Origin of the sequence: Nitratireductor luteus, from assembly GCF_026162365.1 — a bacterium.
Classification (GTDB): Bacteria; Pseudomonadota; Alphaproteobacteria; order Rhizobiales; family Rhizobiaceae; genus Chelativorans; species Chelativorans luteus.
This window is the reverse complement of the sequence record NZ_JAOANW010000005.1, coordinates 1-56,589: the sequence shown is the minus strand read 5'-3', so window position 1 is coordinate 56,589 and position 56,589 is coordinate 1. Positions and strand designations below refer to the sequence as shown.

The following is a 56,589-nucleotide window of genomic DNA, read 5'->3' as shown; positions in this document are numbered from 1 at the left end:
CGACAATGGCTGGTACGCGAAAGGCTGATATCCAGCCCAACAACAAAGGCTGAAAAGGCCAACCTTCAACACAGAGGCGAACATGAAAAAAACACTCATCACCGCAATCGCCGCGCTGAGCGTCGGAATTGTCACTCCCGCGAGCGCTTTTGAACCGGAATCGAACCAGACGATCAAGCTGATGATGGCCGATTGGTCGTCGATGCTCATTAATACCGAAATCCTGAACATCATCCTGTCTACCTACGGGTATGATGTCGAAAAAGTCATCGCTGATGACAGCGCCCGATACCCCGGGTTTGAATCCGGGGACCTGACCATTGCATTGGAAACGTGGCAAACCACGCAGGATGCCGCCTTTACTGCCTCGGTCGCGACCGGCAAGGTGCTGGATATGGGCGAGTTGGGGCCGCAGGCCAAGGAAGACTGGTGGTATCCTTCCTATATGGAAGAGCAGTGCCCCGGCCTACCCGACTGGACCGCCCTGCGGGACTGTGCCGAGGCCTTCGCCGCCCCGGAAACCGCGCCGAAGGGCCGGTATCTGAGCGGCCCCGTCAGCTGGGGCGGCTTCGACGAAGAGCGGGTCGAGGCTTTGGGTCTGCCGTTCGAGGTGGTCCACTCGGGCACCGACGCGGCGATGTTTGCCGAGCTTCAGGCCGCTTATGAGCGCAAGGCGCCAATCATATTGTGGGTTTATAAGCCGCATTGGGCTCCGTCGGTCTATGATGGCAAGTTCGTGGATTTTCCGAAATATGAGCCCGCCTGCTACGAGGACGCGTCCTGGGGCGTGAACCCCGACGCCAAATACGATTGCGGCAAGCCCGAAGGCTGGATCAAGAAAATGGCTTGGGCAAAGGGCGATGAAATCTGGCCCTGTGCCTATGACATCGTGCGCAACTTCACGATGGATGGCGATGAGGTTGGCGCGCTGGTCTACGAGGTCGATGTCGAAGGCCGCGGCATCGAGGAGGTCGCTATGGAGTGGGCAAAGGAAAACGAAGCCGAGTGGCGCGGCTGGGCAGCCTGCGCTGAAAAGTGACCTGAACGCGCCGGGATCGTCAATGACGGTCCCGGCCGGAGCGGCGCAATGGCTGATACTTTTCTCAAGGAACAGGCGCGGGCGCGTTCAATCGGTGACTGGATCGCACTTCCAGTCCTGATTGCCGTTATATTTGCTGCACCCTTCTTTCCGGCAGTTCTCACCAGCGTGCCAAACTGGGCGATCCTTCCCGTTTCGAACTGGGTTGGCGAAGGCCTGAACTGGCTGGCGCGCGATGCCGGGATCGGCGGGGTGACGTTTGCAGATGTCACGCGCGCTCTGGCCGCGGCGGCCGAGGCGCCGATCGAATGGCTCAAGATCGTGCTTGCCGAAGGCTGGGTGACGGGGGCCGGTTTCAACAAGGTGCAGGCGGCGCCGCCACTCAGCTGGCTGGGGGTAACGCTTGCGGTCGCGCTGGTGGCCCTGCGTCTGTCCGGGCGTGGACTGATGCTTCTAACGCTGGTGGCGGGGTGTTATCTGGCCTTATTCGGACTTTGGGTTTCAGCCATGACCACCTTGGCCTCGGTTCTGCTCTGCGTCGTGACGGCGCTCGTCCTGGGGCTTGCCATCGGCATTCGGGCCTATCGTTCACCGCGGACCGAAGCATTCGTCCGCGCGGTCATGAACGTCATGCAGACCGTGCCGATCTTTTCATACCTGCTGCCGACGCTCCTGCTGTTTGGATACGGGCCCAGCGCGGCCCTGTTCGCCACGGTGGTCTACGCCCTTCCGCCTATGGTTCACGCGACCGTCCTGGCCCTTCGCTCCGTTCCTCAGGAAACGCTGGAGCTCGCCCGGATGACCGGCTGCAGCCGCGCGCAGACTTTATGGAAGGTTGAATTGCCCGTCGCCGTTCCACGGCTCGCCATCGGGTTGAACCAGGTCGTCATGATGACACTGAACATGGTCATCATCGCCTCGATGATCGGCGCCGGCGGTCTGGGCTACGATGTCCTTCGGGCGCTGCGCCGTCTGGATTTCGGCGCAGGCTTCGAGGCCGGCATGGGGATTGTTGCACTGGCTGTCGTTCTGGACCGGTTGACGCAGGCGGCGGCGCACAATCAGTCGACCCAGGCAGTGGGGCTTTGGCGGCGTCGGGATACCGCTCTGGCGCTCGCACTGCTGATCTTCTTCACGCTGATCAGTTTCGTCATTCCGTCGCTGGGACTGTGGCCGGACGATCTGACACTGACAACGGCGCCTTTCTGGAACGGTGCGGTAAGCTTCATCAACCGAGAGTTCTATGAACCGCTCGACGCGATCCGCACCGCCATGCTCCTGAAGGTGATGAACCCGTTCCGCGACCTCCTTCTGGCGACACCCTGGACCTTGATCGGGCTTCTGGTCTGCTCCGCGGGTTACTGGTTGGGCGGAAGGCGTGCGGCACTGACAGTGGCGGCACTGCTGCTGTTCATCGCGCTGACCGGCTACTGGGAGCCGGCGATGGTGTCGGTCTATCTGACCATTCTGGCAGTGGCGATCGCTCTGGCAATCGGGCTGCCGTTTGGGCTCTGGGTATCTTCCCGCCCGCGACTGCATCAGCCCGTGCAGCTGGTGTTGGACACGTTGCAGACGCTGCCCACGCTGGTCTATCTGCTGCCGGCTGTCATGTTGTTCCGCAACGGGGATTTTTCGGCGCTGATCGCCGTCGTGTCCTATGCCATTGCTCCTGCGGTGCGGTACGGCATGGCCGGCATGAAGCATGTTCCTTCGGAACGGGTCGAGGCAGCGGCCATGTCCGGCTGTACGCCTTGGCAGACATTCCGCTTCGTCCGATTGCCTTCTGCCATGCCCACCCTGCTTCTGGGAGTGAACCAGACGGTGATGATGGCATTGTCGATGTTGGTGATCGCGGCGCTGGTTGGCACCCGAGAGCTGGGGCAGGAAGTGTACACCTCACTGACCCGTGGCGAGGTCGGACCGGGGATCGTTGCCGGTCTCTGCGTGGCTTGCATCGCGCTGATTGCCGATACGCTCTTGAAATCCGCTGCGGCCCGCGCCGCGCGACACGAAGGAGACATCCATGCTTGACGCTAAAGCCGCGGCATCAGGTGACAGCGCGCTGACCCGCCCTGTCGCACTGAGTGCCGAAGGCGTTTGGAAAGTGTTCGGTGAACACAAAGCGCGTTTCGCCCGGCGATCGCTCTCTGAGCGCAGCGCCGAGGCATTGACCAAAGACGGTCTCGTGGGTGCTGTTCAAGACGCCACTTTTCAGATCGCTCAAGGCGAGGTCTTCGTCATCATGGGGCTTTCCGGATCGGGAAAATCAACACTTCTGCGTTGTCTGACGCGACTGACCGAGTCCACCGAAGGCCGCGTTTTCTATGGTGATCGCGATATCATGACGCTTGCGGACAAGGAGCTGGTGAAGCTTAGGCGGACCCGGATGGGAATGGTCTTCCAGCATTTCGCGCTGCTGCCGAATCGGACGGTACTGAGCAATATCGCCTTTCCACTGGAAGTGCAGGGCGTGGCCCGCGACAAGGCCAAAGCCCGCGCGTTGGAGCTCGTCGAGACCGTCGGTCTGAGCGGCCGCGAGGGACGGTTTCCGGCAGAACTGTCGGGCGGCCAACAACAGCGGGTCGGCATCGCCCGCTCATTGGCGACGGATCCGGAGTTCTGGTTCCTGGATGAGCCGTTTTCAGCACTGGACCCGCTGATCCGAGCCGATCTGCAAACGGAGGTGTTGCGCTTGCAGAAGACCCAGACCCGCACTGTGGTCTTTGTCACCCATGACCTTGACGAGGCGATCCGCCTGGCGGATCGCGTCGCGATAATGGAGGGCGGACGCATCGTCCAGATCGGCACCCCGGAAGAACTGGTGATGCAGCCGGCCACCGACTATGTGAAGCGCTTTGTCGCCAAGGTGTCGCCTGCACGGGTGGTGCGGGTTTCGTCCTTGATGCAACCGTCCGCAGATGCGACTGGTGGTGCTGGCGTATCGGCAAATGCAACGATTTCCGAAATTGCGCCGTTGCTCATCTCAGGCCCCGAAGAGATCTCCGTTTTGGCTGAGAACGGCAGGCCAGTCGGCGCGCTCAACCGGATGCGCGCACTCGAAACGCTTGCCGCGGGTGCCTGAACGGACTTGGCACCTCGAGGCGCCAACATGCCAATCCGACGTGCGATCGTACGCCGGCTGATGCAGTTCAAAGTTCTGTAGAGCGGTCAGCACTCGGGCAGGTTGACCGCGATGCCTCCGGTCGAGGTTTCCTTGTTTTTCAGGCTCATGTCGCGCCCGGTCTCAAACATCACGCGCAGGCAGTTGTCGAGCGGCATGAAGTGCTGACCGTCGCCGCGCAGCGCCAGGCTGGCCGCCGACACAGCCTTGACCGCGCCAAGAGCGTTCCGTTCGATACAAGGGAACCTGGACCAAGCCTGCCGCCGGATCGTAGGTCATGCCCAAGTGATGTTCCAACGCAATCTCGGCCGCGTTTTCAACCTGTTCATTGCTGCTGCCAAGCGCCGCGCAGAGGCCCCTAGCCGCCATCGCTGAGGCAGAACCGACCCGCACCGGGACTCTAATTGCGGCCGCGCCGCGCAGATCGTCGAGAAAGCGCGCCGCCGCTGTCATCGGGCCCATCGTATGTGACGACGGTGGCCCGATGCGATGCCGCGCGCCGGATGCTGGAGACCACCGAGCGAACCGTGACGCAAGTCGCCCACGCCATCGGTTTCTGCGATGCGTCGCATCTTATTAACACGTTCAAGGCTGAGCTGGGCCTGACACCGTCGGAGTACCGGCGAACGAATTCGCCAGCGCCCATCCCCTCATGGCCGAGCGCTGCAGGAGTTCTCGTTCCGAGTCCTCAAGGTCCGATAGAATAGTTCTACGGTACTGCTGGATTATCTGACCGTACATGGCGTACACGCACTCAATGGCGGCCACCCTCGCAGAAGACAATAACGCGTTGCACGGCCAACAGGCCCTCTACATCCGTAGTACTCAAGACGAAGCGATGATAGGCTGTACCAAGGGTGGCGGCTGCCGAAACGCCAAGGGTGAACGGGCTGGCCAAGACGTTGTTCGGCGCCGTCGGCATCTCGGCGCCCGTCAGTCCAAGAGAGGCACCGACCAGCATTGCCATGACGGCGTATGGCAGCCGGACGTTGAACAAAATATAACGCACCGGGTCTGGCAAGCTGTCGGGATCGGCCAGCATCGCCCCCGCACTGTTGTATTATGGGAGGTCACGTCACCTTTCTCCGCACAAGTGCAGCACATGCGAAGCGGGTAACCGCACAAGGGCTCGGCCCACTATCGCAAGAATGATGACAGCACCTTCATGATTCTTCCTCCATCGGCAGCGGCTCTTGCAACTCAGGGAACCTGTAAGGACCGTAGTGAGGCGCGGGAACTTGCCGAATTTCTGCTGCAAGTTGTGCAGCGAGCGACACCGAATCCTCATTGTTCTCGATCCGCCGGACCCGAAGCCGCGGAGCGAGCGCCCGTTCGAGTGCGGCGATGGCAGCTCTCTTACCGGGCGTCGTGGTATTTTCCGCGCCGAAGAGAATGGCAACGAGCGTGCAGCCGTCCCAGAAGACAAGGTCGAAGCGAACGATATCGAGCGCCGTCTCGATCTGCAGATTGCCGGCTCCGCCTCTGAGTTTGCCGACCAAGCAGGCCGGGAGGGGCAGGAGCGCCGCAAAGAAGCAATCGGAAGGGTCGGTCAGGTTGCTGCTCGGGTCGATTGCCTTACCGGCAACTGCCTCGACCTGATCGAGATAGAGCGTGATCCACCGGCGCGCCTCGGCCGAGAAGGCAGGAACAATCTTTTCGATTCTGTCCCGACAAAGAAGCCGAAGCCCTTTTCGATCCGGGAGGGCAGCGATGAGTGCGGGTGTTGCCCGGAACCAGCCGGGTGAGTTCAGGCGGAATGCACAGGTCCCGCGCCCGATGAGGGCGAACTGCATTCCGAGTTCCCTTCCGCTTGCGGCAAGCTCCCGCCCCTCGCGCGCAAGCACCTTTTCCGGGTCTCGGACCTTCCCGAAAGCGACAAAAAGATCCGGCGTGCTGATCATATATCGGCTTCGAAGACGTAGAGACCGCCGCTCCAGCGATCGACGGAATAGATCACGCCGCGCTCGTCGACGTAGATATCGTTCATCTGGGCCGTCGGCACGCGTGACCCCTCCGGCGCCGGAGGAACGAAATAGGCGAGTGTTTCGGGTCGATAGGGGTCGGAAACGTCGTAGATGCGCACACCCGCGTTGAAGAAGCAGCCGTAGATGATCGTTTCACTGCGCATGGACGGTCCGGGGCGGTTCTCGTGGACATTGTGCGACCCGAACCGCCCGCCTTTGTGGCCGAACTCCTCGACCGGCGGTAGCGGGAACGTCGAGATCGGCACGAGGTTATCCTCCTTCCGCGCATCCACGACCCAGCTTAGTTTCGGCCAGTCCTCCGCATCGTCCTGAATGCATTCGTCGGTCACGATCAGAAGGTCGCGGCTGAAGAGAGGCATGACGGTGTGGGTAAAGCCGGGATACGGCGGATGGGGATTCCAGGCGCCGACGACCGTCGGTTCCGACAGGTCGGAAATGTCAAGAATGAAGGCGCCACCGTCAATATAGCCGAGATAGGCGCGGTCCGGCCGCTCGGGGTAAACATTGGCATTGTGCAAGCGGAAGGCATCCGGCCCACGCAGATTGTCGAGCGGCATCGGGCGCACACGATCGGGCGGGGGAGCCGCGTCGCCCTTGCGTGTGCCAGGCATCCACCAGCGTCCCGCCTCAACGGGTCTCGAGGGATTGCGCACGTCGATGATCTGATAGATCTGATCGTCTCGTGGGTGTCGCGGCTCGAAATCCGGCGCACCGCTCGCGCAATGCACGAACTCGCCGTCCACGAACCAGCAGCAGTGTGCCCCCCGCGAATGCGGGCCAGACGTGTCGAAGAATGAAATCGATCTCGGATTCTCCGGTTCCGTGATGTCAAAAAGCTCAATCCCCGCCGGCGAATCCCCGGGTTTCGACACTTGGTAGCAGACGACCATGAGATTGCCGGTGATATCGAGCGAGTTGGAGCGCATCCGCTGATGCGGCAGATCCGTCTGACAGATCACCCGGGTCTTGCGCGGGTCAGTGACATCAACCCCGGTGAAATTCTTGGGGGGGCCTTCATGTGCAAGCCAGAGAATGCGGCGCCCGTCCCCGGTCAGTTGCATCGCCATCCCCTCGCCAACGCCGCCGAACCCATTGAGCCGGTCGTTCGATAGAAGGCGCATATTCCTCGACTGGGCACTGTCCATTCTGCTGCTTTCCATATATATAACTTCCGCCTAATCGATAAATTATATATTTTCTTGACTGTCAACGCTGTTTTATATCTAAAATGCCTTGGCCATTCAGATGGCCTTGTTGATGCGGGCGATGTTGCCCGACATTGCACAGGAGGAGACGAAATATGCGAGGGAGGAAACCAAGCATGCGAATAGCATCACTAGTTGCTGCCGGCACGATGATCTTGTCGTTGGTAGGCCCGGCAAACGCACAGAAAAACTGGCCGGACAAGCCCATCGAATTCGTCTGCGCCACGAGCCCGGGATCGGGTGCCGCGAACTGGTGCTTACTCGTATCGGAACTTCTGGGAGAGAAGTTGGGCGTACCGATTGAAGTCCTCTTCAAGCCCGCCGGTGCCGGTAACGAAGGCGCGACATACGTCAACGAACGGCCTGCCGACGGCTATACGTGGCTGCAGCGGAACACAAGCTACGGTGGCTATATGAACCTGCCGACGTTCCGCCCCGACCCGAACGACTTCGAGGTCGCGGTGGAGGTCGAGAAATTCCTGTACGTCCTCGCGGTGAACGCAGATTCGCCCTATGAAACCTGGGACGACCTTGCAAAAGCGATGAAGGAGGCCGGGGAACCGATTCCGGTGGCGGCCAACAAGCCCGGCTCCGTACACCACCTGCACCTCGTGAAACTGTTCGAAGCGGCAGGATTGGAATGGACCTATGTGCCGTACGATGGTGCCGGCGGTGCCATGCGCGACACCCTCGGCGGGCATATCGACGTGGCCATCGGACCGCCCGGGATCTGGCAGCCTCACGTGGACGCTGGCACCGCTCGCTACTTGCTCCTGATCAACGAGGAGCATGTCGACCGGCCGGGCCTTAGCGATCTGCCCATACCCTCCGATTTTGGCATCGACTATGAAATGATCCATCAGGTCCAAGGCATCTTTACCAAGGCCGGCACGCCCCAGATGATCAACGACAAGATCGCTGAAGCGTTCGAGGCGGCAATGAAGAGCGAGCGCTACGCCGAATACCTCGAGGCGAACCAGCATGTCGTTCCCGCTTTCAGTGCTGACATGGAGAAAAACACGGAACGCTTCCGCACCCTTCTCGACACAATGAAGACGGCCCTCAAGAACGCTGGCGTGCTCTAACGGTGCGCAGCAAAAAGCGCGTGGCGATTTACCTCGCCGCGTGCCTTTCCCCTGTCCCGGAGAGGTCCCGATGGCTCCGTTGAATCTGCCTAAGCGCTCGGCGAATGCCGGCCTGTTCCTGATCTTTCTAGTGCTGTCCGTCGTGGCCTACAGTGTGACTGGTTCATTCCCGAGCCCTCTGCTGCCCGGCTATCCCGGGTCCGCGATATTCCCGCGAATCATACTCGCCGCGATGGCGGTGATCTGCATTTTCGGCCTGTTGCGCGTATTTTTCGCCCCCAGGAGGGCGACCGACGGCGAGAGCATCGTCATTTCCGTCGTGCCGTTCCTCCTTATCGCAGCCGCGCTGCTCATCTTCGCGCTCCTGCTGGCTTTTGTCGGAACCGAGGTCGCGATCCTTGTTCTGATCAGCGTCCCCCTCTGGCTTCGAACCCGCAATATTCTCGTGTCCGGCCTGGCCGGCCTCGCGTCCGTCGCCGTGGTCTACCTGCTCTTTGCGCAGGCCCTGTCCGTACATCTCCCACTCCAATTCCTGCCGCGCTTTCTCTTCTAGGAAATCCCATGGAAATTCTTTCGCAAATCGGACCCGCTCTCGGCATCGTGTTCGACCCGGTGAACCTGTTCCTGATCACGCTCGGGATCATTCTCGGGGTGGCCTTCGGGGTCTTGCCTGGCTTCGGCGGAAGCCAGGCGCTGGCGCTGCTGTTTCCCTTTTCCTTTCTCATGTCGCCGGAGACCGCCGTCATGTTCATGCTCGCGGTCTATTGCGCGGCGGAATACGGCGGCTCCATCCCGGCGATCTTGATCCGTACCCCCGGCACGACGGCCGCGGTCATGACCATCCTCGATGGCGCACCCATGGCCGCGAACGGGCGACCCCGGCGGGCGCTCACCATCTCGATCGCAGCGGGCGTCACGGGTGGGATCATCTCGACCTTCGCCTTCATACTGCTATCCTCCAGTCTGGCCTGGGTCGGCCTCAAGTTTGGACCGGGCGAACTCTTTGCCGTCGGTGTCTTCGGCCTCTCGATCGTGGGCAGCTTTGTCGGAGCCGATCCCCTGAAGGGCTTTCTCGGTGCGACCATCGGCCTGCTGTTGGCCACGGTAGGCGACAGTTCCTTCGGCGGCACGCGCTTCGTCTTCGACCAGCCATACCTCTATGACGGGGTGCCGCTGATCGTCATGATCGTGGCCATGCTTGCCGGCCCGGAGGCATTCCGGCTGATGGCGCGCCTTCGCGACTTCACTCCTTCTGCGGCGGTACCAGATGCCTCCTCCAACAGCGCTTCCGGCGACAAGCTGAGCCTGACCGATTACATCAAGCTCATGCCAACCATGATACGCGGCGGCCTGATCGGGACCGTCGTGGGCGCCATCCCCGGACCTGGTCCGACCATGGCGGCCGTTCTGGCTTACAACGAAGAGCGTCGCTGGTCGAAAAAGCCGCAAAAGTTCGGCACCGGAGTAGATGAGGGCATCGCGGCTCCCGAATCGTCCAACAACGCAGTGGTCGCAGGTGCACTCGTCCCGGCACTGGCGCTGGGGATCCCGGGTTCCGGCGCCATCGCCATCCTTCTGGGCGTGCTCATATCCAAGGGGATCACACCCGGACCCGCCCTCTTCTCCGAGGGCGGGCCGCTTGTGATGGCCGTCTTCATAGGCCTGCTTATGGCCAACGTAATCCTTCTCGTCGTCGGCTTTTTCGGCCTTCGGCTTTTCGTGCCGATCGCCCGCGTACCGGCGGGGGTGCTCGGGCCTTTCGTCATGGCCCTGCTGCTCATCGGGGTATATGCCTATGACAATTCCTTCTCCCACGTCGTCATGTTGGTCGCCCTCGGCAGCTTCGCCTTCCTGCTCGACAAGTTTGGGGTCTCGACACTGCCGGTGATCCTGGGGTTCGTCATGGGGCCGATCATCGAGACCAATCTGGGCCGGGCTCTGATCATCCATCGCGGAGACCTCTGGGCCGTCGTCAGCGGCCCGATCACGGCAACGCTTCTGGTGATTTCCGCGGTCGCTGTCGTCTGGAGCTATATCCGGACAGTCCGGCAGACCGCGGTCGAAGAGGCGGAGGCGGGCGAACAGCCATGACCCCGGTACCATGCGCAGTCGTGACAGGCGCGCTCGGGTCAGGGAAGACGACAGCAATCCGTGAACTGCTCGCCAGACCCGAAATGGAAGGTACCGCGCTCATCATAAACGAGTTCGGAGAGGTCGGTCTCGACCATCTACTCGTCTCTTCGGCGGTCGAGACGACCCTGCTGATGGAGAATGGCTGCATGTGCTGTTCTCTGCGGGGCGACGTGGTGGACACAGTGCTCTTGATCCTCGCTGCGGCCGAACGAGGTGATATCCCGACCTTTCGACGGATCATGATTGAGACCACAGGTCTGGCGGATCCGATCCCGATCGTGCGCGAACTCTCAAACGCGCACGCCTTGCGGGACAAGATCCGTCTCGCCAAAGTCGCCACCTGCGTCGACGGTGTCATCGGCCGGGCCGAGCTGGCGCAGAACCCGGTCGCAATCCACCAGGTGGCGCAAGCCGATCTCGTCCTCGTGACAAAGACCGATCTCGCGGATCCTTTGATGATCGACGAGCTTTGCGAGGCGCTTTTCGATATCAATCCGATGCTCGCGATCCACCCGGTGCGCGAAGGCGGGCTGCCCGATGGCGATTTTCTGTTCGGAGATCCGAGCGATTCCGAGTTTGTCGCCCCCGAAATACGCGCGCACTCCGGTCACACGACGCACCACCATCACGCCGGAGGGGGGACTGCCCTACACACTGGAGTGGAAAGCTGGTCGCGAGTGATCGGGCACCCGTTGCAATGGGCGCGCCTGCGCGATTGGCTCGACCTCGTCTATTCGCTAAACGCGGCCAGAGTGCTCAGGAGCAAGGGAATTCTCTGGATTGAGGAGAGCGATCGCCCATTGCTCGTTCAGGGGGTGGGTCCTGTGATCACACCGCCTCGATTTCTTGAGGCGTGGCCGCAAATGCAAAGGGAAAGTCGTATCGTCATGATCTTGAAAGACACCGCCTCCGCGACCATCGGCGCATCATTCAATGAGTATGTCTTGAAGTCCGATGAATAACGCCCCAAGAACAACGTCCGGTGTTGCGGATCGAGGATACAGGTAACATGGCGAAGACCAGTGGAATGCCGTCTCGTTCGGCAGAAGCCTACGAGGTTCTGCGGCATGATTTGATCGCAGGAACGCTGGCGCCTGGCGAGAAGCTTATCCTCGCGGATCTCCAGGACCGTTACGGCATAGGTGCGATGCCCCTGCGCGAGGCGCTAAACCGGCTCGCTGCCGAGCAATTCGTGGTGAAGAACGAAGGGCGCGGCTTCTCCGTCCCGCCGCTCGACGCGATGGCATTCCTGGAGATCCAGAACGCGCGAATCGTCATCGAGGCGGCGGCGCTTCGGGAGACAATCGCGGAGCGCACCCGCGAGTGGGAAGATCGACTCGTGCTGGCGTTCTACCGTCTCTCCAAATCGGCCACCGCAGGCCCTGACTTCCTTCTGACCCAGGAATGGTCGGAAACCCACGCGATCTTTCATCGGGAACTGCTGTCGGGGTCCAGGAACACTTGGCTGCTGAGCTTCGCCGGCCAGCTGTTCGAACAATCCGCCCGTTATCGGGCCCGCAGACGCCAGATCGACGCCGGCCATCTGCCCGGCCGAGATGACCTCGTAGACGAGCACCGAGAGATCATGGATGCGGCGATCGCCGGAGACTCGAAGGCCGCGACTGCGAAACTGGTGGAGCACTACCGGCGCTCCGTCGAAACTGTTCTTGGAGAAACGGTCGAACTGTCTTCCGACGGTCTAAGGTTCTTTCGGCGGGGGTAGGTGCCGTAAGCGGCGCTGACCGTCGCCATGTCGAAAAGGTTCGAAGCACTGATGCCGGGTATGACAACGGCGACGAGATTCGCACCAAGCAGTAGTTGGACGCCGCCCAAGGCGCCAGTTGGTTAGCATTTGCCGAGATCAAGGAGATTATGGTGATCCGAGAGATAGCGAGATTTGTCATAAAGCCAGAAGAAACCGATGCATTTGCATCGGCAGCGCAATCTTGCATTCCGATGTTTCGGGCTGCACGGGGTTTTCGGTCTTTCTCCCTTGAGCAATCGGTAGAGGTCGAGAACGTCTTTTATCTTTTCGTCGAGTGGGAGGCACTTGAGGACCATACGGTGCATTTTCGCAAGAGCGCTGGGTATCAACAGTGGCGAAGCCGAGTTGGGCACCTGTTTTTCGAAGAGCCTCAGGTCTGCCACATGAAGGTTGTTCATGAATCCGCATGATCAGCCCCCCTGATGAGGCCCTGACCCAACTCGAAACAAGAGCTTCGTTACCAAGCACCTCACAATACGCTGCGCCGGGTTGCCAGCTATTGTTGGACTTGCGCTGCATACACCTCTTCGTCAATGGGATTAGGGCAAAAAGGGACCGACGGTGCCGACTGCTACCGATCTGGACATCCTATTGGCCGGCCGATTTGAAAAACCGATCTGGATCGAGATGCTCCCAGTACGAGCCTTCCTTGCGGGCAATGTGACCTAGCAGGATCTTCCTTGCCTTGGACAGATCGCGTGCTCTGATGGCCTCGGTGATCTCGACATGTTCGCGCATTGACTTTTCCATGTGATGCGGATCGTTGCCGAGGCGGTTCCGCAAAGCCGCCATCTTCGCACTGATCAGCGCATATGCGCTTGATATATAAGGATTGCCGGAAGCCGCGATGATGGCATCGTGGAAAGCAGTATCAAGCGAAAGATAGTCGCGGACCAGTCCCTCGGCTTGTGCCTGTCTCATTTTCTCAACGACTGCCGCCAGATCGTCTGCCAGCGTTGATGACGGGTTGTTGAGCGCAAGCTCGACCGCGGCCGGCTCAAGGGCGAACCGCAGTTCACACAACTGGTTCAGTTCGCCGGGCTGAAGCTTGAACACATAGGTTCCTGATTGCGGCTGCACAGTCACCAGCCCCTCACGGCGCAGAAGGGATATCGCTTCGCGGACCGGGGTGGTTGAGACCCCCAATTCCGCGGCCAGGGCGTTCTCCGACAGTTTTTCGCCGGACACGACCTTCCCTTGAACGATCATTTCCCTGATCGCCCGCGCGACTTCATCGACGAGGAGCGCCGGACGCGAAAGCTTTCTGACGCGCGCCCCTTCCTTGGTACCCGGTGTCGATGGCGAATCCAGAGACATCAGCAAATTCCTCTTTACAGCGAATCGAAAACTGCTACCTTAGTTTCATCTACCGCCTAAGGTAGCAGATAGGCAGCCGCGAATGAAGCTGCCACATCAGGAAGCGCGAATAGGAAGGTCACCCCCATGGGGTTTCTCGATATCAGGCTCATTGCGGCGGTTGCGACGATACTGGCCGGTGGTGCGGCGGCGCAAGAAAGCGAGCCAGCACCGGTCATTCGCTGGAACAGCCTCACTTATCAACTTCAGAGTGGAGACGCAGCAGACCGTTGGGACAAAAGCCCACTCCGCGGAAAGGTCCTTGTGCAGGGCCTGAAGTTCGACGCGGCGGGCGATATGTATGTCTCTACTGCTCGGTGGGGTGGACCGGAGATACCCGCGACCTTGTCCAGGCTTGTGAAGAATGGTGATGATTTCGAGCTACAGCCTTATCCGTCGCTCGAGCTCAACGATGTCTCGAACCCGCAGGGGCTTAAGTCGGTCCTAGGATTTGAGATCGATCATAACGACGTCATGTGGATCCTCGACCAGGGCCACATCGCCGGCGCAAAGTCCGGAGCCGCCAACGAGAAGCTCATCCTGTGGGATATCAAGGGCAACGAGGAGATCCAGCGCTACGAGTTCCCAGCAGCGGTGTCGGACAAGAAATGCTCGTTTCTGAACGACATCGTCGTCGATAACGAGTCGGGCTTTGCCTACATTACCGACAGCGGGATTTTCAGCGACCCTCTCTGCGGCGGTCTCATCGTCTACGACCGTAACGCCAACACCGCGCGGCGGGTGCTGAACGCGACCAGGTTCACGAATGATGAACCACAATTCATGTTCAACATCGGCGACCGCAAGGTTCTCAAGAACGGCCCGATGCGAACCGGCGCCGACGGCATTGCATTGTCGGGTGATAAGCAGACGCTCTACTGGACCAACCTGACCGGTAACACGCTCTTTTCGCTGCCAACTGCGCTCCTCCGTGATCCTAAGGTCTCGGAAGCTGAACTTCAGGCAGCCGTGCGCACGGAAGTGGTGCTGCCTTCCAACACTGATGGTCTCACGGCGGACAAGGACGGCAATATCTATCTCACAGCGCTCCAGCTTAACTCGGTTCTCAAATGGGAACCCGCTACCCGTCGCCTCTCGCGGGTCGCCTATCACCCGGAAATGGCGTGGCCGGATACGCTCGCTTGGGCACCGAATGGGACGCTGCACGTGATATCCAACCACCTGCACGTCTGGGTCGATGGGGACATGGATTTCGAGAACCCGCCTGTCCCGAATTTCACGATCTGGCGGTTGGCGACCAAGGCCGTGCCGTACCTAAACTAGAACCTTGAGGGTGGACGCCGCCGGTCGGCGCTCCGCGAGGAGGACCGCAATGCTCTTACTATTTGACCGTTGGCTGTGCGTCGTCAACGGCCTGCTCGTTGCAGCTATGCTTGCGACGATGCTGTCACTCGTCTTCGCCAACATCGTTTCCCGCTACTTCTTCAGCGTCTCCTTCGGCTGGATCGAGGAGGTGTCACGCTACCTGATGATCTGGATCGTCTTTATCGGCGCTGGGCTCGCAATGCGTGAGGGGATGCACGTAGCGGTGACGATCTTCGTTGATCTGACCACACGCATAAAGCCGGCCCTTACATGGGCGGCCTTCGCGCTGGTCTTCGCCTTCTTTGCCGCCCTTGCCTGGTACGGAACCGAATATGCGCAGTTCGCGTCCCGCCAGCGCAGCGCCATGCTGCATTTGCCCATGAGCATGATCTACCTGGCAGTCCCGATCGGTTCCTGCCTGGCTATCCTGCACCTCCTCCTGTCGCTGAGAGATGATCGGACGGCTCAGCCATGAGCGCAGCTCTTTTCACGGTTTTCGCGGTAGCGATGGTGCTGGGCGTTCCGGTCGCCGTCGTCATGGGAGGGGCCTCCCTCGCGGCCATATTATGGGATGGTCGCTACCCCGGCCTCATCCTTGCACAGCGGATGTTTTCAGGCATCGACAGCTTTCCTTTGATGGCGGTCCCCTTCTTCGTGCTGGCGGCGGAACTGATGACGGGCGGCCGCATCACAGATTCCTTGCTGGCCCTGGCCCGGCAGATCATCGGCCGGCTGCGAGGCGGACTTGGCCATGCCAACATTCTCATGTCGGTGTTCTTTTCCGGCATTTCCGGCTCCGCGCTTGCCGATGCAGCCGGTCCCGGCGCGGTGACGATCCAGATGATGCGTTCCGGCGGTTACAAGCCAGAGTATGCGGCCGCCCTTACCGCCTCGTCCGCCATCATCTCCTCGATCATCCCCCCATCCATCGTCATGGTCATCTATGCGCTCACCGACAATGCAGTCAGCGTTTCGGCGCTCTTCATCGCCGGCATCGTGCCGGGTGTCCTTATTGGCCTGTCGCTGGTTGCGACGAACGCCTATCTCAGCTGGCGGCGCGGTTTCGCGCTCGACGAGCCGCGCAAACCGTGGCGGCAGTTCTTCCGTGAATCCGGTGTCGTCTTTTCCGCCATTCCCCTGCCTGTCATTATCATAGGCGGCATACACAGCGGTGCTTTTACGCCGACCGAAGCCTCGGCAGTGGCAGCAGTCTATGCCTTCATCGTCGCCAAATTCGTGCTGCGCAGCCTGGCTTGGCGCCAACTCCCCTACCTTTTCGCCCGCGCCTCCTTGATAACGTCGGCGGTGCTGATGATCGTGGCGACCGCATCGGCTTTCGCGTGGCTGCTCACGATTCTGCAGCTTCCACAGGCGATCGCTGGCTTCATCGCCGGATTCGGCCTACCAAACATGCTGCTGCTCCTCGTCATGGCCCTTTTTCTGCTGCTGTGCGGGCTCTTCATCGACACACTGCCCGGCGTCCTGCTGTTCACACCAATCGTCGCGCCGATCGCCGATATGGCGGGCATCCATCCGATCCAGACCGCGCTTGTGGTCATTCTTTCCTTGACCATCGGCATGATCACGCCGCCCGTCGGCGGCGTGCTGTTCGTGGTGTCCGTGGTCAGCCGCATTCCGCTGATGCGGATCGTCGCCACGATCGGTCCCTTCCTGCTCGCCGAACTGCTCGTGCTGCTGCTGTTGATTTTCGTGCCTGCGGCGTCGCTCTGGCTACCCGGCTTGTTCGGATACGTTCGCTAGAAAACTTAATCAGAAAGAGGAGGAATTCATGCGCATTCTCAACAGACTGGCCGGCCTTGCGGGCATCGTGGTCGCGGCAATGGTCGTAGCCGCAGCCCCCGCCCTCGCGCAACTCACCATCAAATACGGTCACTATCAGCCAGGCCGAATGGATCAGCCCAAACACGCCGCCGCTATGGCTTTCAAATCCTATGTCGAAGGTGCGACGGGTGGCGAGATTAACGTGGAGATCTATCCGGCTGGACAGCTCGGCAACGAGCAGACAGTCATGGAGGGGCTGCAACTCGGCACCATCGAGATGGCGGTTGTTCATGATGGCGGCATTGCCGGAACCTACACACCCATCGAAGTCTTTTCGTTACCCTTCGCGTTCGACAACCAGGCCGTGGCATGGAATGTGTTCGACGGTCCTTTTGGCCAGAAATTTGCCGAGGACATGCTGGCCGAGACGCAGATCCGCCTGTTCGGATTTGCCGATAACGGCGTGCGTCACTTCACCAATTCCAAACGTCCGATCAAGACGCCGGGAGACCTCCAGGGCCTGAAGATCCGCGTTCAGCCTAGCCAGGTCTATGTCTCGTTGGTCGAATCGCTAGGTGGCGACGCGACGGCGATCGCCTGGGGCGAACTGCCAACCGCACTTGCCCAGGGTACGGTCGATGGGCAGGAGAACGGCGTTACCAACATTCTGGCCGCAAGTCTTTACGAGAACCAGGAGCACGTGACGCTGGACGGCCATGTCTTCAGCCTGCACGCCTATATGATGAGCGATGCCTTCTGGCAGCAGTTGACGCCGGAGCGGCAGAAGATCGTCGAGGATGGCACCCGCATCGCCATCGGCATCCACCGCGGCATGACGGCGGCGCAGGACTCTAATGCCAGCACCATACTTGCCGACAGTGGCATGACGGTGACGACCCTTACACCGCAGGAGCGCGATGCCTTCCGTAAGCTCGCCCAGCCTGCCGTACGCGCCTACCTGGACGAGCAGGTCGGCGTCGATCTGGTGGACCGGCTTCTGGGCGCCATCGACGAGGCCGGTTCGTGACACACCCGGCATCCAGCCATCACTACTCCCGTGACGGCGACCGTGCACCGGTCGCCGTCGTAATCGACGCCGGGTACGACCAGCATGTGATCGAGGAAGACATCCTGAAACCCTATGGCTTCACGGTCATCGAGCGTGCTTGTCATGGGGACGCGGCGGCGGTCGTGGAAGCGGTCCGCGACGCGGACGCGGTCCTGGTGAGGGAGAGCCCTGTCTCGGCCGAGGCGATCGATGGGATGAAGCATTGCCGCGTCATCGTGCGCTATGGGGTCGGCGTGGACAACATCAACCGCCAGCAGGCGACTGCACGCAGCATCTATGTCGCCAATGTGCCCGATTACGGAGTCGAGGAAGTGAGCGACCATACGCTCGCCCTCTTGCTCTCGGTCCTCCGACGCACCGCCGCACGCGATCGTGCGGTCCGCGAAGGCGTATGGAACGCGGCGCGCCGCGAGCCGATGCACCGCATCGCTGGTCGCACGCTCGGCATTATCGGATATGGCCGCATCGGCGCGGCCTTCCACCGGAAGGTCTCGACGCTCGGCTTCAGCGAGACGCGGGTGCACGATACGAATGGAAGCGACCTCCCCTACGGAGCCGTCGCAGCCGATCTTGACGAGTTGATCGCGTGCAGCGACGTCATCTCGCTGCACCTCCCTCTCCGCGCATCCACGGAAAAGATGATATCACGCGAGCGGATTGCGGCAATGCGACCGGGAACGGTCATCGTGAACACCTCGCGCGGTGGCCTCATCGACGAGGCAGCGCTGGCGGAGGCGTTGCAGTCCGGCCATCTGGGCGGCGCCGGGCTGGACGTGTTCGCCAACGAACCGCCGGCTCCCGATCACCCGCTTTTCTCCACACCCAACACGGTGCTAAGCGACCACACTGCCTGGTACTCCGAAGAAAGCGTCGCGGAACTGCAGACCAAGGCTGCGCAGGAGGTCGCGCGCGTATTTGCCGGCGAGCCCCCGAAGCACTGGGTCAATCGCTGGGATTGAACTGAGCACATATTCGTCAACGCAAGAGAAGGCACAAAGTATGGACAAGAACCTGATCGAAGGTTTCCGCCGGGTTGCAACGGCCTCCGTCGCAGATGCTGTCGACAAGATCTGCGGCAAGAAGGGCTATCTCGATTCCGCCATCACACCACGCACCAGCGATCGGAAGATTGCCGGACCGGCCGCGACCGTTCTGGAAGAAGCCACAAGCGAGGAGGTGCCGCCGACGCACGCATTGGAACTGGTGGACAATGCCGCGCCCGGCAGCGTCATGGTCATCTCGGTCGCCGGCGATTGCAACGTGGCAGTTTGGGGCGGCCTAATGACGGCTGGCGCCGTCGCCAACAGACTTGAGGCCGCAGTCCTTGATGGCGCCGTGCGTGACATAACGGAGATTAAGCGCGATTTCGGGTTTTCGGTTTTCGCGCGTTCGGCCTCCCCTGGAACAACCGTCGGACGCTACAGGACGATCGCCTCAATGGTTCCGGTCACGATCGGCGATGTTACCATCAATCCTGGAGACATCGTGGTCGGTGATGTCGATGGCGTGGTCATCGTGCCGCGGGAGAATGCCACCGAGGTGCTTGCCGCAGCTCAGGAGATCGACCTGAAGGAAGCCGAGCAGGCCAAGCTCATCATCGCGTCTGGGTCGCTCAAGGAAGGCATGGCCAAGTACGGCCGAATCTAGATTCAAGGAGAAAACGCCGACATGTCCAATCCGCAAATCGTTTGCATGGGCGAACCGCTCGTCGAATTCAACCAGGTGGACGAGAAGGGACATTATCTGCGCGGTCATGGCGGCGATACGTCCAACTGTGCCATCGCCGCGGCGCGCGCTGGCACCGCTGTGGGTTACATCACCGCGCTGGGGGAAGACGAGTTCGGCGACAGCTTCATGCGCCTATGGACGGAAAACGGCGTCGACGCATCGCAAGTCACTCGCGATCCCCAGGCCCATACAGGTATCTATTTTGTCACTCATGGAGAGAACGGACACGTTTTTTCCTATCTTCGCGCGGGCTCGGCGGCGAGTCGAATGGGTCCGCAAAATTTGCCGCGTACCTACATCGAGAATGCCGAAATCCTCCATGTCTCCGGCATATCCATAGCTATTAGCGCGAGTGCGTCGGATGCCGTCCTTGAAGCCATCCAGATCGCCCGGCGCGCGAACACGAAAGTCTCCTTCGATACCAATCTGCGGCTGAAGCTATGGCCGCTCGAGCGCGCGCGCGCATTGATTGGCGCGACCATGTGCATGACGGATATCGCCCTGCCCGGCCTTGAGGACGCAGAGCAACTGACGGGACTGAGCGAACCGGATGCAGTTGCCGACTACTATCTCGAACAGGGTGCCGGTATCGTGGCGCTGACACTGGGCAAGGGGGGATGTCTTGTAGCGACGCCGGACGAGCGCCGGCGCGTGCCGGGCATTCGTGTGGAAGCGGTGGACGCCACGGCGGCCGGCGACACGTTCGACGGCAACTTCCTGGCTGAGTTCCTCAGCCACGGAGATCCTTTCCAGGCAGCACGTTTTGCCAATGCGGCGGCAGCCCTTTCGACGCGCGGTTATGGCGCCGTTGCACCCATGCCTATGCGGCAGGCGGTTCTCGACGCGCTGGCGACCGAGGGCGTACAATAATGCCGCATGCGTTAATAACGGGCGGTACGAGCGGCATTGGTGCGGGCATAGCGAGGACATTGCTTGCCGCCGGCTACCACGTCACCGCCGCCGGCCTAACAGAGGCTGAACTCTCGGCAGTTCCACCTGCCGACAATCTGGCCCTATGCCAGCTCGATGTCACCAATGACCGATCTATAGCCGCTTGCCTGGAGGCAGTCGAAGAGCTCGATGCACTGGTCAACTGCGCCGGGATGATCATGCGAGGCGGTGCCGAATATCAGATCGAGAATTTCAGTCGCGTCATCGACGTCAACCTGACTGGCACGATGCGCATGTGCATCGCGGCCAAGCCGCTTCTGACGCGCAGCCGGGGATCCATCGTCAACACCGCGTCGATGCTCTCCTTCTTCGGCGGGCCGATGGTGCCGGCCTACACCGCATCCAAGGGCGGCGTCGCGCAGTTGACGAAAGCGCTGGCCACCGCATGGGCCGAGGAAGGCGTTCGCGTGAATGCGATTGCGCCCGGCTGGGTGGAAACGGAACTCACACGGAATCTGGTCGAGGATGAAGGCCGCTCGGCGGGCATTCTGGCGCGCACGCCAATGAGGCGTTGGGGCAAGCCAGATGACATTGGCGGAGCTGTTCTCTTCCTGCTCTCGCAACAGGCTGGGTTTATAACCGGGGCCGTCCTGCCGATCGATGGCGGCTACGCAGCCTGCTAACCAGAAAATGGATACTGGAAGGATTTTTTGCGATGACGACGAACACGCAACACCATGCGCTCGAAAATGCGGACGAGGCTCGCATCCCTTATCGACATCCCCAGCCCAAAGAATCGCCACCGGAGATCGTGATCCCGAGCGTTCTGCCCAACGATGACCGTGTCTGGGTTCCGCAGGCGGAGAATGTCTGGTTCCGCCCACTGTGCCTTTCAGCCTCACGAGGCTACTGGGTCAATCTTCTCAAGGTGCGGAAGTCCGGCGTCCTGTCGCGTCACCGCCATCCACAGCCTGTTCATGGCTATGTCATCAAGGGCGCGTGGCGTTATTTGGAGCACGACTGGGAAGCGGTCGAGGGCGGCTATATTTATGAAGCGCCGGGCGAGACCCATACGCTGGTGGTCGATCCCCATATCGAGGAAATGATCACGCTGTTCCAGGTCAATGGCTGCATGATCTATGTCGACCCTGACGGAAAACAGCTCGGTTACGAGGACGTGTTCACGAAGATCGACCTGTGCCGTGCACATTATGAGACAGTCGGGCTCGGAATTGAGTTCGTGGACCAGTTCATCCGCTAGGCCCAACGCGGCAGAGGGCTCCTGTGTTTCATCGGGATGTTCGTCGAGACGCAATCGTATTCTGTCCCGCCCCCGTGACCCATGTCCCATGGATCAGGGCACTGCCGCTTCGGCTACTTGGTGGATGACAAAGCCGGCGCCGAGAGCGCATCGGTAGGCCTTCACAAGACTCTGGGCGTTCGTGGGCTTCGACTTCTTCAAACAGTTCCTCTCCCGCCCTCCCGGGATCGCAGTTAAAAAATTCCAGCCAGATGGAGGTGTCAGCCGCGCCAGGCGCCGTGTACCTCACGCACCACCCGCGCCGAGAGGTATGCCGGGATCGCCGCAGCGACGGCAGTGAGGACAGCCAGCACCGTCCAGGCCACATCGAAGCCTTGGACTGACACCGTCCAGCCGAAGCCCAGCGGACCGATGACAGCGCCGATGAACAACCCCGATTGCACTACGCCTGAGGCCCGGCCGGGGGCTGCCGGATTACCGCGGATAATAGCGAGGATCGACAGCCCGGCCCAGCCCCAGCCCATGCCGAAGGCAAGCGTCGTGGCCACGACCAGCACTATCCAGCCGCCGCCCTGTGCAAACAACCAATAGGCCACCGCGCCGCCGAGCATCAGCACGCTGACGGCCAGTAGAAGCGGCAGGGCGAACCTATCGGCGGCCGCGCCCAGCAGGATCCGGACGGCAATCGACACGCCGCTTCCTAGCGCCATGATGAACCCCGCCTTGCCGACCGGGATACCTTGCGCCTCGACCGAGGTCACAAGAAAGGCCGCCATGGAATTCGCAGACCCGGCGCCAACGCCGGACATGATTCCCAGCAAAACCAGACTGCCCCGCGACCATCCCGGTCGCAGGCTATGCGGTTGCGCCGCTTTGGGCGGCAAGGAATTGCGCGGCAGACCGAGGATCAGAACAGCCGGTAGCAGGGCCGCGACCACATAGGCCGTCCGCCACCCGGCGCTGAGCGCTATTATCGGAACGGCTAGGCCTGCCAGAAGCGAAGCCAACGGCACTGACGCCTGCTTGAGCCCGAAGGCAAAGCCCTGCCGCCCAGGTGACACCGCCCGGGACAGCGCAACGTTGGTCGCCGGCTGGATGCTGCCGTTCGCCAACCCCGCCAGCACCATCGCGGGCAGCAACAGCACCGCCGACGGCACGAAAGGCACGATCAGGCAAAGCATGGCGGTTACCGCCAAGGCGGCGCGCGCTACGGGCCATGGTCCGAACCGGTCGGAATGGCCCGCCAGCGCTCCCGAGCCGAGCGCCGAGGCGGCGAAGAAGACGGCAACGCTATAGCCGAGGCTTCCCTCACCCATGCCCAGATCGGCCCTCAGAAGCGGAAACAGTGTGCCCAGCAGGAAGACGGGGAGCATCGTCGCGATTTGTGCCGCCAGAGCGAAGCCGACGGCAGCAACGGGCGATCCGGATCGCAAGCCGCTCATGAGGCCACCCTTCGCAGCGCCAATACAGGTCTGATCTGTCGGTTCATCCGAGCATTTGCCCGGCCAGACCCTCCGGCGTCAGCGGTACTCGCAGACTGTCGAGCCCGAAGAGCCGTCGCACCGCAGCTGCCAGCGCCCCGGCAACCGGTCCCTGCGCGATCTCCCCTGCGCCGAGTGGCGGGTCGCGAGGATCACCCGTCAGCGCCACCTCGATCACGGGAATCTCGGAAAAGCGGAGGATCGGATAATGCTCCCAATCCGGGACGTCCGGCGCGCCGCCGATGATCGGCACTTCCTCTTTCAGGCTCCAGCTCAACGACTGGATAGCGCCGCCTTCGACCTGCCCCAGAACACCCTCGCGGTCGATGACCTCGCCCACATCCGCCGCGGCCCATAGCCGAGGCACGATCAAACTCTCACCCGCGCTGACCTCCACTACCACGGCGCAGTAACCTGCCTTGTTCTTGTACCTGGCAAAGCCAAGACCCTTGGCCGTTTCGCCATCGGTATCGGTGGTAAAGCCTGACATGTCGCGAGCCTTTTCGACAACGCGCCGGGCGCGTGGATCATCGAGATGGCGCAGGCGGAAGCCTATCGGATCTTCGCCAAGTTCATCGGCCGCAGCCTCCATCGCCAGTTCGATCGCAGCGATATTTGCGTACGCGCCCAGAGCCCGCATGGCAGAGGTGCGCAGCGGGATATCATATGCGACCCGCCGCGCGACCTTGAGTGCGCCGGTCTTGTAGAGCGGCACGGCGTTGCGGTCGGCCCCGCCGCCATTGGCGGGTGGAGGCTCCGTCGCCGGGGCGAGGGCCACGGGGTCGGCCAGAAGGGGACCGGAGGCGAAACTCGGCTTGCCGGGGCCGGGCCGGCGTTGGTGCGGCGCGCTGACAATGTCAAGCGACATCGCTGCGATCTCTCCGCCGTCGGAAAGCGTGATTTCGGCCCGGCTCGTCATGGCAGGGGCCAGAGATCCGCGCGTCAGCTCATCCACCCTTCGCCAGGCAAGCCGCACCGGACGGCCGGGGCAGGCCCGGGCCAGCAAAGCGACCTCGAAGGCGACGTCATCCGCGCCGTTATGGCCGTAGCAACCCGCAGCAGGTTTATGGATCACGTCGATCGCGGCCTCGTCGAGGTTCAGAGCCTGTGCCAGACCCGCGCGCAGCTGGTAGGGCCCCTGGGCGTGGCTCCATACGGTCAGAGTGCCGTCCTGCCACAGCGCCAGCGCGCAGCATGTACCGATCGAGGCATGAGCGAGAAACGGGCGCGAGAATTCCGCCACGACCTTGCGGTTCCCCGCCCTGGCCAGATCGCCGGCTTCCGCCATCGTCTCAAGCTCGGTGGCGCTGGCCAGAAGGTCTTCGGGCTTCTGAATGCCGCCGCCCGGCACATCCCAGTCCGCCGTGGAATCCGCCCGCGCGACGGCGGACATGGCTTGCGCCTCCTCTTCCGCGATGACCGCGGCAAACGCGCCGTCGCGATGCAGCATCACCACACCGGGCAGCGCCTCGACCGCTTCGCTGTCGACAAAGACCAGTTGGGCCGCGGGATGAGGCAGGTGAAGGACGCGAGCGTGCAGCATGTTCTCAAGCACGATGTCATGGATGAACGCGCCGCCGCGCAGCCGGGCACGGATCGCATCACCGCCCGCTTCCGCCATGGTTTCATCAATGCGCGCCATCCGCCCAGGGCGGGAGACCACTGCCTCGGCAATGGGAATGTCCAGCGCAAGGTCACTGGCCAGTTTCCATATGTCGAGTTCGGTTTCTTCTCCGTGCTGAAGGACCTGCCCATCTTGCAGGTCCACTGTCTCCGCGTCCAACTTGTCCCGCGCGGCTAGCAGGAAGGTCGCGCGGGCGGCGAGCGCAGCGGCGCGCAGCGACTGGCCACCCAGTTCCACCGACATGCTGCCTGCGGTGTAATTCTCGTTCGGGCTTTCGCGCGTGTCGCCTGCCACCAGATGCACCCGCACCATTTCGAGAGACAACGCCTCGGCCACTATCCGGCGCAAGGCAATGGCTATCCCCTGTCCGATTTCCACCCGACCGCTGCGCGCCTTCACAACACCCGGCTCAGAGAAATCCAGCCAGTCGGAAATGAGCGGATAAGCCTCGAGGCTTTTGGTCTTTGGAAGGCTCATCCAGTCGTCATTCATTTCAATGCTTCCGCCGCACGGGCCACCGCGCGCAGGATCCGGGGATGCGCGCCGCAGCGGCACAGTCCTTCATCCAGCGCCGCGATGATGTCTTCGCGGGTGGGCTTCGGGTTCTCGTCCAGAAGGGCCTTCGCCCGCATCACCAGACCGGACAGGCAATAGCCGCACTGGCCGGCCCTCTCTTCCGCGAAGGCGGTGACAAGAGGGTGCTCCGCATCGCCCTCGAAGAGGCTTTCCGCGGTCTCCACGCGCTTGCCCTCGACAGCCCACAACTTCAACGAGCACGACATCTCAGGCCGGCCGTCGACAAGAACCGCGCAGGCCCCACATGACGATCCCCCGCAGCCGAAGCGCGCTGCCTTCAGGTTCAGGCGGTTCCTGAGAACCCAGAGAAGGGGTTCGGTCTCGGGCGCCTCGATGGCCGCTTCACGGCCGTTGAGCGTAAAGCGGATCACCCGTTGTTTCGCTGCCGCCACTTAACCCGCCTTCGGTTGCGCAAGATCTTTCTCCGACAGGTGGCGCACGGTTTCACCGCTGCCGGCGAAGGTTCTGGTGACTTCTCCCGCGGCGTAGATGAACAGCATCACCACCGTCTCATCCCCGACATTGTGAAAACAATGCACCTCGCCCTCCGGGATATACGCGACCTCCATCGGGCCGATCGGGTGGCGTTCGCCCCGGAACTCCGCCTCGGCGTGACCCTGTAGGATCACGATCTGCTCGTCGCAGTTATGTGAGTGCAGCGCCACCGAGCGGCCCACGGGCAAGGTGGTCGTGCCGGTCGTCACCTCGGCCCCGCAGCGCTCGCGGCTGCAGAAGAGACGCGTCTGAACGCCATTACCCCGATCAAAGCTGCCAATGGCCTCCGTGTCGAAAACGCGTGGTGTCTTGTCCATCCGGGTCACCCTCACAAACGGTCTTCCAACGGCGCTACCTTGGCCGCCTGTGCGACGGGCCGCAGCGTGTCGAGGAGCGCAGGCGGGCATGGTATGCCATTTATCGCCCTCTCGGAGCGCGTCCTCAGCGCGCGATCCCCGGGCAGTCGAATATTGTCGAAGCCGGGGCGCGTGCGCGATCCGACCATCTCGGCCCGGATGCGATCGATCTCCCGCTTGAACAGGTCCCCGCCGCCAAGGGCTTTGAGGTCTATGACAAGGACCGACTGCCCGGTATTGGTAGAGCTTTCATCGTCGGCATTGAAATCAACGACCTCGCTGCCCATTGCAGCTCCGTTCAGCGTGCCTGCCAGTAGGCCGATCATTAGCGCCAGACCGTATCCCTTAGGTCCGCCGATAGGCAGGAGAGACCCGCCCGCCGATTTGTTCGGATCGGTCAGCGGATTGCCGTCGGCGTCGATCATCCAGTCATCGGGCATGTCCTTGCCGCGCTGCGCGGCCAGCTTGACCTTACCGTAGGCCGCGTTGGTCGTCGCCATATCCAGAAGGATCGGTCCGCTCTCGCCACCCGGCACGCCGATTGCGATCGGGTTGGTGGACAGCAGGAGGTCTACCCCGCCCCAGGGCGCCATGTGATTGGCGCTGCCCACGGCCATGTAGATGCCGATCATGTCGGCCTCGACCACACGCATCGCCCAGACCCCTGCGGCGCCGGCGTGATTGGAATGGTGGCATCCCACCCAGCTGATGCCATGCGTTCCGGCAAGTTCGATCGCTTCATCGACGCAGCGTTTGACGACAAGATGCCCGACCGCATCATCGCCGTTGACCCGCGCCAGGCCGCCCTTGCGCCTGTCCACATGGATCTCAGGCTTCAGATTGAAGCCCCCGGCCCGTAACCGGTCGATATATCGCGGCAACCTGAAGACGCCATGCGCGTCGCTGCCGTGCATATCGGCCTCGACCATCATCTCGCCCACGATTTCGGCGTCCGCCGCCGGCATGCCATGCGCGGCAAAGACGTCGGAAATGAAGGTCCGCAGAACGGCCGGAGGCAGGTTCAACGTGGCTTTCGCATCCATGGCAAATTATCCTTTTTGTACCTGTGCGGGACCGATCCACACGGTTTTTGTATTGGTGAATTCCCGAATCCCCCAGGCGCCAAGCTCGCGTCCGTAGCCGGACTGCTTTATGCCGCCAAAGGGCAGACGCGGGTCGGAGGCCACGATGCCGTTGACGAAGACCGCGCCCGCCTCGATCCGGCGGGCGAGCCTTCGCGCCAGCTCAATATCCGCGGTCCATAACGCGGCTCCCAAACCGAATTCGGACCGGTTGGCATAGTCAATCGCTCTCTCGGCATCCGGAACACGAACGATGGCGGCGGCGGGACCGAAGGTTTCTTCCCGGAACGCAGTGTTGTCGGGGCCGACGTGGTCCAGGACCGTCGGCGCGTAAAAGGCGCCTGGCCCGTCAACCGGGGCGCCGCCGCAAAGGAGGGTCGCCCCGCCCGCGATGCTGCGCTGCACCTGGTCGTGCAGTTCATCCCGTAGATTGCTGCGCGCCATGGCCCCTTGCTGGCTGGCGGGGTCGAGAGGATCGCCGACCTTCAGCGCCCGCGCTTTGGCGGTAAAGGCTTCGGCAAACCGATCCGCGATGGCATCGACCACGATGAATCTCTTGGCGGCGATGCAGCTTTGGCCGGTATTCTGGAACCGCGCCTTGATCCCTGTTTCAACCGCTAGGTCGAGATCGGCATCGTCAAGGACGATGAAGGGGTCCGAGCCGCCGAGCTCAAGCACCTGTTTTTTCAGCAATGCGCCGGCCTGGGCGGCGATCTTCGCGCCCACTTCGGTCGATCCGGTCAGGGTTACCGCCGCCACGCGGCTATCAGCCAGGATCGACGACACCGCACCCGCGCCGACCATCAGCGTAGCTGTCAGCCCTTTGGGCGCGCCGGCGGCGTCCATCACTTCGGCGATGGCCAGTGCACATTGCGGTACGTTGCTGGCATGTTTCAGCAGCGCGCCATTGCCCGCCGCAAGGGCCGGGGTGGCGAAGCGGAAATACTGCCAGAACGGATAGTTCCAGGGCATCACGGCCAGCACCACACCGAGCGGGTCGAAGACCACCTCGCTATGGCTGGCGTTCGACCCAATGACCTCAGGCGCTAGATAGTCCGCCGCGCTGTCTCGGTAGTGCTCGCAGCACCACGCGCATTTCTCGATCTCGGCTTCAGCCTCGGTGATGGGTTTGCCCATCTCCAGACTGATCAACCGCGCGAAATGCGCCTTGCGATCCCGCAGTGCGGCGGCCATACGACCCAGCAGTAGGCAGCGCTCGTCCAAAGGTCGCAGCGCCCAATCCCTCTGTGCTTTGGCCGCCGCCGCCAGTTTCGCTTCGATTTCGGCCGGACCGTCGGGCGCAAAATCGGCCAGTTGCTCGCCCGTAGCGGGATTGATTGAGCGGATATGTGGAACCATATGCGTATTCATCTCTCAACTTTCTGCTGAACAGCCAGCGGCGTACTGCGCGCGTCCTGCAGCCGGATCCGCAGCAGGATCACGGTAGCCGCAAGGGTTAGCGCGATCAGCATGACCGAGGCGGGACGGGCGAACAATTCTCCGACACCGCTCATCGAGGCGAAGGACACAGCGAGCTGGTTTTCCAGCGTTCGCCCCAGTACGAATGCCAACGCGCAGGGCAGGATCGGGATGTCGGCCAGCAGCATCACAGCGACCACCGCCGACGCACCGATAAGCACGTAGACGTATGTTAGGCTGGTTCCGCTGGCATAACTGCCAAAGATGGCAGCGGCGGCGACAAAGGTCACGATCAGACCTTTGGGCAAGCGCAGGGTGATGGCGAATTGGCGGGCCAGCAGCACGCCAAAGATCATCATCATCAGATTGACCACGATGAATCCTGCGAAGAGCGCATAGATCAAATCACCGTTGGTGATGAAGATCAGCGGCCCTGGCGCAACATTATGCATGGTCAGGGCGCCCAGCATCACGGCCGCGGGTGCGCTGCCGGGAATGCCCAAGCCGATCAATGGGATGAGAGAGCCCCCGACGGTGGCGTTGTTGGCACATTCGGCTGCGATCAGCCCATCCTCGCTTCCCTCACCGAAATCGGGGTTCTTGGAGAAGCGGCGCTCGAGCGAATGGGCCAGAATGGGTGAGGTTTCGACCCCGACAGCCGGCAGGATGCCGATGCCCAGCCCCACGGTCGAGGCGCGCAGTACGGTCCATTTCCACTTGAAAGTGGCTTTTGCAGTTTGCCAGAACCCAAAACTGTCGGTGCTGTCCATACGGGTATTGGTGCCGTGCAGCGCCTCGACGGCAAGCCGAATGACCTGGGGCGCCGCGAAGAAGCCAAGCAGCATAGGCACCAGTGGCAGCCCGCCCCGCAACTCTGCAATACCGAAGGTCAGGCGTTCGCCCACGGCCACGGGATCATAACCCACCATAGCGAACATAAGCCCAAGCGCGGCAGCCCCGAACCCGGCGAAGAGGTTCTGCGGTGCCATCAGGATGACGAGGAGAAGGCTGAAAACAATCAGCAGTGAGAACTCGCTCGGCCCAAAACTGAGCGCAACTCGCGCCAGCGCTGGCGTCATTGTGACCAGCGCAATAGCGGAGATCAGACCGCCCAGCCCCGAAGCAAAAGCGGATATCTGAAGCGCCCTATTCGGCATGCCCCGCCGTGCGAGGCCGTAACCTTCGACCGCCGTCATGACCGATGCCGCGGTGCCGGGGATGCCCAGCACGACCGCGGAAATGGAACCGCCATAGATGCCCGCGACGTAGAGCGCACTCAGTAGTATCAGTGCCGCGTCGGGTGACATAAGAAAGGTCACTGGCAGGAACAGCACAATCGCCAGCGTGGCGTTCAGCCCCGGAACCGCCCCGAAGATGATTCCGATGATGACCCCGCCGAATGCTGCCATAAGACAATCCGGTCGGAAGACGGCGGATAACCCGCCGATCAATGGCTCCAGTCCGCCCATGATCAACCCCTCGGCAAACTATGAATCAGCAGCCGGTCCAGTTCCCCGAGCGGCAGGCTGACATAAAGGACACGCTGGAACGCAAGGAAGACAAGAACCGCGACGATGGCCGACACCGGCAGCGCGATCCATATCCGAGCCCGCCCAAGCGCCCATGCCGAAATGGTGATGGCAATGGTCGCCGATACCAGAAATCCCAGCAATGGCAGCAGCAGCGCATACGCCAGCCAAGTGCTGGCGAAGATCGCCAGCCGAATGCGGTTCGCCCGATCCAGACTGCCGGCCGGATTTTCACCCCAATTTGGCGATGTAAGCATCAGGGAGCGGATCAGAGCCGGCCCCGCCGTGACCGTGACAAAGCCGACCACCAACAGCGGAAAGCCCTGATCCGGCCACATACGCACGCCTTCCGTGGTCAGGATATCGTAAAGCAGCACCGCACCCAGAAACAGGATGGCACCATGCGCAGCAGCCCGGACGTACCGGGCTGCTGGCACCGAAGCCGGATGGTCCGGCTCGGTCTCCGGGAGTTCGGTCGACACCTGCATTAGCCTTTGACCGCAAGCAGGTCGTTCACGATCTTCTGGAATTCGCCGTATTTGGCCTTCGCCGTCTCATGACCGACCGGTTCGACGAGGATGGTCTTTTCAAGGAATATTTCCTTGCCTTGCTCACTTTCCATGATCTCGGTCAAGGTATCCGCAAGGCACGACTTGATGTCCTCCGGCACACCGTCTGGAACCAAGACAACGCGATAAGAGCCCCAAACATTGTGACCGAAGTCATATCCCTCGCTGCCAAGTGCGACCGTGGATTCGTCCGGTCCGAAGGGCACATCATTGGTATAGCCGATCGGCACCATGACGCCGCTGTCGATATACTGCTTCGACTCGCCGTAAAAGCTGGGCGCGATATCGACGGAACCGTTGAGAAGACCACCCAGACGATTGACGCCGCCGGCAAGAGGAACACGCGCCATCTCAAAGCCGTGCTTCTCCTGGAATTTGTCACCCATCAGCCCCTGTTCGGATCCAGGGCTGAAGGCGTAGCGCAGCTCGCCTGCCTCCCCTTTTTTGATCAGGCTATCGAGGGTCTGGCCCTTCAGTGCCACGAATAGCCAAGGGTCGAAGGCGATGGCTTCCAGAACTTCCAGAGAGCCCGGCTCAAGCGCATTGCGCTCATCCGCGTCGTTGAGAACGGCCGCCATAAGAGGCATCACACCTATGGTATAGCCGTCGGTCGGCGCCTGGGTCGCAAGATAATCTTGCCCAGTGACGGTACCCGCGCCGGTCCGGTTGGCAACGCGCAGTTCCCAGCCAGCGACCACTTTGGCGGCCTCGGCAAGCGTGCGCGATGTGATGTCGACTGCGCCGCCCGCGCCATAAGGCACGACGACCTCGATCGGGCGCTGCGGAAAATCTCCGCACTCGGCCGCCATCGACGCCGTTGCTGTCGTGGCGAGCACAGCCGTCATTGCGATTGTGGATACCAGCTTCATATTTTCTCCTCCCTTTCAGCCGTCCATCCGAACGGCCACTCCAACGATTCTTATAACTCTTATATAAGACTGATATGCGTACTTAGGTCAACCCACCCCACGCGCATATTTCGCTTGGTTTCGGGGCTTATCCGCGGTCTATGTGGTAGTCGTGCCCCGAGGTGTCGCAACGGCTCACCCGCCATTCCACGGGCCGACGCCCGATGGCAAATGCGACGCGATCTACCTCAAGAAGCGGAGCGCCGGGCGCGATTTCCAATAACCGCGCCTCCTCAGCTGTCGCTGCCACAGCGCGTAGGCTTTCGTCGGCCTCCACAACGGTGACTTTGTACCTTGTCTCGTAATGCCGGAACAGATGATCGGGCGGCGTGGAGTCGCGCCCAAGACCGGGCAGTACCGACTCCGAAACGACAACACGTTCGACGATCGTCGGCGTCTCGCGGAACAGCCGGATCCGCAGAAGGCGGCGCACCGGCGCGCCGGGCGTCACGGCCAGCTTGCGGGCCTCCTCCTCGCTCGCCTGACCGTCTTCGGCGCTGATCAGCCGCGCCGCTGGCATTTCCTGGCGGCCGTCATGGGCAATCATGTTGAAGAACAGAAACAGCGACCGGCGGTCTTCCATTTCCGACACGAAGGTTCCCAGCCCCTGACGCCGATTCACCAGCCCTTCGGCCACTAGGCCGTCAAGCGCCCGGCGCACGGTACCCTGACTGACCCCAAGTTCCTTGGCCAGTTGAATTTCACTCGGCAGCATCGAACCTGGCGGATAGTCGTTCTCAACAAGGCGCTTGCGAATGACACTGTCGACCATCTCGTAGAGAGGGACATCCCGCCGGGCGCCACGCTGGCGCGAGATGCTCTCGCGGAGCACCACTTAGACTGCCGCCGTTGCAAAGCCGGCGGGCAGAAGCCGACCGATTGTGCCGGAGGAAACCTTGCGTTCAGTGGCAGGGTCGAGACCCAGCGATTTTACGACCGAAACCATGTCGTACTGCCCCATGTCGAACGGATAATCCGTGCCCAGCATCACCCGGTCCGCCCCGACATTCTCGATCAGAAATTGCAGCGGCTCGGGAGCATGAAGAATAGTGTCGTAGACCAGCTTGTCCAGCGACGCTTCGGGCCGCCCCTTGAGGCGCTGCTTGGGCTCGTCCCGCACATTCCAGCCATGTACGAAGCGGCCTGCCTGATAGGGCGTGAAACCGCCGCCATGGGACATGAAGAAGGTGATGTTCGGAAAACGTTCGATCACTCCGCCAAAAACGAGGCACGCCGCTGCAATCGTTGTGTCGAGGGGATTGCCGATGATGTTCTTCAAATAATAGCTGCGCTGCCTCTCGATCCCTGCGACATGGATCGGGTGCACAAGGATAAAAGCGCCAAGCGCGTCGGCGACTTCCCAGAACGGGTCGAAATCCGGATCGTCTAGGTTCTTGCCGCCGATGTTGGAGCCGATCATCGCTCCGCCGAGTTTCTTGTCCCGCATCGCGCGCGTCAGCTCTTCCGCCGCCAGTTCGGGTGCCTGCATGGGCGCGGCGGCGAGGCCAGCGAACTTGTCGGGATACCGCGCGCACATGGCCGATATCTGGTCATTCTGGATTTGCGCCACAGTAAGGGACGCCTGCACCTCAGCCCCGTAAAGCAGCGTCTGAGGGCAGACGGCGACGACCTGGCGATCCAGGCCATAGCGCTCCATGTCCTCGAACCGCCGCTCCAGATCCCATGCCCCGCGCGGAAAGGGGTTCTGAACCACGTCCATCATCTCCAGAATGGCGAAATCGTCGTCGATGGGTATCAATTTCGGCGCCAGCTTCGGCACCTCCCGCTGCAGAAGAGCAATCGTCTCGGCATCCAGAACATGCGCATGGGCATCGACGATTATCGGCTTCGGCATGGGGTCCTCCCGCGGTGGCATTTTAAAAATGGCGAATACGGCCCTTTTGTCATTCACGACTCTTTTATAAGAGTCAACTTACTAAATACCCTTCCACAGGGGTAGGTCAGCACGAGGGATAGCCCAGGTACAAGTATGATGAGAACGAGAAGGAGCAGGAGCGCAAGATAGAGCGCACCAGATTCGCGGACGAACTCGCCCATTCTGACCGCGGACAGGCTTGTGACAAGCAACATCACCGTCCCCAAGGGCGGCGTCACGGTGCCGATCGACAGATCGACGATCATCACGATTCCAACATGAACAGGATCAATTCCAAGGGCCAGGACGGCGGGCTTCAGCAAGGGTACCAGCACAATGAGCAGCGCCGTCCCCTCCATCAACATACCGAGGAAGAGCAACATCAGATTGACGAGAAGAATGCAGCGATGGTCAGGTGATCCGGATCGACAAGCTCGTTGAGGCGTACATTCGACATGCCCCCAATGGTGAGGCAATGAGCAAGTTCGTGTGCGATGGAGAAAGGTTGATGTTTGCAATATTGTCTCGGTCAATAAAAATTGTCGTTTTGACATGTAACAATGAGGTTTACTGACTCAACACGCCGACCACTCTTTCGATTGGCCAAATAGCGATCTTCCAACTCGGTCGCTTCCCCGAGATCTATGAGCGGACACGTTTAGTTGGATGTATACGCGATGTAGAGAGGTACCTTGGAACTACGCCATCTAAGATACTTTGTTGCCGTTGCCGAAGAAGGCAGCATCACGCGCGCGGCGGAGCGCTTGGGGATCCAGCAACCGCCGCTTGGTCAGCAGTTGAAAGCGCTGGAGGCCGAGCTTGGTGTTCAGCTCTTCGATCGGGCGCCGAAGCGTATTGCCCTCAATGCTGCAGGCCGGGTGTTCCTTGAGGAGGCACGGGCGATCCTTTCCCGAGCACAGGAGGCGGTGGACCACGTTCGCCGCTTCAACATTGGCGAGAGCGGAACGTTGTCAGTCGGCTTCACCAGTTCCGCTTCTTTGCATGCACTGACGCCGAGGGTGCTGGGCTCGTTTCGGCAGAGCTTCCCGCTGGTGCAGATCGCGGTTGAGGAGAGCGAGACTTATGAGTTGGTTCTCGCCTTGCAGAACAACAGGATTGACGTCGCATTTTCACATGTCGCTACAGACGATTTCAAGAATCTGACGAGCCGGTCCCTCGGGCAGGAGGGAATGATCGTCGCGATTCCAGCCGGCCACCCGCTGGCCCGATCGGGCGATGGTCCGCTCGAAACCCGGGCGTTGGCAGGCGAGAAGATCGTCGTCTACCGGCGTCCCGATGGCCCGGGAATCTTCGATGGCATCCTGAAACGCCTCGACCAGGCGGAGATCCCTATCACCATCTCCGATCAGGTCAGTCGCATGATCGCGGCGATCAATCTCGTCTCCGCCGGGCGCGGATTGACAATCGTTCCCGCCTCGATGGGCATCCTGCACCGTGCTTCGGTCCACTACCGGCCGTTGACAGGCGACGTCATTCCTCCCCTGCCGCTCTATATCGCCTTTCGCACGAATGAGCGGCTCGCCCTCGTGAAGAGGTTTATCGAGATCACCTCCGAAATTGCCCAGGAATGCATGGGCAGGTAACACCCGCTGACTAGGTCCAGCTCCCTTGAGGAGAGACGGTTCATCCGAGTATCCTCGCCGCATTCAAACTTATAAAGTCCTAATATAGTATAAAATAGATATTTTACATACACTTCTGACCAGGCTACCTTCGGGGACAAAGTAGTCAAATCCGGAGATCCGATGAGCAAGAAAAAGCTATCAATCGCAATCGTTGGCGCCGGAATGGGAGGACTGGCCGTCGCCGCGACACTTCGCCGGGTCGGTGTCGAAGTGAACGTCTACGAACAGGCCGAACGGTTCTTACGAGTCGGAGCCGGCATCCAGATGCTGCCCAACTCATCGCGTGTGCTGCGCGGAATCGGCGTCGAGGAACAGCTCCGCAAAGTGTCCTTCGAACCCTACTCCCATTTGAACAGGGTCTGGGATACGGGCGAGATCAAGCGTGAGCTGCCAATGCCTGAAAGTCTGTACGGGGCACCCTTCCTCTGCACGCACCGTGCCGACCTGCATGAGGCGCTCTATTCCGTCCTGCCACCCCAGATCGTGCATTTGGGCAAAAAACTCGTCGGGCTGGACCCGGTGGGCAACGGCGTCGAGCTCCGCTTCGCCGACGGCACGAAAGTGCGCGCCGATGCTGTGATCGGGGCGGACGGTGTCCATTCGCGTGTACGCGACATCATCGTCGGTCCCGATGCGCCGTTGCACAAGGGGCGCATCGCTTATCGCGCCGTTTTTGAGGCCAGTCTAATGGGCGGCGACGAGATCGCGCCATCGCGCACGAAATGGTGGGGGCCCGATCGGCATATCGTTATCTATTACACCACACCGAACCGTAGCCATCTCTATTTCGTCACGAGCGTACCGGAAGACGCAAGATGGATGACCGAGGAGTCCTGGTCGGCCAAGGGTGATGTCGAAGAACTGCGCACAGCTTATGATGGGTTCCATCCCGAAGTGCAGATGGTGCTGAATGCGTGCCCAGATTGCCACAAATGGGCTATTCTGGAGCGTGAGCCGCTGCCACATTGGAGCGACGGTCGTGTGGCGCTGCTGGGCGATGCCTGTCATCCGATGACTCCCTACATGGCCCAAGGGGCGGCGACCTCGATCGAGGACGCGGCCGTCCTCGCCCGCTGCATTTCGGCGCTCGAAGGTGATGATATAGAGCGCGCTTTCCGCAATTATGAGGCGAATCGCAAGCCTCGAACATCGCGTATCCAGGCCATTTCCAGCGCGAATACCTGGATGTCCGGCGGCAATGACGATCCAACTTGGCTCTATGGCTACGATGCTTGGAACGTGCCGCTGATGGACGCTTCCGAAGCAACAACGGCAGATGTGACGAGTGCATGAGACAAGAAGGCGCACAAGGCCGCTTCGCAAAGCCGGGAGCTGAATAGTGAATGCAGAAATCGAAACTGCAAGCTTGCGCGACAGCGCGAGGATCGCCTACCGCCGTTGGGGCGTTGGCAATCCGGGTGGGCGAATTGTGCTCGTTCATCCGCTGGCACTAGACGGTAGCCTTTGGGAGCCGGTGGCGGCGCGGCTGACGGCGGCGCAGATGGATGTCATCGCACCGGATTGCCGCGGGCATGGCCGGTCCGAACGGAGCCCCGGCCCCTACAGTGTCGAACAATTTGCCGACGATCTTGCCGATCTCATGGATCACGCGGGGTGGTCCGGGGCAGTCGTGGCCGGATGCTCGATGGGGGGCTGTGTGGCGCAGGCCTTTGCCGGCGCCTATCCACAGCGACTGAAAGGCCTGATCCTCGTCGACACGACCAGTTGGTATGGGCTGGACGCCCAAGCCTCATGGGCCGAGCGGGCCGCCAAGGCACGGACGGAGGGGTTGGCGTCGATGAGCGGCTTTCAGACAACACGCTGGTTCAGCGACGCTTACCAAGCCGACCATCCCCAACGCGTCGCTGAGGTGATCGAGATCTTCATTGCCAATGACCTAGAGTGCTATGCTGCGTCCTGTATCATGCTCGGAGCGGCCGATCTTCGGCCCGTCCTTTCCGGAATCAAGGTGCCAGCTCAGGTCGTCGTCGGCGAGGATGACTACGCCACTCCGGTTGCGGCTTCGGAATATCTAGCGCGGGAAATTCCTGGCGCGAGGTTGACCATTCTGCCGCATGCTCGGCATCTGACATTAGTGGAGCGGCCGGACGACATCGCGGCGGCGATTGCGGAGGTGACTGAAGCGAGCGTCTCGTAGAGCAGAAAGGATTTTCCGGCCGAGCTTGGGGGAGAGACGTCGGCCAGGACTGCCGTACCGATGAGGAGGTGATCGGGTTCGACCGAAGCGACATAGGCTGCCTCGACCGCTTTTTCCGGTGATCATGCCATCGGAGCTGCCAAGGCGGGACAACCAAACCGGTGTTCCAGGCATAGCGGAGCTGAATAAGCCAAAGCCACGCCCTTCGAATACTCATCCAAATCCTCGGGGGCCAGTTCGCTCAAAGTTCAGTGACATGAACAGAAAAAGGGAGGAAAACATGTTCAAGAAGCAATTTATCCGGCTTGCGGGAATTGCCGTTGCCGCGGCGGTTCTCATCGGTGGGCCGGCCGCCGCACAGCAATATCCCGTAAAGCCGATCCAGATGATCGTGCCGTTCGGCCAGGGCGGTGCGACCGATCAGGTTGCGCGCTTGATGGCTGCGCCGCTCGAAGAAGCGCTCGGCCAGCCGGTCGTGATCATCAATCAGCCTGGCGCGGGCGGTGCCATCGGCCTGTCGAATCTCGCCAACGCGCGGCCTGACGGCTACACCGTCGCGATCGGCTCCGACTCGACCCTCGGCGCCCGGCCTCTGATATCCGAGACCGGCTATGACGTCGACAGCTTCGCGATGATTGCCCGCCTCGTACAGATCCCCTCGGGGGTCGCGGTGCGTGCGGACAGCCCCTACGAGTCGCTCAATGATCTCGTTGAAGCTCTCAAGACCGAGCGTCTCGCCTATTCAGGGTCCGGCGTTGCCTCCGGACCGCATCTTGCGATGGCTGTCTTCCTCGCGCAGCAAGGGGTGCAGGCCACCTTCGTCAACTCCGACTCGAACCAGGACGGTCTGGTCAAGCTGCTCTCAGGCGAGGTCGATTTCCTGACCGGCGGGGGGTCCAACTTTCCTGCTCTGTTTGGCGAGGACGGCCAAAGTGACATCCGCGTGCTGGGCCTTGCCGCCGAGGAGCGCTGGTCCTTCATGCTGGACGTGCCGACCTACCGCGAGCAAGGCTTTGACTATGTGAATTCGCAATGGTTCGGCCTCGTCGCCCCTGCGGGTGTTCCGCAGGAGGTCGTCGACGAGCTCTCCGGCGCGGTCAAGGGCCTGGTCGAAGCCCCCGAGTTTTCGCAGCGGCTCGAAGAGTTCTTTTTCAATCCCGCCTATCTCGGCCCAAAGGAGATGGAAACGCTGGTGAAGGAAGATATGGAGAACGTGCGCCCGGTTCTGGCGGAGATTGGGTTGCTGAAAAACTGACCTCCGCATCGCCCACGCCGCTTGCGTTCCGAAGAGGCCGACATGAACATATTGCATAAGGACACTGTTTCAGGGGCGGTTCTTCTTGCGCTCGCGGCGCTGGTGGTTTCGATGTCGCTCGGTTTGGGTACTGGCGCGGGAAGCGATACTCTGACGCCGAGCTTCGTACCGCAGATCTGCGCTGCAGGCCTCGCGATCTGCGGCGCATTTCTCGTGCTGCGCGGGCTGCGCTCGGAAGGGGGGATGCCCGCATTGCTGGACCGCCGCATCGCGGTGGTGATGATCGCCCTCGTTGTGTATCTGTGGTTCTTTCAAGCCGTGGATGTCCGCTTTGGCGTCTGGGGCTTTACACTCATCACCATGCTGGCCTTCGGCATGCGTTCCCCGCTGATGCTGATCGTCTATCCGGTTGCGCTCTCGGTCACCCTGTATCTGTCTTTCAGCTGGGGCTTTAAGGTGGTGCTTCCGACATGGATCTGATCGCGTTTTCCGATATCCTGCAGGGCGCTGCACTGGTCGCCCACCCGTCGATTATCCTCTTCCTGCTTGTCGGCGTTGTCATCGGAATGATATTCGGGGCCGCGCCCGGCCTGACCGCACCGGCCGCCATCGCCCTGTTCCTGCCGGTGACCTATGCCATGGGGCCGACTTCCTCGATGGCGCTCTTGATGGGCATCTACTGCGCGGGTTACTTCGCAGGCTCCGTCCCCGCGATCCTCATCAATACGCCTGGCGCGCCGAGTTCAGCCGCCACCGCGCTGGACGGCTTCGCCATGGCCCGGGCCGGGGAGGGAGACCGGGCGCTTTCGACGGCCATATGGGGATCTTTCATCGGTGGTCTGTTCTCGCTCCTCCTCCTGATGACGATCGCACCATTGTTGGCGCGTTTCGCCTTGACGTTTACCTCAGTCGAGTATTTCTCCTTCGCACTGGTAGGAATGGTCTGTGTCGCGGGGATATCGCGGGGCTCCTTGGTCAAGGGTCTTTCTGCGGCGCTGTTCGGCATTCTCGTCAGCACGGTCGGGATCGATCCGGTGAGCGGCGTCGGGCGCTTTATGTTTGGCGAACCGAACCTGATGGGTGGCATCCCGCAGACCACCGCGCTGATCGGCCTGTTCGCGATCTCGCAGATGTTGCTGCTTTCCAAGAAGGACGTTCAGGATCAAATCGTGCTTCCGACGCAGAAGATGGCGTCTCAGCTTGCGGTGCTGCGGGATCTGTGGCGGTACCGCTGGCTGACCTTCAAATCGGCCGTGATCGGCAGCCTGATCGGCGTACTGCCAGGGACTGGGCCGGCCATCGCCTCGTGGATCAGCTATAGCGATGCTTTGCGCGCCGCAAAGCCTGGCGACAAGTTCGGGCAGGGCGAAGTCAAGGGGGTGATCGCCTGCGAGGTCTCGAACAACGCGGTCACCGGCGGCGCCATGGTCCCCTTGCTAACGCTCGGCATCCCTGGCGATCCGGTGACGGCGATCCTGATTGGCGCTCTCATGATTCAGGGAGTCCATGTCGGGCCATTTCTTATCCAGCAGAACGGTTCGCTCTTTGTCTCTATCCTGCTGCTTCTCTTTCTATCGAATATACTCATGGTCGCTGTCGGGCTGAGTGCCCGGAAGGTAGCTGCGAAGGTTCTGCAAATTCCCCCGGGTGTTCTTGTTCCGACAATCTGTATGATGGCTGCGATTGGCGCCTTCTCGATCAGCAATAGCGCCTTTGACGTGCGGCTGGTGCTGGTCTTCGGTTTGATTGGCTATCTGATGGTGCGCCTGGACTTTCCGACCGCGCCCGCCGTTCTGGGCATCGTGCTGGGGCCGATTCTCGAAAAGAACCTGCGGAACGCCCTCACTGTCAGCGACATGGATTTCAGCGTCTTCATCACCCGGCCCGTCAGTGCGGCCGCTTTGATCGCAACCGCTTGCCTGCTCTATGTTTGGCTGGGACCGCGCAAACGGTCGGAGGAACGCTCGCAACCTGAGAAGCCTTGACGAATGCGGCTGCCCCGCCAGAACGACGGGCTCTCCGGGACCTGCGTCGGATCGACGTCGGCCAGAGTGCGAACAAATGCGCTGAGAAACGGCGGGGTTGGAGAACCTCGAATGTCCCGGATCGTTCGCCATCGTCGCGCAGCCGGTACAAGCTGAATCGGCGCTTGTTCCTACTCCGCTGTAGAATCCGCATCGATCTCATGTGTAAAAAACGGTTTAATAAGAGTTGGTTAACATATATCGACAAGACGTGATCATTGTTCTGAGGCGAGGCTTTTTTGAGAATTCCAGACCAACTGATTGTTAGCGGTCATTCTGATCGCGATATCGTTGCCCAAAGGCTAACCTTATGCAGAAATGGGGCGTAGAGCGGGATCCGAAATCAGCGGCATTCGCCTGTTCGTGGCGTCGGGGCGATCAGTATTCAGGCAGAGATGATCGCCGGGGCAGCTCGTAATGGGCGCTCGGGGCTGCGGCGCTGGCAGCGCTCGTTGCCAGCGGTTCCGCAATGCTCGACACCGCATTGGCGCTCGTTATCGGGTTCTTCGTGACCGTAGCGTGATCGGGACGCAGACATTCGTGCAGTTGCGGGCGCCCGATTCCATGCGCGGGAGAACGCTCAGCGTGCATGGTCTGATCTCGCGCGGCAGCCCGGCGCTCGGTGCACTGGGTACGGGCTGGGCGTTTGACCATGTGGGTCTTACCCTGCCTGTACTTTTCGCTACGGGATTGGTGCTTATTGCGGTTATCGCCGGCATACCGGCCATGCGCGCGTTAGGAAATCCTGAGCCGGGGGACCGCTAGCCCAGAGCTTTCAAGAAGATGCCGGCCCTTGCGGCAAGCGCAGGTTCGCCCCGTGCCTTCCGTCATCAATCCTTGAGCTTCGCGCCCCGCAAGGAGGCCGTGTCGCGCAGCGCGATACGGATATCGCCCTCGGGCAGTCGAGTGGATGGCAGTGTCCCCATAGCGTCCCTCCATACGGTGATGCTGGCGGTGGCCGCAGCCGAGGTTGCACCCTTCATGCCTAGCCCGGCCCACCGCTAGAACCAATCATCAATAGATGGTACTTGGTCCATGAGCAAATTGGTGGCTGCTTTCGTGGTTTCGTGTGACGTCGTCAAACGACCGTTATGGGGGCGCAAAGCTGCCGTCAGCCCGGGCGAAAAAGCGGAGGCGGTCAGGCGTTCTCGTTTTTTGGAGGAGCTACCATCACCCGGGTCACGCAAGAGGTCGGTCGGCGGCTGCCTAGAAACGGTCCAAACCTGATTTGAACCTACCGATTCAAGGGGATAGCGTGTCGTAGAGGATCGTAGAATAGAGTGGTCTGGCGTGCTCTAGAGTGGTTGCGGGGGCAGGATTTGAACCTGTAAGCGTCACTGCAGCACTGCAGCAGCGAGACAGCTGATGCACCTCAGTACGCAAATTCAGTCGTTGCACCGTATTGGTGAATGCGCTTCAACACTATTGCGGGCCCATGACGAGATCCGGCAGCCAGAGGCTGATCTGCGGGAAGGCGGCGAGCAGGATGAGGACGATCGTCAGCGGCAGGAAATAAGGAATCACCGAGCGCACCACGTCTTCGACCGGCACGGCGGCTATGCGCGAGACGATATAGAGCCCGATGCCAAGCGGCGGGGTGGCGATGCCAAGGATGATCGACATCTCCAGCACGATACCGAAATGGACGCGATCGATGCCGTAGGAATCGACAAGCGGCAGCAGAATCGGCACGAGCAAGAGCTTGATCGTCACCCCATCGATGAAGCAGCCGATGATCAGCAAGCCAAGCATGACCACCAGCAGGAAGAAGAAGGTGTTCTCCACGAGTTCGGGAATCGCGGCGGCAAGACCCTGGGGCACCTGCTCGATCGCCAGTAGCCAGCCCATGCTGCTGGCAAAGCCGATGATGATCATGATCATCGAGGTGATCAGCATGGTCTCGGTCGTCGCCTTGACCAGTGCTTCCCAGGTCAACGTCCTGAACAGGCAGCCGAGCAGAAGGATATAGGCGCAGGCAAGCACGCCCGCCTCGGAGGCGGTGGTCGTGCCGGTGAGGATACCGACCATGATGATGGCCGGGGCGATCAGAGCCGCCGCACCCGTCAGCGCGTGACGCCAGATCTCGGCCAGCGAGGCGCGCGGCTGCTGCGGGAAATCGTTCCGTATCGCCAGCAGCCGATTGAAGATCATAAGTGCGATGGCGACGAGGAAGGCCGGCATGATGCCTGCGAGAAACATGCGCGCAACGGAGACGTTGGAGAGGAAAGCGTAGACGACGAGCGGAACCGAGGGCGGAATGAATGGCGCCACGATGGCGGAGACTGTGGTGATGGCGGCGGCGAAGGCGGGTTTGTAGCCGCGCTCACGCATCGCCTTGATCTCAACGGCGCCGAGGCCCGCAATATCTGCCACCGCCGCGCCGGTCCCTCCGGCAAGCATCACCGAGGCCAGAACATTTACCTGTGCCAAGCCGGCGCGGAAATGACCGACTAGCGCATTGGCAAAGTTGAAGATGCGTTCCGTCATTCCGACGGCGTTCATGAGATTGCCGGCCAGAATGAAAAAAGGAATGGCCAGAAGCGAGGTGTTGCTGACAGCCTCGAGCACCTTCATCGGGATGATCCAGAGATTTCCTGTGAAGCCCGAGACGATGAGGGCGCCCGCCACAGCGACGCCGATCGCAGCGGTGATCGGTACCCGAATGGCGATGAGCAGGACGAAGGTGGCGAACAAGCCTGCGGCAACCATGTCAGGTTTCCTCCACGGGGCGGCCGTCGAGCGCGAGGACGCGCGCGCTCACGATGATATCGAGCAGAAACTGCAGCACGATCAGAAAGCAGGAGACGAAGAAGGGCACCGACAGCCAATAGCGCTGGATGCCGACGAGGTCGATCTGGCCCACCTGGCGCGGCACCAGGATAGGCGCCTGGTAGAGGATCAGCACAAGAAGCCCGATCACGATCAGACCGACCAGGATGCGGAAGGCCGCCTGCAGCTTCGGCCCGAACTTGCGGACGAGGATGTCGATGGAGATGTCCTGGCCGCGCCGGTAGATGACGAAGAAGCCGAGAAACACCATCCAGACGAAGAGCACCCCCGTCCAGGGAAAGACCCAGATGATGCCGAGGTCGAGGAACAGCCTGGACAGGATGTTGGCGAGATTAATCGCCAACATCACCAGCAGCAGGCCGTTCGCTGCGATCAGGAAGACCCGCTCGCAGACGCCGAGCCCGGCATCCAGCGCCCTTGCGATCATCCGTCGGTCTGGCGCGTTTCGGCGACAGCCTTCAGGAAGCCTTCCGGCAGTTCTCCACGGCTGTCCATCTCCTCATAGAGCTCCATCATGCGCGCGACGAAGGGAGACGTATCGACCTTAGAGAAGTTTACACCTTCCGCCTTCATGCGTTCGACGGATGCGTTGGCGACCTTCATCGTGTCCGCCTCCGATTCGGCGGCCACCTCGTCGTAAGCCTCAAGGATCTGCGCACGTGTCTCCTCGTCGAGGCCGTTCCAAGCGGCCGCGTTGGCCATGAAAGCCAGGCCCTGCGGATATTCGTCGTGCCGGATGACGTGAGGGGCGACTTCGTAGAAGCGCATCGGCTCCACGAGCGCTATCGGGCTGTTGACCGCCTCGACGATGCCGCGGCCCAGAGATTCATAGACCTCGGTCCATCCGAGCGTGCGCACCTCGGCGCCGAGATGGCGCCACGCCGCGGCTGCGAGTTCGTCCGGATGCAGACGCAGCCGCAGGCCACTGATGTCATCAAGCGATTCCACCGGCTTCTTCGCCACCATCACCCGATACGGTCCGCGTACCATGGCGGTCGAGTCGCCGATCACCGTGATGCCCGCTTCCGTCTCAATCCGCTCGTGCCAACCCTCGACGAGATCGGAGGCCATGAAGCGCGACCAGTGCTCCCGGTCGTCGAACAGGAAGGGCGCGCTCACGAACTGCATCTCGGGCACCCATTTCTGCAGATAGGACGATCCTTCCGGATAGATGTGCACCGTTCCCATCTGGAGCTGCTCCAGAATGGCGTCGTCCTTGCCGAGCTGCTCGTTCGGGAAGACCTGGACCGTGACCTTTCCGTTCGTTTTTTCCGCGATACGGTCTGCCACAGCCTGGAAGATGACGCCTTCCACCGAGTCCGCCGGCATCTTATGCGCCATGCGCCAGGTGTCGGCGGCGGCCTGGAAGCTGAAGCCCGATGCAAGCGCCGCGACCACGGCGAGCGTTGACCATTTCATCCTGTTCATCTGACTCTCCCATTTTTATCTACAGACCTTCGGTGCAGCCGAAAGCTATTCCGCTGCGACAGCCTCCATTGCCGCGGCGACTTTCTCGCTCGCGCCGGTGATGTCGGGAAGCTTCTCTCCGTTGCGCAGTCTTTCCAGCACGGTGATCTCCCGTTCCTGCATGGCGATGGCGCGCTCGGCGACGGCAAGGCACTGATCCGGCTTCAGGAACAGAACGCCGCTCTCGTCGGCCAGCACCGCATCTCCCGGCTCCACAGCCTGGCCGCCCACCGACACGGGCACGTTGAAAGCTCCCTCCAGGCCGAGCAGCTTGGTCGTGATCGGCGCGGGACCGGCGCACCAGACCGGCATGTCGCAACGACGGATTTCGCCGAAATCCGTCGCCGGTCCATCGATCACCGCGCCCACGACGCCGGCGAGCTTGGCCGCGTTGGTGACCACCCCGCCCCAGCAGGCGTGCTTGGTGTCGCCGCCCCGGTCGATGACCAGGAAGTCGCCCGGGCGAACGAGCGCCAGGACATGGTGCAGCAAGGTGGAGTCCGCGCCGGGTATGCGCAGGGTCACGGCGGTACCGGCGATACGCTTTTCCGGCAGCACGGCGCGCAGGCAGTTGTCGGCGAACTGCGTGTGCAGGAAGTGCCCGACAGTCGCGGTCTCGACCAACTCCAGGCGCTCGATCGTGGAGCAAGGGACCTGCGGCGGCAAAGGGTTGATCTGGAACATAGGAGCCGCCTCACAGAACGTGATGGTTGTGGACCGGCACGTTCTGGCGCACGCGGTCGCGATATTCATGGTTGAGAGCGCCTGTGGCGTGGCCAACATGGTCGCCGACCTGGGCTGAGACATGGCCCCAAGGGTCGATCACGATACTGTGCCCGAAGCAGGCCTTCCTGCCTCCGGCATGGGGGCCGTACTGGCCGACGGCGACGAAATGCGTCTGCGTCTCGATCGCCCTTGCGCGGGCGAGCACCTCCCAATGATCCTTGCCGGTCATCAGCGTGAACGCGGCGGGCAGGACGATTACCTCCGCTCCCCGGTCGCGCAAGGCGCGGAAGAGTTCGGGAAAGCGGATATCGTAGCAGATGGCGCAGCCCACCGTGCGGCCCTTGCATTGGTAGGTGACGATATCCGATCCCGGCGCAATCGTCGCGCTCTCCCGGTGGCTCACCCCGCCCGGCACGTCCACATCGAAGAGATGGATTTTGCGATAGCGGGCGATCTCTCCGCCGTCCGGCGCGAAAACGACCGTGGTGTTGTGGAACTTGTTGCCGGTTTTCTCGACGATGCTTCCGCCATGCAGCGTCACGCCGTGCTCGCGGGCAAGGCCGGCCATCGTGCTATAGGCTTCGCCGTCGGGAAATTCCTCGGCGCTGGCGTGGAAGTCCGCCGAGGTGTCGCCCAGCAGAGCCCAATATTCCGGCAGCACGATAAGATCGGGATTGTCTTTGGCGGCCTCAGCCACCAGGTCCTTGGCCGCGGCGATGTTGGCGGCCTTGTCTCCCTGGGAGTTCATCTGAACGATAGAAATCTTCACGGGGGTTCCTCATCTTCCTGGACGAGGAAAGGTCCCTCGCGCCGGCTCCCTATGTCCAACGCAATATTTTTGACGGTTCCCATAAGAAAATTTTGTGCGTGCTCTCACCACGCTTGCGAAGGATCGCTGCGGCTGCAGAATTCCCGCGCCACCTCTCGTGCCAGATTGGCCACAGCGGCCGGCAGCAGGAAGGTCGGGCTATCCACATAGACCGCCTGAAAGCTCATGGGTGGAAAAGGCTGGCGGACGTTGAGAGGAACGAGTTCGCCGCGCCGCAACTCGCGGCTCATGACCGGCGGTGGAATGGCCGCCACGCCGATCCCGTCGATCGTCATCCGGATGATCGTGGCCAGCGAGTTGGTTGCGTAGAGCACCGTGCCGGCTTCCAGGTGGCGGTGGAAATAGCGCCGCAGCGCCTCGTGCGGCTGCGATCCCTTGGGAAAGGAAATGATCGGAAAGGAGGCGAGGTCGTCCACGTCGAGCTGACGATCATGTAGGCCCAGATCTGGAGAGGCCGTCCAGCTGCATGCGTAGGTGCACAGGTCGACATTGATCACGTCGGGCTGCAGCACCGGGCCCATGATCAACGCGACATCGAGCTCGTTGCCCAGAAGCATGTCGGTCAGCCGCAGGCTGGTGTCGGCGGTAAGCTCGATGTTTATGTGCGGATAGAGGGTCTTGGACCTCTTGATGAGGTCGATGAGCCAGCTGTGCGAGATCGTATCGATGGCGCCGATCCGCACCGTTCCGCGCAGCCTCTCCTGGGCGCCGATGTCCCGGATGAGTTCGTGCGCCGCTCGCACCAGGCCTTCAGCACGTTCCAGCGCGGAAACTCCGTCGGGCGTAAGCCTTACCTCGCGCGGCTCGCGGTAGAAGAGCTTGACCCCAAGCTCCCGCTCCAGCGCGGCAATCCGCGCCGAAACAGCGGCCTGAGTGGCATTCATGCGCTCCGCGGTGAGGGTGAAGCTCTTGAGGCGCGCCGCCCAGATGAAGGTTTCAAGAAATGTCAGGTTCATTCCAGCCCGCCAGTCTAGCTCTCATTTTTACTAGGTCTCCAAAAGCGTCGTTTTGCTGCCGACCAGAACCGAGAGAGAACGCACAAGTTTTGGCACTGGTGAGAACGACCGCTTCGTAGGCACGTCACCAGTCCATCGTCCGCAATGCCGTTGTACCACGGGAACAATATGATGAGGCAGGCTGGGTTTAGGCCAGGACCATCGCACCGAAATCTACAAGCCAAGGACGAAAGCCAAGCTGGTGTTGGTGCTCTCCCGCAGAGCCTAAAGCAGCGGCCAGTGTGAGCTTCCGCTATAGCGTGCGTTTCCGGCAGTTCCGCGACCACCGCCGGCCAACACTTGCCCCTCCCCCACTGAAGCAATCCGCCGCGTTTAGGAAAACGGCTTCAGCACGCAAATTCTGTCGTTGCACTGTATTGGTGGAAGCGCTCCTCCGCCACCAAAAACGCTTTAAGATACTGAAATAACTTCGTTTTTTATGATTTATGGTAGCACCCCGCCTGGAACTCTTCAATGATTTCAAGGCGTGCGCTTTAATATCCGCTACCATCGCGGTTCTGGCAAATGTCGCATGTGTGCTCGGAGCGGACTCCGGCTTCGATCGCCGTCGCCTTACCGCTGGTGGCGGGTTTGATCTTATCGAGTGCGTTCCGATCGGTCTCGCCCTGCGCGCGCCGTTCTGTTTGAGGCGGTTCACCGCGCCCGGCAGCCATCAGCATGTCCGAATGCATCAAGGCCATGCGGCAAAAGACTGGGCGCGCCTCGACTTGCGCAACACAGCCTCGCGTCGCTTGCGGCCTGGAGTGACGCCGGTTTCGCGCTTGAAGAACCGACTGAAATAGGCGGCATCCCTGAAACCCAGAGCTTCGGCAACCTCCGATGCCTGCAGATTCGTGCCGCCAAGCAACACCTCCGCTTCAGCTACCAGACGGGTGTTGATGAGCGCCAGCGCCGAGCGGCCGGTGACGCGTTTGACGGCGCTGCCTAGCCTGCCGCGGGAGATCGACAGGAAACGGGCATAATCTTCAATGCGCCAGTGGTCGCGGGCGTGCAGTTCCACAAGGTGAAGAAAATTGCGCACGATCGCGCGTGGCGCTGATTGTGGCTCGGGTGCCTCGGGACTCGACGTGCGCCAGAGCGCGATCAGAACCAGGACGAGGTGATAACGCGCGGCGTCCTGACCGCCCGGCCGGTCATAACGCAACTCCTCTCCCACCGCTTCGATCGAACGGCAAAGGTCCTGGGCGACCGCCGGCTCCACCTTGACACCCAGAACAGGATGGAACAGCGCATCCTTCACCTGCCCACCTATGGGACCGGACGGCACCGCCCGCCCGATCGCAAGCTCGGAAGCCGCGAGCGACGCGCCGCGCGCGCCCGCCTCAAGGGTCAGCGTGGCGGAGTTGCCGGTCGGCAGCCATAGGACGCAAGGCGATTCAAGTTGCACCGCTTTGCCCTCCATCGAGAGCCGGCCCGCACCCGAAATGAGCACAAAGGCGCGGTTGCGGTTCCCGTGCAGTGTCCAGGCGACAGGCGACAAGGCGGTCTTCACCGCCACCGCCTCCGTCTCGGGAAGCACCACGATGGGTGCGACCTCCGAGTTCTCCGCAGATTCCAGGATACTTCCGAATGCCATGAACGTCTCTCTGCTGGCTTCCATCAAAAGTACAATTCTTTGCGCAGAAAGTCCATTTCCAAGCTCTGGCAGCGGTTTAACATCTCCCTGCATGCGGAGGAAATGGATCGGGCGACGCGGCCTATCGGCGATATTCGCATTCTCGTCCCTCGGAGGCCATGGGACTGGAATGCGGGAGCCGGCAAGCGCGCCAGAGATCCGATGCGACATGTGGAGGAGACACAATGCTGGAACCTATCGGCGGGCGCCGTGCGCCCTTTTTGCTGCTATCGACGATTGCCCTGGCGGCGCTGGCCATCTGGCCGGCAGATAGCGCCGCACAGGAGCGGAGTTCGGTCAAGATCGGCTATGCCGTATCCAAAACCGGCGTCAACGCTGGCGGAGCCGGCATCACGACGATTCCTAACTATCAGCTCTGGATAGATAACGTGAAGAAAGCCGGCGGACTGGAAATGCCCGACGGCAGCAGACTGCCGATCGAACTGATCGAGTATGACGACCGGTCATCGGCGGAGGAAGTGGTACGCGCCGTGGAGCGCTTGGCCGCGCAGGACGAGGTCGATTTCATCCTGCCTCCCTGGGGAACCGGCTTCAATCTGGCGGTCGCGCCGCTGTTCGACCGCTACGGCTACCCGCAGCTTGCCGTTTCAGCGGTGACCGACAAGGCGCCTGACTTTGTCGAGCGCTGGCCGAGGAGCTTCTGGTTCCTGGGCGGCGGCGCCGACTATACGGACGCATTGGCCAACCTGCTCGTCAACGCGCGTGAAGCGGGTACCATCGGTGACAAGGTGGCGATGGTTTCGGTGGCCGATGGATTCGGTATCGACCTAGTGACCGCGGCACGGGAATCCTTTGCCGAGGCGGACATCGAGGTCGTCTACGACAAAACCTATCCCGTCGGGACGACCGACTTCTCGCCGATGGTCAACGAGGCTTCGGGGACCGAAGCCGACAGCTTCGTTGCCTTCTCCTACCCACCCGACACCTTTGCGCTGACCCAGCAGGCGCAGGTTTCAGGCTATAACCCCAAGGTCTTCTACCTTGGAGTTGGCGTCGGCTTTCCGGCTTACGGCGAAGAGAACCCCGCTGCCGAGGGGGTCATGAGCCTCGGTGGCATTGACCCTACCAATGAGGCCAACCGTGACTATCGTCGGCGGCATCACGAACTGACGGGCCAGGGACCTGACTACTGGGGCAGCGTGATCACCTATGCCAGCCTTGAAATGCTGCAGGAGGCAATCAAGCGCGTCGGCCTTGATAGAGAGGCCGTATCGCGAGAACTGTCCACCGGCACCTTCCAGACCGTACTCGGCGAAACCAAGCTCGAAAACAACCAACTCCGTAACCTTTGGTGGGCCGGGCAATGGCAGAACGGCGTCTTTGTGGGCATCGCACCGCCCGATAGGCCCGGCGCAGCCACACCGAGGTTGCCGAAGACACCTTGGAAGAACTAGCCGACGGCAGAGCTCGCTCCACGTCCTCCCGCTACCGGATGGGCGGCGGAGGATGTGGAGCAGCGCAGCCACGACGTCATTGCCAAGGAAACAACAGGTCAGGAAAAGTCGAAATGCTGACGACCGCAATTATTGCAGGTCTGGTGCTGGGCGGCACCTATGCGCTGGTGGCGATGGGGCTCACGCTGCAATACGGTATCGCCCGCATCATGAACCTGGCCTATGGCGAGACCATGATCGCCGCAGCCTTTGCTGCATTCGTTCTCAAGAATGCGCTGGGCCTCAATCCGATGGCAGGCCTGCTTCTGGTGGTCCCGGCGGGGTTTGCCTTCGGCTACGCCATCTATGGCGTCATGATGCGCCCGCTAGTGGCAAGGGCCGGAGACCGCAGCGCACTGGAGATCGATTCGATCCTCGCCACTTTCGGTCTCCTCTTCGTCATCCAGGGGGTGCTCCTCGTTCTCTTCGGCTCGAACTATATGAGCTATTCCTATTTAAACATCCCGGTCTCGATTCTCGGGGCGAATATTGCCGCCAACAGACTTCTCGCCCTGGGGCTGGCGCTCACCATTGGCCTCACGCTTTACGGCCTGCTTCGTTACACGCGCTGGGGCACGGCGATCCGTGCCGTCGCCGTCGCGCCGCAATCGGCCGTGCTTGTGGGCATCGATGTTAATCGCGCCGCGCGCTTCGCCTTTGCGCTCGGCGGCGCCCTGGCCGCGGCCGGCGGCGTGGTCATATCCATGTACCAGACATTCACCGCCACATCGGGCGTGACCTTCACCATGAAAGCCCTGATCGTCGTCATCATGGGCGGCGTAGGCAATCTTCTGGGCGCGCTCAGCGCCGGGCTGATCCTCGGCATGGTCGAGACCTTCGTCGCCACCTATTTGGAGCCCGGCCTGACGCTCGCCGCCACCTATGCTATTTTCCTAGCGCTGCTTCTGTGGCGGCCGCAGGGCCTGTTCGGAAAGGCCACGCGATGAATGGACGCCTCGCACTCGTCTTTGCCGTCGCGCTAGTTGCCCTCGCCGCGCTGGCCTTCGCACCCTTCTATTTAGGGCGATATCAGATCGGGCTTCTGATCGGGCTTACCGGCTATGTGACGCTTGCCAGCGCCTGGGCGCTGTTCTCTGGTCCCACCCGTTACGTCTCACTGGCGACGGTCGCGTTTTTCGGCATAGGCGCCTACACAGTCGCAGCACTGAACGAAGTGCTACCCTATCCCCTGGTGCTGGCTGCAGCCGCAGCCATCGGGCTTGCCGTGGCGCTCGTGGTCGGCCTTTCCACCCTCAGGCTGGCCGGCGTCTATTTCGTGATATTCACCTTCGGGCTTGCGGAGCTCGTGCGCCAGCTCGTCACCTGGTATGAGGTCAATGTCACCGGCACGCTCGGCCGTTACATCTTCATGTCGTTCGGGCCGGAGCAAATCTACTGGCAACTCCTGGCACTGATGACGATCACGCTGCTCATATCATGGTGGATCGGCCGCAACCGGCTGGGCCTGGCGCTGAAGGTGATCGGCGACGATGAAGTCGTGGCAACCCATTGCGGCATCGATATCGCCCGCACCAAGCTTGCCCTGTTCGCGTTGAGCGCTGTCATCATCACCCTGGTCGGCGCGATCCAGGCACCGCGCTGGACCTATGTGGAGCCGGGCATCGTCTTCAACCCCACCCTGTCGTTTCTCACCCTGATCATGGCGCTGCTGGGCGGGGCCAACCGGCTGTGGGGACCGGCGCTCGGGGCGGTACCGCTGTTCCTGCTCTTCGAATGGCTGTCGGCAAGGTTTCCGGATCATTATTCCATCATTCTCGGCCTTCTTTTCATCCTGATCGTCTTCGTCCTGCCGGGCGGTGTCGCGGCCTTTGCGGAGCGCACATTTGGCCAGCGAAAGCCCGACCCACAAACGTACGGCGCCGAAAGCGCCCTTTCCCGCGACACGGCGGATGCCAGACGATGACACAGCTTCTGGAAATTCGGGATCTCAGGAAGCGCTTCGGCGGACTGACCGCCGTCCACGATATCTCGTTCACCATCGATGTGGGTGAAACCGTCGGTCTGCTGGGGCCGAATGGCTCCGGCAAGACGACCGTGCTCAACATGATCTCGGGCCTCCTGCCGGCGAGCGGCGGCGCAATCTTGCTCAACGGGGAAAAGATCGTCGGCATGGCCGCCCATCGCATCGCCGTGCGCGGCGTGGCGCGGACCTTTCAACTCGTCCGTGTCCTGCCTTCCATGAGCGTGGCCGAGAACGTAGAAGCGGCCGCAGCGTTCGGCCCGGAGAAGCTGTGGGGGGCGGCGGTTCGCGGCAAGGCACTGGCCTGCCTCGACCGCGTCGGGCTTGGCGGCCGGGAAAACGAGATGACCGCCGAGCTCACCTATATCGATCAGAAGCGGCTGGAGCTTGCGCGTGCGCTGGCATCCGACCCGAGGCTGCTTCTGCTCGACGAATGGCTGGCGGGGCTCAACCCGACCGAGCTTGCAACAGGCATCGAGCTGATCTCCGATCTCAAAAGGGACGGCATGACCGTGCTGCTCGTCGAGCACGTGATGGATGCAATCCGCGCGCTGTGCGGGCGGTGCGTCGTCATGAATGCGGGACGCAAGATCGCGGACGGCGAAACCGGCAATGTGCTGAGCGAGCCAGAGGTCGTCCGGGCCTATCTCGGAGAAAGCCATGCTTGAAGTTTTCGACCTCAGCCTGCGCTACGGCAAACATCTGGCCCTCGACGGCGTTGCCACGAATATAGAGCGGGGCGAAACGGTCGTCATTCTCGGCGCTAACGGCGCCGGCAAATCGTCGCTCTTGAAAGCGATTGCCGGCTTGGTCAAGCCTGACAAGGGTGTCCAGATCAAGCTCGACGGCAACCCCATCGCGGGCCTGCCTCCGCATCTCATTCCGTCTATGGGGATCGCGTTGGTGCCTGAAGGCCGTGGCGTCTTCGGCGACCTCACTGTAGAGCAGAACCTGCTGCTTGGCGCCTATTCAAGCCGTGCGCGCAGTGGCGAAGAAGCACGGCGCCGCCATGTTTACGAGCTTTTTCCGAAGCTAGCCGAACGCCGCCGTCAGACCGTCAATACCATGTCGGGAGGCGAGCAGCAGATGGTGGCCATTGCCCGCGCGCTGATGTCGAAGCCCGACTATCTGATGCTCGACGAACCGAGTCTGGGGCTTGCGCCCGTGGTCGTCACGGAGCTTTTCGAAACACTGGGGCGGGTGCGAGAAACCGGCGTCGCCCTTTTGATCGTAGAACAGAATGTCCGGATAAGCCTGTCGGTCGCCGACCGCGGTTATCTGATGGAGGCCGGACGCATCGTTGGAGAGGGAACAGCGGCTGCACTGAGGCGAAACAGCGCTGTGCAGCGGGCTTTTCTGGGTATGGCGTGACAGAAATGAGACGAGGTAGAAAGATGGAACAGTTAGGATTGCTGATCGGCGAGGAAGATCGGGGCGCCTCCAGCGGGCACACTTTCGAGCGCTTGAACCCGATGACCGGAGAAGTGGCCACGCGTGCCGCAGCAGCCAGCGTCGAAGATGCCCAACTCGCCTGCGATGCGGCCGCGCGAGCCTTTCCTGCATGGGCGGCGACGGGACCCGGCGAAAGACGGCGCATCCTGCTTTCAGCCGCGGCCGCCCTCGAAGCACGGGGACCGGACATCGTCGCCGCCATGGCCGAGGAGGTTGGAGCGACCACTGGCTGGGCCATGTTCAATGTCGGACTTGCCGCCGACATGCTGCGCGAGGCAGCATCGCTCACCACGCAGATCACCGGCGAAATCATCCCTTCCAACCGGCCGGGCAGCACGGCCATGGCCATCCGCCAGCCGGCGGGTGTTGTGCTGTCCATAGCGCCGTGGAACGCGCCCGTGATCCTCGGTGTGCGATCGCTCGCTACGCCACTTGCCTGCGGCAACACCGTGGTGATGAAGACATCCGAGCTTTGCCCGCGTACACACCGGCTGATCGTCGACGCGCTGCACGAGGGCGGAGTGCCGTATGGTGTGCTCAACGCGCTTTCCAACGCGCCCGACGACGCATCGGCCATCGTGGATACGCTGATCGCCCATCCCGCTGTGCGCCGCGTCAACTTCACCGGTTCGACACGCGTTGGACGCATCATTGCGGAGACGGCGGGACGCTACCTCAAGCCGGTGCTGCTCGAACTCGGCGGCAAGGCGCCCATGGTCGTGCTCGATGACGCCGATCTCGATGCCGCCGTCGCGGCGGCTGCCTTCGGCGCATATATGAACCAGGGTCAGATATGCATGTCGACGGAACGTATCGTCGTCGACGAGAAGATCTCGGAGCCTTTTGTCCGCGCACTGGCGCAAAAAGCACGTTCCCTCAAAGCTGGCGACCCGCGGGAAGGCTCCACACCGCTGGGCTCCGTGGTCGACGAGAGCGCGGCCCGGCGCATTGAGGAATTGATCAAGGACGCCGTCGCCAAGGGCGCGGTGCTGGCCGCCGGCGGCGGTGTCCACGGCACAGTCATGGAGGCCACCCTCCTCGACCGTGTGAAGCCGAACATGCGCATCTATGGCGAAGAAAGTTTCGGCCCCGTGGTCACGATCGTGCGGGTGAGCGGGATCGACGAGGCGGTGCGGGTGGCCAACGACACGGAATATGGCCTGTCCTCCGCGGTTTTCGGCAAGGACGTCAACCGCGCCATGTCGGTCGCGCGCCGCATTGAATCGGGCATATGCCACATCAACGGCCCAACCGTGCACGACGAGGCCCAGATGCCCTTCGGTGGTGTCAAGGATTCAGGCTATGGCCGCTTCGGCGGCAAGGCCGGTATTGCCGAGTTCACCGAATTGCGCTGGATCACCGTCCAGGACGGCCCGCTGCATTACCCATTCTGACACGAACTATCGGTGTCGCTTCATGAAGCTCCAGAACAAGACCGGCATCATCACGGGCGGCGCCGGCAGCCTGGGACAAGCCACCGCCCGCCTGTTCCTCGCAGAGGGTGCGCGTGTGGTGCTGGTCGACCGCAACGGCGGGGCGCTGGAACGGGCGGCGGCTGACCTGCCTTCCGACAGGATCATGTCCCTCGCCGCTGACGTCACTTCGGCCGGGGAGACCGAGCGCTACATCGAGGCCACGGTCGAGCGCTTCGGGCCGATCGATGTCCTATTCTCCAATGCCGGCAATTTCGGCACGGTTGCGCCCATCGCCGACTATCCTGAGGGGGTGTTTGACGCGGTGCAGGCCGTGCATGTGAAGGGTGCCTTCCTGGCAGCGAAATATGCCGCGCCCAGGATGCGGGACGGAGGAAGCATCGTCATCACTTCCAGCGTCGCAGGTCTGCGCGGCGACGCCGGCGTCTATGCCTATATCACTGCCAAGCACGCGCAGGTCGGCTTGATGCGCTGTCTTGCCAAGGAGCTGGCGGTCCGCAGAATCCGCGTCAACACCATCCATCCGGGGCCGATCGACAACGGGTTCCAGCATGCAGTAGAGGAAGGCCTCGGCAGCCAGATGGGCTGCGACGGGACCGCGTTCTTCAACGACCTCATCCCGCTCGGCCGGCACGGACGGGCCGAAGAAGTAGCGCAATCCGTACTCTACCTGGCCTCGAGCGACAGCAGCTTCACGACCGGTACAACATTGGTGGTCGATGGCGGCATGTCCGCATAGGAGATGGCTATTTCAGCGGAACAGCTTCCCGTAACCGGGGCAAATTTCCGGGCAGTCAGGCTTGGGCGGCTTGCCGAATGAGATGCGGGAGCGGCGGAACCGGCTCTTGTGTGGGTATGCCGAGCCGGTCGCCGAGATAGCGGAAGAACGAGACGTCGAGTTTCATGCAGGTCTTCATCAGGCCGAGCAGGACGTCACGGGCCTGCCTGCCAGCGCCACTGACGGTTCCACCGGAGATCTTGCGCTTGATGACGCAGGTGCGGATGTCGTTTTCTGAGCCGTTTGTGTGGAGCGGGATCTCGGGACGGTCGAGAACGCGCAGCAGTTCGTGCTTGCGGCGATG

58 protein-coding genes and 2 pseudogenes (1 of these 60 only partly in view) are annotated in these 56,589 nt (G+C 61.6%); 34 read left to right on the top strand and 26 right to left on the bottom strand.

The genetic code is table 11. The annotated features are described in order from the left end of the window. The 4 genes in view from N1058_RS07205 to N1058_RS07190 are tightly spaced (at most 54 nt apart) and all read left to right on the top strand, a layout consistent with a single transcriptional unit that may run on beyond the window. A protein-coding gene (locus N1058_RS07205; RefSeq protein WP_265517147.1) for an SDR family NAD(P)-dependent oxidoreductase crosses the window boundary here: on the top strand, positions 1–28 show its 3' end. 779 nt of this gene lie to the left of the window's left edge; only the last 28 of its 807 coding nucleotides appear in the window; its start codon lies off the left edge, out of view; its stop codon occupies positions 26–28. A 54-nt stretch (positions 29–82) separates the two neighbouring features. Then, positions 83–1,039: an ABC transporter substrate-binding protein gene (locus N1058_RS07200; protein WP_265516839.1), complete on the top strand. Its 957-nt coding sequence runs from the start codon at positions 83–85 to the stop codon at positions 1,037–1,039. Between the two features lie 48 nt (positions 1,040–1,087). After that, entirely contained in the window at positions 1,088–3,070 is a 1,983-nt protein-coding gene (locus tag N1058_RS07195) for an ABC transporter permease (RefSeq protein WP_265516838.1), read from the top strand. Then, positions 3,063–4,121, top strand: coding sequence for a quaternary amine ABC transporter ATP-binding protein (locus N1058_RS07190; protein WP_265516837.1), 1,059 nt, complete (start codon positions 3,063–3,065; stop codon positions 4,119–4,121). Before N1058_RS07195 ends, N1058_RS07190 begins: the two co-directional genes overlap by 8 nt. A gap of 86 nt (positions 4,122–4,207) precedes the next feature. Here the strand turns inward: N1058_RS07190 and N1058_RS07185 are convergent. Both N1058_RS07185 and N1058_RS24320 read right to left on the bottom strand, forming a co-directional pair. Beyond that, a pseudogene (locus N1058_RS07185) lies at positions 4,208–4,547 on the bottom strand (L-serine ammonia-lyase, iron-sulfur-dependent, subunit alpha); the annotation flags it as partial. Between the two features lie 21 nt (positions 4,548–4,568). Beyond that, positions 4,569–4,646: pseudogene (locus tag N1058_RS24320) on the bottom strand (serine dehydratase beta chain); the annotation flags it as partial. Here N1058_RS24320 and N1058_RS24210 point away from each other — a divergent pair. Continuing rightward, positions 4,628–4,867 carry a helix-turn-helix domain-containing protein gene (locus N1058_RS24210; RefSeq protein ID WP_476739404.1) on the top strand — a complete coding sequence of 80 codons (240 nt, stop codon included), beginning with the start codon at positions 4,628–4,630 and terminating at the stop codon, positions 4,865–4,867. The pseudogene N1058_RS24320 and the gene N1058_RS24210 overlap by 19 nt on opposite strands. A gap of 47 nt (positions 4,868–4,914) precedes the next feature. Here N1058_RS24210 and N1058_RS07180 read toward each other — a convergent pair whose 3' ends face one another. From N1058_RS07180 to N1058_RS07170, 3 genes are all read right to left on the bottom strand, one after another. Further along, on the bottom strand, positions 4,915–5,202 hold the full coding sequence (locus N1058_RS07180) for an iron chelate uptake ABC transporter family permease subunit (RefSeq protein ID WP_265516836.1): 288 nt from the start codon (positions 5,200–5,202) through the stop codon (positions 4,915–4,917). 121 nt (positions 5,203–5,323) lie between these two features. Beyond that, positions 5,324–5,953 (bottom strand): hypothetical protein, encoded by a 630-nt coding sequence (locus N1058_RS07175; RefSeq protein WP_265516835.1) that lies wholly within the window; start codon positions 5,951–5,953, stop codon positions 5,324–5,326. Positions 5,954–6,057: 104 nt separating this feature from the next. Next, entirely contained in the window at positions 6,058–7,290 is a 1,233-nt protein-coding gene (locus N1058_RS07170; RefSeq protein ID WP_265516834.1) for an LVIVD repeat-containing protein, read from the bottom strand. Between the two features lie 176 nt (positions 7,291–7,466). Here N1058_RS07170 and N1058_RS07165 point away from each other — a divergent pair, with 176 nt between their 5' ends. From N1058_RS07165 to N1058_RS07140, 6 genes are all read left to right on the top strand, one after another. Next, positions 7,467–8,435, top strand: a complete 969-nt coding sequence (locus N1058_RS07165; RefSeq protein WP_265516833.1) for a tripartite tricarboxylate transporter substrate binding protein — start codon at positions 7,467–7,469, stop codon at positions 8,433–8,435. 70 nt (positions 8,436–8,505) lie between these two features. Next, entirely contained in the window at positions 8,506–8,988 is a 483-nt protein-coding gene (locus N1058_RS07160; RefSeq protein WP_265516832.1) for a tripartite tricarboxylate transporter TctB family protein, read from the top strand. Positions 8,989–8,996: 8 nt separating this feature from the next. Then, on the top strand, positions 8,997–10,526 hold the full coding sequence (locus N1058_RS07155; RefSeq protein WP_265516831.1) for a tripartite tricarboxylate transporter permease: 1,530 nt from the start codon (positions 8,997–8,999) through the stop codon (positions 10,524–10,526). After that, positions 10,523–11,530 (top strand): CobW family GTP-binding protein, encoded by a 1,008-nt coding sequence (locus tag N1058_RS07150; RefSeq protein ID WP_265516830.1) that lies wholly within the window; start codon positions 10,523–10,525, stop codon positions 11,528–11,530. The genes N1058_RS07155 and N1058_RS07150 overlap by 4 nt, the downstream gene beginning before the upstream one ends. Positions 11,531–11,577: 47 nt before the next feature. Continuing rightward, on the top strand, positions 11,578–12,291 hold the full coding sequence (locus N1058_RS07145) for a GntR family transcriptional regulator (RefSeq protein ID WP_265516829.1): 714 nt from the start codon (positions 11,578–11,580) through the stop codon (positions 12,289–12,291). A gap of 95 nt (positions 12,292–12,386) precedes the next feature. After that, positions 12,387–12,743 (top strand): putative quinol monooxygenase, encoded by a 357-nt coding sequence (locus N1058_RS07140; protein WP_265516828.1) that lies wholly within the window; start codon positions 12,387–12,389, stop codon positions 12,741–12,743. Between the two features lie 178 nt (positions 12,744–12,921). On the opposite strand, the gene N1058_RS07135 is transcribed toward N1058_RS07140, so the two are convergent. Continuing rightward, positions 12,922–13,650, bottom strand: coding sequence for a GntR family transcriptional regulator (locus N1058_RS07135; RefSeq protein ID WP_265516827.1), 729 nt, complete (start codon positions 13,648–13,650; stop codon positions 12,922–12,924). Positions 13,651–13,776: 126 nt separating this feature from the next. Between N1058_RS07135 and N1058_RS07130 the strand changes: the two genes are divergently transcribed. From N1058_RS07130 to N1058_RS07090, 9 genes are read left to right on the top strand one after another with little or no spacing between them, the layout of a single operon-like run. Continuing rightward, positions 13,777–14,973 carry an L-dopachrome tautomerase-related protein gene (locus tag N1058_RS07130; protein ID WP_265516826.1) on the top strand — a complete coding sequence of 399 codons (1,197 nt, stop codon included), beginning with the start codon at positions 13,777–13,779 and terminating at the stop codon, positions 14,971–14,973. 49 nt (positions 14,974–15,022) lie between these two features. Next, positions 15,023–15,490, top strand: a complete 468-nt coding sequence (locus tag N1058_RS07125) for a TRAP transporter small permease (RefSeq protein ID WP_265516825.1) — start codon at positions 15,023–15,025, stop codon at positions 15,488–15,490. Continuing rightward, complete coding sequence (locus N1058_RS07120; RefSeq protein ID WP_265516824.1) at positions 15,487–16,776, top strand: TRAP transporter large permease; 1,290 nt, start codon at positions 15,487–15,489, stop codon at positions 16,774–16,776. Before N1058_RS07125 ends, N1058_RS07120 begins: the two co-directional genes overlap by 4 nt. A 28-nt stretch (positions 16,777–16,804) precedes the next feature. Beyond that, a complete protein-coding gene (gene dctP, locus N1058_RS07115) occupies positions 16,805–17,824 on the top strand; it encodes a TRAP transporter substrate-binding protein DctP (RefSeq protein WP_265516823.1) in 1,020 nt (339 codons plus the stop codon). Then, complete coding sequence (locus tag N1058_RS07110; RefSeq protein ID WP_265516822.1) at positions 17,821–18,825, top strand: C-terminal binding protein; 1,005 nt, start codon at positions 17,821–17,823, stop codon at positions 18,823–18,825. Before dctP ends, N1058_RS07110 begins: the two co-directional genes overlap by 4 nt. Before the next feature lie 40 nt (positions 18,826–18,865). Continuing rightward, positions 18,866–19,513, top strand: coding sequence for an RraA family protein (locus N1058_RS07105; RefSeq protein WP_265516821.1), 648 nt, complete (start codon positions 18,866–18,868; stop codon positions 19,511–19,513). Between the two features lie 21 nt (positions 19,514–19,534). Next, positions 19,535–20,464, top strand: a complete 930-nt coding sequence (locus N1058_RS07100) for a sugar kinase (RefSeq protein WP_265516820.1) — start codon at positions 19,535–19,537, stop codon at positions 20,462–20,464. Continuing rightward, on the top strand, positions 20,464–21,168 hold the full coding sequence (locus tag N1058_RS07095) for an SDR family NAD(P)-dependent oxidoreductase (protein WP_265516819.1): 705 nt from the start codon (positions 20,464–20,466) through the stop codon (positions 21,166–21,168). The genes N1058_RS07100 and N1058_RS07095 overlap by 1 nt, the downstream gene beginning before the upstream one ends. Before the next feature lie 32 nt (positions 21,169–21,200). Further along, a complete protein-coding gene (locus tag N1058_RS07090) occupies positions 21,201–21,746 on the top strand; it encodes a 2,4'-dihydroxyacetophenone dioxygenase family protein (RefSeq protein WP_265516818.1) in 546 nt (181 codons plus the stop codon). Between the two features lie 260 nt (positions 21,747–22,006). On the opposite strand, the gene N1058_RS07085 is transcribed toward N1058_RS07090, so the two are convergent. From N1058_RS07085 to N1058_RS07030, 12 genes are all read right to left on the bottom strand, one after another. Then, the gene (locus N1058_RS07085; protein ID WP_265516817.1) at positions 22,007–23,188 is read right to left on the bottom strand and encodes an MFS transporter; all 1,182 of its coding nucleotides are present in this window, start codon (positions 23,186–23,188) and stop codon (positions 22,007–22,009) included. A 43-nt stretch (positions 23,189–23,231) separates the two neighbouring features. Continuing rightward, complete coding sequence (locus N1058_RS07080) at positions 23,232–25,343, bottom strand: molybdopterin cofactor-binding domain-containing protein (protein ID WP_265516816.1); 2,112 nt, start codon at positions 25,341–25,343, stop codon at positions 23,232–23,234. Beyond that, positions 25,340–25,819, bottom strand: a complete 480-nt coding sequence (locus N1058_RS07075) for a (2Fe-2S)-binding protein (RefSeq protein ID WP_265516815.1) — start codon at positions 25,817–25,819, stop codon at positions 25,340–25,342. Before N1058_RS07075 ends, N1058_RS07080 begins: the two co-directional genes overlap by 4 nt. Beyond that, positions 25,820–26,239, bottom strand: a complete 420-nt coding sequence (locus N1058_RS07070) for a cupin domain-containing protein (RefSeq protein ID WP_265516814.1) — start codon at positions 26,237–26,239, stop codon at positions 25,820–25,822. Positions 26,240–26,250: 11 nt separating this feature from the next. Continuing rightward, positions 26,251–27,321 (bottom strand): Ldh family oxidoreductase, encoded by a 1,071-nt coding sequence (locus N1058_RS07065; protein ID WP_265516813.1) that lies wholly within the window; start codon positions 27,319–27,321, stop codon positions 26,251–26,253. Between the two features lie 6 nt (positions 27,322–27,327). Then, complete coding sequence (locus tag N1058_RS07060; protein WP_265516812.1) at positions 27,328–28,731, bottom strand: NAD-dependent succinate-semialdehyde dehydrogenase; 1,404 nt, start codon at positions 28,729–28,731, stop codon at positions 27,328–27,330. Beyond that, positions 28,728–30,248 (bottom strand): tripartite tricarboxylate transporter permease, encoded by a 1,521-nt coding sequence (locus N1058_RS07055; protein WP_265516811.1) that lies wholly within the window; start codon positions 30,246–30,248, stop codon positions 28,728–28,730. The genes N1058_RS07060 and N1058_RS07055 overlap by 4 nt, the downstream gene beginning before the upstream one ends. A 2-nt stretch (positions 30,249–30,250) precedes the next feature. Then, complete coding sequence (locus tag N1058_RS07050) at positions 30,251–30,790, bottom strand: tripartite tricarboxylate transporter TctB family protein (RefSeq protein ID WP_265516810.1); 540 nt, start codon at positions 30,788–30,790, stop codon at positions 30,251–30,253. A gap of 5 nt (positions 30,791–30,795) precedes the next feature. Then, complete coding sequence (locus N1058_RS07045) at positions 30,796–31,746, bottom strand: tripartite tricarboxylate transporter substrate-binding protein (RefSeq protein ID WP_265516809.1); 951 nt, start codon at positions 31,744–31,746, stop codon at positions 30,796–30,798. Positions 31,747–31,873: 127 nt separating this feature from the next. Beyond that, a complete protein-coding gene (locus tag N1058_RS07040; protein WP_265516808.1) occupies positions 31,874–32,617 on the bottom strand; it encodes a GntR family transcriptional regulator in 744 nt (247 codons plus the stop codon). Between the two features lie 3 nt (positions 32,618–32,620). Beyond that, positions 32,621–33,640 carry an amidohydrolase family protein gene (locus N1058_RS07035; RefSeq protein ID WP_265516807.1) on the bottom strand — a complete coding sequence of 340 codons (1,020 nt, stop codon included), beginning with the start codon at positions 33,638–33,640 and terminating at the stop codon, positions 32,621–32,623. A gap of 53 nt (positions 33,641–33,693) precedes the next feature. Beyond that, positions 33,694–34,215: a TRAP transporter large permease subunit gene (locus N1058_RS07030; RefSeq protein ID WP_265516806.1), complete on the bottom strand. Its 522-nt coding sequence runs from the start codon at positions 34,213–34,215 to the stop codon at positions 33,694–33,696. 138 nt (positions 34,216–34,353) lie between these two features. On the opposite strand from N1058_RS07030, the gene N1058_RS07025 reads away from it, so the two are divergent. The 7 genes from N1058_RS07025 to N1058_RS06995 all read left to right on the top strand — a co-directional run bounded on the left by N1058_RS07025 (position 34,354) and on the right by N1058_RS06995 (position 41,509). Further along, entirely contained in the window at positions 34,354–35,265 is a 912-nt protein-coding gene (locus tag N1058_RS07025) for a LysR substrate-binding domain-containing protein (RefSeq protein ID WP_265516805.1), read from the top strand. 162 nt (positions 35,266–35,427) lie between these two features. Then, the gene (locus N1058_RS07020) at positions 35,428–36,600 is read left to right on the top strand and encodes an FAD-dependent monooxygenase (RefSeq protein ID WP_338040635.1); all 1,173 of its coding nucleotides are present in this window, start codon (positions 35,428–35,430) and stop codon (positions 36,598–36,600) included. Positions 36,601–36,646: 46 nt separating this feature from the next. After that, a complete protein-coding gene (locus tag N1058_RS07015; RefSeq protein ID WP_265516804.1) occupies positions 36,647–37,465 on the top strand; it encodes an alpha/beta fold hydrolase in 819 nt (272 codons plus the stop codon). A gap of 280 nt (positions 37,466–37,745) precedes the next feature. Next, on the top strand, positions 37,746–38,720 hold the full coding sequence (locus N1058_RS07010) for a Bug family tripartite tricarboxylate transporter substrate binding protein (protein WP_265516803.1): 975 nt from the start codon (positions 37,746–37,748) through the stop codon (positions 38,718–38,720). A gap of 42 nt (positions 38,721–38,762) precedes the next feature. Continuing rightward, positions 38,763–39,200 (top strand): tripartite tricarboxylate transporter TctB family protein, encoded by a 438-nt coding sequence (locus N1058_RS07005; RefSeq protein WP_265516802.1) that lies wholly within the window; start codon positions 38,763–38,765, stop codon positions 39,198–39,200. Continuing rightward, positions 39,191–40,705, top strand: coding sequence for a tripartite tricarboxylate transporter permease (locus N1058_RS07000; protein ID WP_265516801.1), 1,515 nt, complete (start codon positions 39,191–39,193; stop codon positions 40,703–40,705). Before N1058_RS07005 ends, N1058_RS07000 begins: the two co-directional genes overlap by 10 nt. A 558-nt stretch (positions 40,706–41,263) precedes the next feature. After that, entirely contained in the window at positions 41,264–41,509 is a 246-nt protein-coding gene (locus tag N1058_RS06995; protein WP_265516800.1) for an MFS transporter, read from the top strand. Positions 41,510–42,166: 657 nt separating this feature from the next. On the opposite strand, the gene N1058_RS06990 is transcribed toward N1058_RS06995, so the two are convergent. From N1058_RS06990 to N1058_RS06960, 7 genes are all read right to left on the bottom strand, one after another. Continuing rightward, positions 42,167–43,453: a TRAP transporter large permease gene (locus tag N1058_RS06990; RefSeq protein ID WP_265516799.1), complete on the bottom strand. Its 1,287-nt coding sequence runs from the start codon at positions 43,451–43,453 to the stop codon at positions 42,167–42,169. Position 43,454: 1 nt separating this feature from the next. After that, positions 43,455–43,961: a TRAP transporter small permease gene (locus N1058_RS06985; protein WP_265516798.1), complete on the bottom strand. Its 507-nt coding sequence runs from the start codon at positions 43,959–43,961 to the stop codon at positions 43,455–43,457. Continuing rightward, positions 43,958–44,962, bottom strand: a complete 1,005-nt coding sequence (locus tag N1058_RS06980; protein ID WP_265516797.1) for a TRAP transporter substrate-binding protein — start codon at positions 44,960–44,962, stop codon at positions 43,958–43,960. The genes N1058_RS06985 and N1058_RS06980 overlap by 4 nt, the downstream gene beginning before the upstream one ends. Positions 44,963–45,007: 45 nt before the next feature. Further along, on the bottom strand, positions 45,008–45,685 hold the full coding sequence (locus N1058_RS06975) for an RraA family protein (RefSeq protein ID WP_265516796.1): 678 nt from the start codon (positions 45,683–45,685) through the stop codon (positions 45,008–45,010). Positions 45,686–45,695: 10 nt separating this feature from the next. Further along, positions 45,696–46,496, bottom strand: a complete 801-nt coding sequence (locus N1058_RS06970; RefSeq protein ID WP_265516795.1) for a carbon-nitrogen hydrolase family protein — start codon at positions 46,494–46,496, stop codon at positions 45,696–45,698. 104 nt (positions 46,497–46,600) lie between these two features. After that, positions 46,601–47,512 (bottom strand): LysR family transcriptional regulator, encoded by a 912-nt coding sequence (locus N1058_RS06965; protein WP_265516794.1) that lies wholly within the window; start codon positions 47,510–47,512, stop codon positions 46,601–46,603. Positions 47,513–48,242: 730 nt separating this feature from the next. Next, positions 48,243–49,148 (bottom strand): helix-turn-helix domain-containing protein, encoded by a 906-nt coding sequence (locus N1058_RS06960; protein ID WP_265516793.1) that lies wholly within the window; start codon positions 49,146–49,148, stop codon positions 48,243–48,245. A gap of 224 nt (positions 49,149–49,372) precedes the next feature. On the opposite strand from N1058_RS06960, the gene N1058_RS06955 reads away from it, so the two are divergent. From N1058_RS06955 to N1058_RS06925, 7 genes are all read left to right on the top strand, one after another. Beyond that, on the top strand, positions 49,373–50,602 hold the full coding sequence (locus N1058_RS06955; protein ID WP_265516792.1) for an amino acid ABC transporter substrate-binding protein: 1,230 nt from the start codon (positions 49,373–49,375) through the stop codon (positions 50,600–50,602). A gap of 113 nt (positions 50,603–50,715) precedes the next feature. Next, positions 50,716–51,588 carry a branched-chain amino acid ABC transporter permease gene (locus N1058_RS06950; protein WP_265516791.1) on the top strand — a complete coding sequence of 291 codons (873 nt, stop codon included), beginning with the start codon at positions 50,716–50,718 and terminating at the stop codon, positions 51,586–51,588. Continuing rightward, positions 51,585–52,565: a branched-chain amino acid ABC transporter permease gene (locus N1058_RS06945; RefSeq protein WP_265516790.1), complete on the top strand. Its 981-nt coding sequence runs from the start codon at positions 51,585–51,587 to the stop codon at positions 52,563–52,565. The genes N1058_RS06950 and N1058_RS06945 overlap by 4 nt, the downstream gene beginning before the upstream one ends. Beyond that, positions 52,562–53,290, top strand: a complete 729-nt coding sequence (locus N1058_RS06940; protein ID WP_265516789.1) for an ABC transporter ATP-binding protein — start codon at positions 52,562–52,564, stop codon at positions 53,288–53,290. Before N1058_RS06945 ends, N1058_RS06940 begins: the two co-directional genes overlap by 4 nt. Next, the gene (locus tag N1058_RS06935) at positions 53,283–53,993 is read left to right on the top strand and encodes an ABC transporter ATP-binding protein (protein WP_265516788.1); all 711 of its coding nucleotides are present in this window, start codon (positions 53,283–53,285) and stop codon (positions 53,991–53,993) included. Before N1058_RS06940 ends, N1058_RS06935 begins: the two co-directional genes overlap by 8 nt. A gap of 23 nt (positions 53,994–54,016) precedes the next feature. Further along, the gene (locus N1058_RS06930; protein WP_265516787.1) at positions 54,017–55,468 is read left to right on the top strand and encodes an aldehyde dehydrogenase; all 1,452 of its coding nucleotides are present in this window, start codon (positions 54,017–54,019) and stop codon (positions 55,466–55,468) included. A 22-nt stretch (positions 55,469–55,490) separates the two neighbouring features. Then, on the top strand, positions 55,491–56,246 hold the full coding sequence (locus N1058_RS06925) for an SDR family NAD(P)-dependent oxidoreductase (RefSeq protein WP_265516786.1): 756 nt from the start codon (positions 55,491–55,493) through the stop codon (positions 56,244–56,246). Positions 56,247–56,301: 55 nt separating this feature from the next. On the opposite strand, the gene N1058_RS06920 is transcribed toward N1058_RS06925, so the two are convergent. Further along, positions 56,302–56,589 (bottom strand): IS66 family transposase (locus N1058_RS06920; protein ID WP_265516785.1); only part of this gene is annotated, 288 nt, incomplete at its 5' end.

Bases quoted from the DNA above. Each gene is read 5' to 3' on its own strand.
- N1058_RS06945 (WP_265516790.1), top strand. From the start codon at position 51,585: ATGAATGGACGCCTCGCACTCGTCTTTGCCGTCGCGCTAGTTGCCCTC.
- N1058_RS06925 (WP_265516786.1), top strand. From the start codon at position 55,491: ATGAAGCTCCAGAACAAGACCGGCATCATCACGGGCGGCGCCGGCAGC.
- N1058_RS07170 (WP_265516834.1), bottom strand. From the start codon at position 7,290: ATGGACAGTGCCCAGTCGAGGAATATGCGCCTTCTATCGAACGACCGG.
- N1058_RS07060 (WP_265516812.1), bottom strand. From the start codon at position 28,731: ATGAATACGCATATGGTTCCACATATCCGCTCAATCAATCCCGCTACG.
- N1058_RS07030 (WP_265516806.1), bottom strand. From the start codon at position 34,215: ATGTCAAAACGACAATTTTTATTGACCGAGACAATATTGCAAACATCA.
- N1058_RS07070 (WP_265516814.1), bottom strand. From the start codon at position 26,239: ATGGACAAGACACCACGCGTTTTCGACACGGAGGCCATTGGCAGCTTT.
- N1058_RS07175 (WP_265516835.1), bottom strand. From the start codon at position 5,953: ATGCAGTTCGCCCTCATCGGGCGCGGGACCTGTGCATTCCGCCTGAAC.
- N1058_RS07100 (WP_265516820.1), top strand. From the start codon at position 19,535: ATGTCCAATCCGCAAATCGTTTGCATGGGCGAACCGCTCGTCGAATTC.
- N1058_RS07090 (WP_265516818.1), top strand. From the start codon at position 21,201: ATGACGACGAACACGCAACACCATGCGCTCGAAAATGCGGACGAGGCT.
- N1058_RS06980 (WP_265516797.1), bottom strand. From the start codon at position 44,962: ATGAACAGGATGAAATGGTCAACGCTCGCCGTGGTCGCGGCGCTTGCA.
- N1058_RS07080 (WP_265516816.1), bottom strand. From the start codon at position 25,343: ATGAATGACGACTGGATGAGCCTTCCAAAGACCAAAAGCCTCGAGGCT.
- dctP (WP_265516823.1), top strand. From the start codon at position 16,805: ATGCGCATTCTCAACAGACTGGCCGGCCTTGCGGGCATCGTGGTCGCG.
- N1058_RS06960 (WP_265516793.1), bottom strand. From the start codon at position 49,148: ATGGCATTCGGAAGTATCCTGGAATCTGCGGAGAACTCGGAGGTCGCA.
- N1058_RS07020 (WP_338040635.1), top strand. From the start codon at position 35,428: ATGAGCAAGAAAAAGCTATCAATCGCAATCGTTGGCGCCGGAATGGGA.
- N1058_RS07095 (WP_265516819.1), top strand. From the start codon at position 20,464: ATGCCGCATGCGTTAATAACGGGCGGTACGAGCGGCATTGGTGCGGGC.
- N1058_RS07160 (WP_265516832.1), top strand. From the start codon at position 8,506: ATGGCTCCGTTGAATCTGCCTAAGCGCTCGGCGAATGCCGGCCTGTTC.
- N1058_RS07085 (WP_265516817.1), bottom strand. From the start codon at position 23,188: ATGAGCGGCTTGCGATCCGGATCGCCCGTTGCTGCCGTCGGCTTCGCT.
- N1058_RS06935 (WP_265516788.1), top strand. From the start codon at position 53,283: ATGCTTGAAGTTTTCGACCTCAGCCTGCGCTACGGCAAACATCTGGCC.
- N1058_RS07005 (WP_265516802.1), top strand. From the start codon at position 38,763: ATGAACATATTGCATAAGGACACTGTTTCAGGGGCGGTTCTTCTTGCG.
- N1058_RS06965 (WP_265516794.1), bottom strand. From the start codon at position 47,512: ATGAACCTGACATTTCTTGAAACCTTCATCTGGGCGGCGCGCCTCAAG.
- N1058_RS07135 (WP_265516827.1), bottom strand. From the start codon at position 13,650: ATGTCTCTGGATTCGCCATCGACACCGGGTACCAAGGAAGGGGCGCGC.
- N1058_RS07125 (WP_265516825.1), top strand. From the start codon at position 15,023: ATGCTCTTACTATTTGACCGTTGGCTGTGCGTCGTCAACGGCCTGCTC.
- N1058_RS07165 (WP_265516833.1), top strand. From the start codon at position 7,467: ATGCGAATAGCATCACTAGTTGCTGCCGGCACGATGATCTTGTCGTTG.
- N1058_RS07010 (WP_265516803.1), top strand. From the start codon at position 37,746: ATGTTCAAGAAGCAATTTATCCGGCTTGCGGGAATTGCCGTTGCCGCG.
- N1058_RS07055 (WP_265516811.1), bottom strand. From the start codon at position 30,248: ATGGGCGGACTGGAGCCATTGATCGGCGGGTTATCCGCCGTCTTCCGA.
- N1058_RS07190 (WP_265516837.1), top strand. From the start codon at position 3,063: ATGCTTGACGCTAAAGCCGCGGCATCAGGTGACAGCGCGCTGACCCGC.
- N1058_RS07145 (WP_265516829.1), top strand. From the start codon at position 11,578: ATGGCGAAGACCAGTGGAATGCCGTCTCGTTCGGCAGAAGCCTACGAG.
- N1058_RS07035 (WP_265516807.1), bottom strand. From the start codon at position 33,640: ATGCCGAAGCCGATAATCGTCGATGCCCATGCGCATGTTCTGGATGCC.
- N1058_RS06955 (WP_265516792.1), top strand. From the start codon at position 49,373: ATGCTGGAACCTATCGGCGGGCGCCGTGCGCCCTTTTTGCTGCTATCG.
- N1058_RS07065 (WP_265516813.1), bottom strand. From the start codon at position 27,321: ATGGATGCGAAAGCCACGTTGAACCTGCCTCCGGCCGTTCTGCGGACC.
- N1058_RS06975 (WP_265516796.1), bottom strand. From the start codon at position 45,685: ATGTTCCAGATCAACCCTTTGCCGCCGCAGGTCCCTTGCTCCACGATC.
- N1058_RS07120 (WP_265516824.1), top strand. From the start codon at position 15,487: ATGAGCGCAGCTCTTTTCACGGTTTTCGCGGTAGCGATGGTGCTGGGC.
- N1058_RS07150 (WP_265516830.1), top strand. From the start codon at position 10,523: ATGACCCCGGTACCATGCGCAGTCGTGACAGGCGCGCTCGGGTCAGGG.
- N1058_RS07155 (WP_265516831.1), top strand. From the start codon at position 8,997: ATGGAAATTCTTTCGCAAATCGGACCCGCTCTCGGCATCGTGTTCGAC.
- N1058_RS07045 (WP_265516809.1), bottom strand. From the start codon at position 31,746: ATGAAGCTGGTATCCACAATCGCAATGACGGCTGTGCTCGCCACGACA.
- N1058_RS06985 (WP_265516798.1), bottom strand. From the start codon at position 43,961: ATGATCGCAAGGGCGCTGGATGCCGGGCTCGGCGTCTGCGAGCGGGTC.
- N1058_RS07195 (WP_265516838.1), top strand. From the start codon at position 1,088: ATGGCTGATACTTTTCTCAAGGAACAGGCGCGGGCGCGTTCAATCGGT.
- N1058_RS07180 (WP_265516836.1), bottom strand. From the start codon at position 5,202: ATGCTGGCCGATCCCGACAGCTTGCCAGACCCGGTGCGTTATATTTTG.
- N1058_RS06950 (WP_265516791.1), top strand. From the start codon at position 50,716: ATGCTGACGACCGCAATTATTGCAGGTCTGGTGCTGGGCGGCACCTAT.
- N1058_RS07105 (WP_265516821.1), top strand. From the start codon at position 18,866: ATGGACAAGAACCTGATCGAAGGTTTCCGCCGGGTTGCAACGGCCTCC.
- N1058_RS06990 (WP_265516799.1), bottom strand. From the start codon at position 43,453: ATGGTTGCCGCAGGCTTGTTCGCCACCTTCGTCCTGCTCATCGCCATT.
- N1058_RS07000 (WP_265516801.1), top strand. From the start codon at position 39,191: ATGGATCTGATCGCGTTTTCCGATATCCTGCAGGGCGCTGCACTGGTC.
- N1058_RS06930 (WP_265516787.1), top strand. From the start codon at position 54,017: ATGGAACAGTTAGGATTGCTGATCGGCGAGGAAGATCGGGGCGCCTCC.
- N1058_RS07130 (WP_265516826.1), top strand. From the start codon at position 13,777: ATGGGGTTTCTCGATATCAGGCTCATTGCGGCGGTTGCGACGATACTG.
- N1058_RS06940 (WP_265516789.1), top strand. From the start codon at position 52,562: ATGACACAGCTTCTGGAAATTCGGGATCTCAGGAAGCGCTTCGGCGGA.
- N1058_RS07200 (WP_265516839.1), top strand. From the start codon at position 83: ATGAAAAAAACACTCATCACCGCAATCGCCGCGCTGAGCGTCGGAATT.